The organism is Haloarcula sp. H-GB4, from assembly GCF_030848575.1.
In the GTDB taxonomy this organism is placed as follows: Archaea; Halobacteriota; Halobacteria; order Halobacteriales; family Haloarculaceae; genus Haloarcula.
In genome coordinates this window covers 113,949-169,390 of the sequence record NZ_JAVDDX010000004.1, presented here as the reverse complement: position 1 = coordinate 169,390, position 55,442 = coordinate 113,949, and the positions used below count along the sequence as shown (strand labels likewise).

The 55,442-nt window shown below is 57.6% G+C and carries 55 protein-coding genes and 6 pseudogenes (1 of these 61 only partly in view); 36 read left to right on the top strand and 25 right to left on the bottom strand.

Annotation, left to right across the window (positions count from 1 at the left end; translation table 11 throughout):
* Both RBH20_RS18785 and RBH20_RS18780 read left to right on the top strand, forming a co-directional pair.
* A pseudogene (locus RBH20_RS18785) lies at positions 1 to 58 on the top strand (transposase) (its annotated part extends 205 nt beyond the left edge of the window); the annotation flags it as partial.
* Positions 59 to 256: 198 nt separating this feature from the next.
* Positions 257 to 481, top strand: a complete 225-nt coding sequence (locus RBH20_RS18780) for a DUF2892 domain-containing protein (protein WP_306711528.1) — start codon at positions 257 to 259, stop codon at positions 479 to 481.
* A 124-nt stretch (positions 482 to 605) separates the two neighbouring features.
* Here the strand turns inward: RBH20_RS18780 and RBH20_RS18775 are convergent, their stop codons facing one another.
* The 6 genes from RBH20_RS18775 to RBH20_RS18750 all read right to left on the bottom strand — a co-directional run bounded on the left by RBH20_RS18775 (position 606) and on the right by RBH20_RS18750 (position 4,301).
* Positions 606 to 1,004: a hypothetical protein gene (locus tag RBH20_RS18775; RefSeq protein ID WP_306711526.1), complete on the bottom strand. Its 399-nt coding sequence runs from the start codon at positions 1,002 to 1,004 to the stop codon at positions 606 to 608.
* Positions 1,005 to 1,015: 11 nt separating this feature from the next.
* A complete protein-coding gene (locus RBH20_RS18770; RefSeq protein WP_306711524.1) occupies positions 1,016 to 2,161 on the bottom strand; it encodes an NAD(P)/FAD-dependent oxidoreductase in 1,146 nt (381 codons plus the stop codon).
* Entirely contained in the window at positions 2,158 to 2,406 is a 249-nt protein-coding gene (locus RBH20_RS18765; RefSeq protein ID WP_306711522.1) for a sulfurtransferase TusA family protein, read from the bottom strand. Before RBH20_RS18765 ends, RBH20_RS18770 begins: the two co-directional genes overlap by 4 nt.
* Positions 2,407 to 2,729: 323 nt before the next feature.
* Positions 2,730 to 3,440 (bottom strand): type 1 glutamine amidotransferase, encoded by a 711-nt coding sequence (locus RBH20_RS18760; protein ID WP_306711519.1) that lies wholly within the window; start codon positions 3,438 to 3,440, stop codon positions 2,730 to 2,732.
* 41 nt (positions 3,441 to 3,481) lie between these two features.
* Complete coding sequence (locus RBH20_RS18755) at positions 3,482 to 4,054, bottom strand: DsrE/DsrF/DrsH-like family protein (protein ID WP_306711517.1); 573 nt, start codon at positions 4,052 to 4,054, stop codon at positions 3,482 to 3,484.
* A gap of 1 nt (position 4,055) precedes the next feature.
* Positions 4,056 to 4,301, bottom strand: a complete 246-nt coding sequence (locus tag RBH20_RS18750) for a sulfurtransferase TusA family protein (protein WP_306711515.1) — start codon at positions 4,299 to 4,301, stop codon at positions 4,056 to 4,058.
* A 248-nt stretch (positions 4,302 to 4,549) separates the two neighbouring features.
* Here RBH20_RS18750 and RBH20_RS18745 point away from each other — a divergent pair, with 248 nt between their 5' ends.
* The 4 genes from RBH20_RS18745 to RBH20_RS18730 are packed head-to-tail and all read left to right on the top strand — an operon-like array spanning position 4,550 to position 7,912.
* Positions 4,550 to 5,743 (top strand): MBL fold metallo-hydrolase, encoded by a 1,194-nt coding sequence (locus RBH20_RS18745; RefSeq protein ID WP_306711513.1) that lies wholly within the window; start codon positions 4,550 to 4,552, stop codon positions 5,741 to 5,743.
* 6 nt (positions 5,744 to 5,749) lie between these two features.
* On the top strand, positions 5,750 to 6,241 hold the full coding sequence (locus RBH20_RS18740) for a YeeE/YedE family protein (RefSeq protein ID WP_306711511.1): 492 nt from the start codon (positions 5,750 to 5,752) through the stop codon (positions 6,239 to 6,241).
* The gene (locus RBH20_RS18735; RefSeq protein ID WP_306711509.1) at positions 6,241 to 6,711 is read left to right on the top strand and encodes a YeeE/YedE family protein; all 471 of its coding nucleotides are present in this window, start codon (positions 6,241 to 6,243) and stop codon (positions 6,709 to 6,711) included. The genes RBH20_RS18740 and RBH20_RS18735 overlap by 1 nt, the downstream gene beginning before the upstream one ends.
* 19 nt (positions 6,712 to 6,730) lie before the next feature.
* Complete coding sequence (locus tag RBH20_RS18730) at positions 6,731 to 7,912, top strand: inorganic phosphate transporter (RefSeq protein ID WP_306711507.1); 1,182 nt, start codon at positions 6,731 to 6,733, stop codon at positions 7,910 to 7,912.
* Positions 7,913 to 7,921: 9 nt separating this feature from the next.
* On the opposite strand, the gene RBH20_RS18725 is transcribed toward RBH20_RS18730, so the two are convergent.
* Positions 7,922 to 8,761, bottom strand: coding sequence for a universal stress protein (locus RBH20_RS18725; protein WP_306711505.1), 840 nt, complete (start codon positions 8,759 to 8,761; stop codon positions 7,922 to 7,924).
* 378 nt (positions 8,762 to 9,139) lie between these two features.
* Between RBH20_RS18725 and RBH20_RS18720 the strand changes: the two genes are divergently transcribed.
* The 5 genes from RBH20_RS18720 to RBH20_RS18700 all read left to right on the top strand — a co-directional run bounded on the left by RBH20_RS18720 (position 9,140) and on the right by RBH20_RS18700 (position 13,396).
* Complete coding sequence (locus RBH20_RS18720; protein WP_306711503.1) at positions 9,140 to 9,301, top strand: hypothetical protein; 162 nt, start codon at positions 9,140 to 9,142, stop codon at positions 9,299 to 9,301.
* Between the two features lie 3 nt (positions 9,302 to 9,304).
* On the top strand, positions 9,305 to 10,333 hold the full coding sequence (locus RBH20_RS18715) for a sulfite exporter TauE/SafE family protein (protein ID WP_306711501.1): 1,029 nt from the start codon (positions 9,305 to 9,307) through the stop codon (positions 10,331 to 10,333).
* A gap of 199 nt (positions 10,334 to 10,532) precedes the next feature.
* Entirely contained in the window at positions 10,533 to 11,612 is a 1,080-nt protein-coding gene (locus RBH20_RS18710; protein ID WP_306711499.1) for a CNNM domain-containing protein, read from the top strand.
* A gap of 312 nt (positions 11,613 to 11,924) precedes the next feature.
* A complete protein-coding gene (locus tag RBH20_RS18705) occupies positions 11,925 to 12,212 on the top strand; it encodes an amphi-Trp domain-containing protein (protein ID WP_306711497.1) in 288 nt (95 codons plus the stop codon).
* A 167-nt stretch (positions 12,213 to 12,379) separates the two neighbouring features.
* The gene (locus RBH20_RS18700) at positions 12,380 to 13,396 is read left to right on the top strand and encodes an AI-2E family transporter (protein ID WP_306711494.1); all 1,017 of its coding nucleotides are present in this window, start codon (positions 12,380 to 12,382) and stop codon (positions 13,394 to 13,396) included.
* A gap of 91 nt (positions 13,397 to 13,487) precedes the next feature.
* Here RBH20_RS18700 and RBH20_RS18695 read toward each other — a convergent pair whose 3' ends face one another.
* The 3 genes from RBH20_RS18695 to RBH20_RS18685 all read right to left on the bottom strand — a co-directional run bounded on the left by RBH20_RS18695 (position 13,488) and on the right by RBH20_RS18685 (position 17,595).
* Positions 13,488 to 13,919, bottom strand: a complete 432-nt coding sequence (locus RBH20_RS18695) for a Zn-ribbon domain-containing OB-fold protein (RefSeq protein ID WP_306711492.1) — start codon at positions 13,917 to 13,919, stop codon at positions 13,488 to 13,490.
* Positions 13,916 to 15,085: a beta-ketoacyl synthase N-terminal-like domain-containing protein gene (locus tag RBH20_RS18690; RefSeq protein ID WP_306711491.1), complete on the bottom strand. Its 1,170-nt coding sequence runs from the start codon at positions 15,083 to 15,085 to the stop codon at positions 13,916 to 13,918. The genes RBH20_RS18695 and RBH20_RS18690 overlap by 4 nt, the downstream gene beginning before the upstream one ends.
* A gap of 1,391 nt (positions 15,086 to 16,476) precedes the next feature.
* Positions 16,477 to 17,595, bottom strand: coding sequence for an NADH:flavin oxidoreductase (locus tag RBH20_RS18685; RefSeq protein ID WP_306711489.1), 1,119 nt, complete (start codon positions 17,593 to 17,595; stop codon positions 16,477 to 16,479).
* Between the two features lie 454 nt (positions 17,596 to 18,049).
* On the opposite strand from RBH20_RS18685, the gene RBH20_RS18680 reads away from it, so the two are divergent.
* The 5 genes from RBH20_RS18680 (at position 18,050) to RBH20_RS18660 (ending at position 23,433) form a co-directional block, all read left to right on the top strand.
* The gene (locus tag RBH20_RS18680) at positions 18,050 to 19,246 is read left to right on the top strand and encodes an ABC transporter substrate-binding protein (protein ID WP_306711728.1); all 1,197 of its coding nucleotides are present in this window, start codon (positions 18,050 to 18,052) and stop codon (positions 19,244 to 19,246) included.
* Positions 19,246 to 20,130 (top strand): carbohydrate ABC transporter permease, encoded by an 885-nt coding sequence (locus RBH20_RS18675; RefSeq protein WP_306711487.1) that lies wholly within the window; start codon positions 19,246 to 19,248, stop codon positions 20,128 to 20,130. Before RBH20_RS18680 ends, RBH20_RS18675 begins: the two co-directional genes overlap by 1 nt.
* Before the next feature lies 1 nt (position 20,131).
* Complete coding sequence (locus RBH20_RS18670) at positions 20,132 to 21,034, top strand: carbohydrate ABC transporter permease (RefSeq protein ID WP_306711726.1); 903 nt, start codon at positions 20,132 to 20,134, stop codon at positions 21,032 to 21,034.
* A 10-nt stretch (positions 21,035 to 21,044) separates the two neighbouring features.
* On the top strand, positions 21,045 to 22,184 hold the full coding sequence (locus RBH20_RS18665; protein WP_306711485.1) for an ABC transporter ATP-binding protein: 1,140 nt from the start codon (positions 21,045 to 21,047) through the stop codon (positions 22,182 to 22,184).
* Positions 22,185 to 22,611: 427 nt separating this feature from the next.
* Positions 22,612 to 23,433 (top strand): glycerophosphodiester phosphodiesterase, encoded by an 822-nt coding sequence (locus tag RBH20_RS18660; protein ID WP_306711483.1) that lies wholly within the window; start codon positions 22,612 to 22,614, stop codon positions 23,431 to 23,433.
* Between the two features lie 51 nt (positions 23,434 to 23,484).
* On the opposite strand, the gene RBH20_RS18655 is transcribed toward RBH20_RS18660, so the two are convergent.
* Together RBH20_RS18655 and RBH20_RS18650 are read right to left on the bottom strand one after the other, a co-directional pair.
* Positions 23,485 to 24,276 (bottom strand): HAD-IIA family hydrolase, encoded by a 792-nt coding sequence (locus RBH20_RS18655; RefSeq protein WP_306711481.1) that lies wholly within the window; start codon positions 24,274 to 24,276, stop codon positions 23,485 to 23,487.
* A gap of 121 nt (positions 24,277 to 24,397) precedes the next feature.
* Positions 24,398 to 25,699, bottom strand: a complete 1,302-nt coding sequence (locus RBH20_RS18650) for an MgtC/SapB family protein (protein ID WP_306711479.1) — start codon at positions 25,697 to 25,699, stop codon at positions 24,398 to 24,400.
* A 299-nt stretch (positions 25,700 to 25,998) separates the two neighbouring features.
* On the opposite strand from RBH20_RS18650, the gene phnD reads away from it, so the two are divergent.
* From phnD to phnE (RBH20_RS18630), 4 genes are read left to right on the top strand one after another with little or no spacing between them, the layout of a single operon-like run.
* Entirely contained in the window at positions 25,999 to 27,177 is a 1,179-nt protein-coding gene (gene phnD, locus RBH20_RS18645) for a phosphate/phosphite/phosphonate ABC transporter substrate-binding protein (RefSeq protein WP_306711477.1), read from the top strand.
* Between the two features lie 15 nt (positions 27,178 to 27,192).
* Positions 27,193 to 28,008, top strand: coding sequence for a phosphonate ABC transporter ATP-binding protein (phnC, locus tag RBH20_RS18640; protein WP_306711475.1), 816 nt, complete (start codon positions 27,193 to 27,195; stop codon positions 28,006 to 28,008).
* Positions 28,009 to 28,013: 5 nt separating this feature from the next.
* Positions 28,014 to 28,829: a phosphonate ABC transporter, permease protein PhnE gene (gene phnE, locus RBH20_RS18635; RefSeq protein ID WP_306711473.1), complete on the top strand. Its 816-nt coding sequence runs from the start codon at positions 28,014 to 28,016 to the stop codon at positions 28,827 to 28,829.
* Complete coding sequence (phnE, locus tag RBH20_RS18630) at positions 28,829 to 29,623, top strand: phosphonate ABC transporter, permease protein PhnE (protein WP_306711471.1); 795 nt, start codon at positions 28,829 to 28,831, stop codon at positions 29,621 to 29,623. The genes phnE (RBH20_RS18635) and phnE (RBH20_RS18630) overlap by 1 nt, the downstream gene beginning before the upstream one ends.
* 1,025 nt (positions 29,624 to 30,648) lie before the next feature.
* Here the strand turns inward: phnE (RBH20_RS18630) and RBH20_RS18625 are convergent.
* From RBH20_RS18625 to RBH20_RS18615, 3 genes are all read right to left on the bottom strand, one after another.
* A complete protein-coding gene (locus tag RBH20_RS18625) occupies positions 30,649 to 30,972 on the bottom strand; it encodes a twin-arginine translocation signal domain-containing protein (RefSeq protein WP_306711469.1) in 324 nt (107 codons plus the stop codon).
* 180 nt (positions 30,973 to 31,152) lie between these two features.
* Positions 31,153 to 31,662, bottom strand: a complete 510-nt coding sequence (locus RBH20_RS18620) for a universal stress protein (protein ID WP_306711467.1) — start codon at positions 31,660 to 31,662, stop codon at positions 31,153 to 31,155.
* Between the two features lie 128 nt (positions 31,663 to 31,790).
* Entirely contained in the window at positions 31,791 to 32,939 is a 1,149-nt protein-coding gene (locus tag RBH20_RS18615; protein ID WP_306711465.1) for an FAD binding domain-containing protein, read from the bottom strand.
* Positions 32,940 to 33,142: 203 nt separating this feature from the next.
* On the opposite strand from RBH20_RS18615, the gene RBH20_RS18610 reads away from it, so the two are divergent.
* Both RBH20_RS18610 and RBH20_RS18605 read left to right on the top strand, forming a co-directional pair.
* Positions 33,143 to 34,249, top strand: a complete 1,107-nt coding sequence (locus tag RBH20_RS18610; RefSeq protein ID WP_306711462.1) for a tubulin/FtsZ family protein — start codon at positions 33,143 to 33,145, stop codon at positions 34,247 to 34,249.
* Between the two features lie 169 nt (positions 34,250 to 34,418).
* Positions 34,419 to 35,783, top strand: coding sequence for a bifunctional UDP-sugar hydrolase/5'-nucleotidase (locus RBH20_RS18605; RefSeq protein WP_306711460.1), 1,365 nt, complete (start codon positions 34,419 to 34,421; stop codon positions 35,781 to 35,783).
* Between the two features lie 204 nt (positions 35,784 to 35,987).
* Here the strand turns inward: RBH20_RS18605 and RBH20_RS18600 are convergent, their stop codons facing one another.
* A complete protein-coding gene (locus RBH20_RS18600) occupies positions 35,988 to 36,509 on the bottom strand; it encodes a GrpB family protein (RefSeq protein ID WP_306711724.1) in 522 nt (173 codons plus the stop codon).
* A gap of 535 nt (positions 36,510 to 37,044) precedes the next feature.
* On the opposite strand from RBH20_RS18600, the gene RBH20_RS18595 reads away from it, so the two are divergent.
* Together RBH20_RS18595 and RBH20_RS18590 are read left to right on the top strand one after the other, a co-directional pair.
* Positions 37,045 to 37,248: a hypothetical protein gene (locus RBH20_RS18595; protein ID WP_306711458.1), complete on the top strand. Its 204-nt coding sequence runs from the start codon at positions 37,045 to 37,047 to the stop codon at positions 37,246 to 37,248.
* An 854-nt stretch (positions 37,249 to 38,102) separates the two neighbouring features.
* Positions 38,103 to 39,098, top strand: a complete 996-nt coding sequence (locus RBH20_RS18590; protein ID WP_306711456.1) for an HNH endonuclease — start codon at positions 38,103 to 38,105, stop codon at positions 39,096 to 39,098.
* An 85-nt stretch (positions 39,099 to 39,183) separates the two neighbouring features.
* Here RBH20_RS18590 and xseB read toward each other — a convergent pair whose 3' ends face one another.
* Positions 39,184 to 39,360, bottom strand: a complete 177-nt coding sequence (gene xseB / locus RBH20_RS18585) for an exodeoxyribonuclease VII small subunit (RefSeq protein ID WP_306711454.1) — start codon at positions 39,358 to 39,360, stop codon at positions 39,184 to 39,186.
* Positions 39,357 to 40,568, bottom strand: coding sequence for an exodeoxyribonuclease VII large subunit (gene xseA / locus RBH20_RS18580; protein ID WP_306711451.1), 1,212 nt, complete (start codon positions 40,566 to 40,568; stop codon positions 39,357 to 39,359). Before xseA ends, xseB begins: the two co-directional genes overlap by 4 nt.
* Before the next feature lie 360 nt (positions 40,569 to 40,928).
* Between xseA and RBH20_RS18575 the strand changes: the two are divergent.
* The 4 genes and pseudogenes from RBH20_RS18575 (at position 40,929) to RBH20_RS18560 (ending at position 43,123) form a co-directional block, all read left to right on the top strand.
* Positions 40,929 to 41,570, top strand: a pseudogene (locus RBH20_RS18575) (IS6 family transposase).
* Positions 41,571 to 41,834: 264 nt separating this feature from the next.
* A pseudogene (locus RBH20_RS18570) lies at positions 41,835 to 41,981 on the top strand (M20/M25/M40 family metallo-hydrolase); the annotation flags it as partial.
* Between the two features lie 329 nt (positions 41,982 to 42,310).
* Positions 42,311 to 42,598 carry a hypothetical protein gene (locus tag RBH20_RS18565; protein WP_306711449.1) on the top strand — a complete coding sequence of 96 codons (288 nt, stop codon included), beginning with the start codon at positions 42,311 to 42,313 and terminating at the stop codon, positions 42,596 to 42,598.
* Positions 42,599 to 42,601: 3 nt separating this feature from the next.
* Complete coding sequence (locus tag RBH20_RS18560) at positions 42,602 to 43,123, top strand: metalloregulator ArsR/SmtB family transcription factor (protein ID WP_306711447.1); 522 nt, start codon at positions 42,602 to 42,604, stop codon at positions 43,121 to 43,123.
* On the opposite strand, the gene RBH20_RS18555 is transcribed toward RBH20_RS18560, so the two are convergent.
* The 5 genes from RBH20_RS18555 to mmsA form a co-directional block, all read right to left on the bottom strand.
* Positions 43,120 to 43,662 carry a hypothetical protein gene (locus tag RBH20_RS18555; RefSeq protein WP_306711445.1) on the bottom strand — a complete coding sequence of 181 codons (543 nt, stop codon included), beginning with the start codon at positions 43,660 to 43,662 and terminating at the stop codon, positions 43,120 to 43,122. The genes RBH20_RS18560 and RBH20_RS18555 overlap by 4 nt on opposite strands.
* Entirely contained in the window at positions 43,662 to 43,949 is a 288-nt protein-coding gene (locus RBH20_RS18550; RefSeq protein WP_306711443.1) for a hypothetical protein, read from the bottom strand. The genes RBH20_RS18555 and RBH20_RS18550 overlap by 1 nt, the downstream gene beginning before the upstream one ends.
* Complete coding sequence (locus tag RBH20_RS18545; protein ID WP_306711441.1) at positions 43,933 to 44,802, bottom strand: FAD:protein FMN transferase; 870 nt, start codon at positions 44,800 to 44,802, stop codon at positions 43,933 to 43,935. The genes RBH20_RS18550 and RBH20_RS18545 overlap by 17 nt, the downstream gene beginning before the upstream one ends.
* A 5-nt stretch (positions 44,803 to 44,807) precedes the next feature.
* Positions 44,808 to 45,143 carry a hypothetical protein gene (locus tag RBH20_RS18540; RefSeq protein ID WP_306711439.1) on the bottom strand — a complete coding sequence of 112 codons (336 nt, stop codon included), beginning with the start codon at positions 45,141 to 45,143 and terminating at the stop codon, positions 44,808 to 44,810.
* Positions 45,144 to 45,681: 538 nt separating this feature from the next.
* Complete coding sequence (mmsA, locus tag RBH20_RS18535) at positions 45,682 to 47,136, bottom strand: CoA-acylating methylmalonate-semialdehyde dehydrogenase (protein ID WP_306711437.1); 1,455 nt, start codon at positions 47,134 to 47,136, stop codon at positions 45,682 to 45,684.
* Between the two features lie 258 nt (positions 47,137 to 47,394).
* Here mmsA and RBH20_RS18530 point away from each other — a divergent pair, with 258 nt between their 5' ends.
* A complete protein-coding gene (locus RBH20_RS18530; RefSeq protein ID WP_306711435.1) occupies positions 47,395 to 48,228 on the top strand; it encodes a plastocyanin/azurin family copper-binding protein in 834 nt (277 codons plus the stop codon).
* Between the two features lie 375 nt (positions 48,229 to 48,603).
* Here RBH20_RS18530 and RBH20_RS18525 read toward each other — a convergent pair whose 3' ends face one another.
* Positions 48,604 to 49,248 (bottom strand): hypothetical protein, encoded by a 645-nt coding sequence (locus tag RBH20_RS18525; RefSeq protein WP_306711434.1) that lies wholly within the window; start codon positions 49,246 to 49,248, stop codon positions 48,604 to 48,606.
* A gap of 131 nt (positions 49,249 to 49,379) precedes the next feature.
* Positions 49,380 to 50,014: pseudogene (locus RBH20_RS18520) on the bottom strand (IS6 family transposase).
* Positions 50,015 to 50,228: 214 nt separating this feature from the next.
* Here RBH20_RS18520 and RBH20_RS21375 point away from each other — a divergent pair.
* From RBH20_RS21375 to RBH20_RS18485, 7 genes and pseudogenes are all read left to right on the top strand, one after another.
* Positions 50,229 to 50,563: pseudogene (locus RBH20_RS21375) on the top strand (thiamine pyrophosphate-binding protein); the annotation flags it as partial.
* A 149-nt stretch (positions 50,564 to 50,712) separates the two neighbouring features.
* Entirely contained in the window at positions 50,713 to 51,513 is an 801-nt protein-coding gene (locus RBH20_RS18510; protein ID WP_306711432.1) for an electron transfer flavoprotein subunit beta/FixA family protein, read from the top strand.
* Positions 51,510 to 52,484 (top strand): electron transfer flavoprotein subunit alpha/FixB family protein, encoded by a 975-nt coding sequence (locus RBH20_RS18505; RefSeq protein ID WP_306711430.1) that lies wholly within the window; start codon positions 51,510 to 51,512, stop codon positions 52,482 to 52,484. The genes RBH20_RS18510 and RBH20_RS18505 overlap by 4 nt, the downstream gene beginning before the upstream one ends.
* A gap of 209 nt (positions 52,485 to 52,693) precedes the next feature.
* A pseudogene (locus RBH20_RS18500) lies at positions 52,694 to 52,915 on the top strand (hypothetical protein); the annotation flags it as partial.
* A gap of 246 nt (positions 52,916 to 53,161) precedes the next feature.
* Positions 53,162 to 53,590: a universal stress protein gene (locus tag RBH20_RS18495; protein ID WP_306711428.1), complete on the top strand. Its 429-nt coding sequence runs from the start codon at positions 53,162 to 53,164 to the stop codon at positions 53,588 to 53,590.
* Positions 53,591 to 53,666: 76 nt separating this feature from the next.
* The gene (locus RBH20_RS18490; protein ID WP_306711426.1) at positions 53,667 to 54,230 is read left to right on the top strand and encodes a MaoC family dehydratase N-terminal domain-containing protein; all 564 of its coding nucleotides are present in this window, start codon (positions 53,667 to 53,669) and stop codon (positions 54,228 to 54,230) included.
* A complete protein-coding gene (locus tag RBH20_RS18485) occupies positions 54,227 to 54,628 on the top strand; it encodes a MaoC/PaaZ C-terminal domain-containing protein (protein ID WP_306711424.1) in 402 nt (133 codons plus the stop codon). Before RBH20_RS18490 ends, RBH20_RS18485 begins: the two co-directional genes overlap by 4 nt.
* Positions 54,629 to 55,442: the final 814 nt, after the last annotated feature.

Here is a 55,442-nt window from a genome sequence, read left to right as displayed (position 1 = left end):
GCTGACTACAGTGGACAATACGCTGACGCTGCCTAAGAAGGCGACAAGGATTGGGTAGTGTTGCTCTGTTCGGGTTAGCGCGCAGTCTGAGTGGCTACATGCTGAAAGTCTCGAAAATTCGCTCATATCATTGCTAGGATAATGAGTATTCTGTCTGGAATCAACATCCTTACTGTCTTGAACAGGTCCAATGAAACGCTATTGCTTATATTGCACAATCAAAGAGTTATTACCTCTGGGGAACTAAGCATCTTGCATGGATCGTAACGTCGGTTCGACGGACAAGACTGCCAGAATCCTTATCGGTGCGCTTGCAGGATTGGTATCGCTCGGTATCCTCGCCAGCGCCGTTCCGTTGCCGGCGATACTTGCGCCCGTGCTCGGGCTCGCCTCGGTGTTGCTACTCGTCACCGGATTCACTGGATTCTGCGGGCTGTACGGACTCCTAGGCGTCGACACCTGTTCTGTCGATACCCGGTGAACAGTCGGGACCTAATTGGTTTCACACCGGCAGCAACTGATTCTTCTGGATGTAGATAGTGGTCAGCCTATCTATCAGCTGGTTCTTTCCTCTTGCCCGCGCGAGTACCGAGAAAAATCTGATTTCACTGGTTTTGGACCGTACGACCGAGAGACCGGACAATCGCGAGCACGTATTGGATGCCGGTGAGAATCTCGCCGCTTCGAATCCCGTTCCAGAGGTCGTGTAGATCGACTGGCCCGCTGGAGTTCGCGTCGCCGAGTGCGTCAAGGACGGTCTGTAGCGCGCCCCGGGTGTCATCGCTGGCGGCCGTATCCGCGAGTTCGCCGAGCGAGGCCCCGGTCCCAGCGAGGGAGGTGACCATCTCGTCGTCCATCGCGGCGGTCCCGAGTTCGGCTACTTCGACCAGTTCGTTGACCGTATCGAGATTGCGGACGAACGTGGTGAAAGCCTCGGGATTCTCCTCGATGGCGGTGGTCAGTTCCTCTGTCAGATCGTCGGCCGATGGTTGTTGGTCACTCATTGATGATCACCTCAGAGAAGCCCCCGCGCTGTGAGCCAGTAGGACTCGTTGTACGCGAGCTTCGACCAGTGCATGGCCTGACTCGGCTCACTCGGCTCCGGCGGGCGCTCGTAGTCGAACTCAACGAACGTTGCGTCGTCCATCCCGGTCTCGATGAAGCAAACGGTCTTGCCGCCGTAGACGGCTGTCGCTGGCTGGCCGCGGACCTCACTCGCGAGTCGCTGAGCGACGACGTGGGCCTGATAGTGCGCCGCGCTCCCGGCCTTTGGGACTCTGGTCTGAGCGGCATCGCCGATGGCGTACACGTCGTCGAAGCCGGTCGCTTCGAGCGTGTGCTTGTCGACGTCCACCCATCCCCCATCGCCGAGCCCGGCCGATTCGACGAAGTCACTGCCAGTGTGTGGCGGGATAGCGACGAGGAGGTCGTAGTCCAGCTCTGTCCCTTCCATCGACGTGATCGTCTCCGTCTCGGGGTCGACCGCCTCGGCGTTGAACATCGTCTCGATGCTGATGTCGCGCTCCCGGAGTCGCGGGTCGGCCCACTCCGCGATGTGTTCGTTCCCGTGGACCCGCATGATGGGATAGGTGTATGTGATGTCGAACGCGTCCCGACGGCCGCGTTCTCGAAGCCAGTCGTCGATCATAAACGTGAACTCGAGCGGTGCGGCCGGACACATATGTGGCGTCCCGACGACGCTCAGGACGATGTGGCCGCTGTCCATTTTCAAGAGTTCGTCACGGAGGGCTTGGGAACCGTCTTCGCCATAGAAGTGGTGCCCGCCCTCGGCGAGGCCGGGGACTCGTTCCGGTTCGAGCTGTGCCCCCGTTGCGACGACGAGTTTGTCGTACGGCGCGGAGTTGACGGCGTCGACAAGTTCGAGTTCCTTGCGCTCGTGGTCGACGTTAGCGACGTAGTCATGCTGGATGGTGACGCGGTCGTCGACGACCTCCCCAAGGGGCCGCCGGCCATCTGCGGGTTCGCGCTGTCCGAAAGCGACGTAGAGCCACACCGGCTTGTAGACGTGGTCCTCGCTGTCGTTGAACAGCGTGATTTCGACCTCGCCGGCGGCTAGCTCCGCGTCGAGTTTCTCCGCGAGGGTGTTCGCCAGTACAGTCCCACCAGTGCCGCCACCGACGATTGCGATGTGTTCGGTCATAGTTTCTTCACGTGAATCCTGTAGTGGTCGCCTTCATCGGCGATGTCAAGGACTTCGTTGCCAGACTCGTCGGCCCATTCCCGCACCTCTGTCGGCGACTTCTCGGCGTCGCTCAACAGGGCAATAACGGTGCCAGTGTCGACGGCCCGAACCTCCGAGATGAGGTCCATCAGCGGACCCGGACAGGTCGCGCCCCGAGCGTCCACGGTCGTGTCAGCCTCAGTGTGACTTTGATTGGTGGTCATACCTTCTCGTCTGTTCGTAGGCAAGCTATGCATTTAGTAATGTATGGATATTCCAAGACTGTGGGAAAGCAATTTGTCTATGCTCAAAAACCCTCGGTGATCGCGCACCAGTTTAGGGAAAGTTCGGGGCGAAAGTTACGCCCTTCAGAGTGGAGAGGATGGCAAGAATTCGGTGGGCCGAACAGCGACTGGGAGATGCGGGTATCGGCATCTGTTTGCTGCCCGAACCGTCAGCGGTGCGGGCTTCGATACAGGCGATCAATACCGAGCGATAAGTCGACCGGCTTGCAACCACACTGACGGTAGAATTCTGAAGTACCAAATCAGTCGAACCGACCCGGTCGCCGCTGGTGGGTGGCGACCAGTCTGACGAAGTTCTTGAACACCGTCGTCGCCTCTTGGGCGGCCGCGACCGACTCATCGGTGATCGTTGCCGTTACTGCCTCCCGCCGTTCGTCGGTGAGGTCCTTGTTGCCGATGACCCACTCGGCTGTCTCGCGGTCGTACTCGGGGTGGAACTGGACGCCGTAGCGTGTTCCAAGTCGGAACGCCTGTATGCCGTACTCGTTTCGTGCCAGTTCCACCGCGTCTGCGGGCAGCTCGGCGACGCGGTCGGAGTGTGTCTGGAACGCGGTGAACGACGACGACATGTCGGCAAACAGCGGGTCTTCGCCTCGCCGGTGAACTGTTCGGTACCCGAGTTCGTATTCGTTCATGTCGACCACGCGCCCACCGAGAGACTGTGCGAGGAACTGGTGGCCCCAGCAGATCCCCAAGGTCGGTACGTCTGCCCGGTGGACATCTCGGACCCACGACGTGAGGTCATGAATCCAGTCGCGGTCGTCGTACACTGAGGTCTGTGATCCGCTGATAACCACGCCGTCGTACCGCCAGTCGCCGCCCGCGGGCACCGGTGGGAGACGCCCGTCGCTGACTTTGTACACCGTTGTCTCGGCGTCAAGCGACCGGGTCAGGTTTCGTTCGGCGGGCGTCTCACCGACTGACGCATCGACGATTGCGATTGTCTGGTTCATGTCTGGGGTTTCGCGAAAAGCCGCTCAGTGGCTGTCCTCGCTCAGACGAGCAGTTGGATGTCGGACTCGGCCATGTGCTGGAGCGCGGTAGCCGCGCCGACGCCGACAGTGACGTCGTCGTAGAAGTCGTCCTCGTCGTAGTCCATCAGTTCGATGGTCATCTGACAGGCCTGCAGTTCGACGCCCTGGTCCAGCGACAGCTCGATGAGTTCGTCGATCGTCGCCGTCCCGTTGTCGTCGATGCGCTTTTCCATCATCCGCGTCGCCATCCGGTCCATCCCAGGCAGCGCCGCGAGCGCGTTCGGCATCGGCATGTTCGGGTTGCCGACGGCCGACAACTGGAGGTTCTCGGACTTCTCCTCGTGGAGGATGTCCAGTCCCCAGAACGTGTGGAATACGACAACGTCCCAGCCGAACGCGGCCGCGGTGCTGGCGAGAATGAGCGGCGGATACGCCATGTCAAACGAGCCTTGCGTCGCCACGATGGTCATCTTCTTTTGCTCGTCGTCGGCTTTCAGGTCGGCAACGGTCTCTTCGAGCTCTTCGATCCGAGCCTGCAGCTCCGCCTCGGTCATCGAATCGCCGTCGCCAGCCGATGGTGTGTCCGTGCTCATTTTAGTCCGTCTTCTCGACGTAGTGTTTGTACACGTCGCCCTCGTCGACCTGTTCGAGTAGTGCCACGCCATTCGTCCCGTCGGCCCAGCCCTCGATGTCACTCATACTGCCGCTGTCGGTCGCGAGGACCTCCAGTACTGACCCCTCTGCGAGGTCGTCTATCGCCTGTTTCGTCTTGACGACCGGCATTGGGCACGATGCACCTTTCACGTCGAGCGTCTCCGCGATGTCGAATGTTTCACTCATTGTTGGAAGGACTCCAGCTACTGTATTGGAGCTACTACACAATATCGGCCCGATAGTTAAAAGAATGTCGATTATTGCACTATCCTAGCACTACCGAAGCTGGATAGCACGCTCTAAGAGTACTTCAGGGCAGCTAATTCGACATTATTCTATTTGAAACGGGAATACTGATGAAATGGTATTGTGTGTCTTGGGAATTTCTATACAAACTCTTTTATGCCTCAACCCTGTAGCAAGGAGTGTACTACATGAACGCTGAAGACTTCCCGACGCCGGACGCAGATGTCGAATCGGTCACGCCCGAAACGCTGAAATCGCGCATCGACGACGGAGAGTCGGTCACGATTCTTGACGCGCGTATGTCTGGTGACTACGAGGAGTGGCACATCGATGGAGAAAACGTCGAATCGATCAACGTCCCGTACTTCCACTTCTTGGAAGACGAGCTGGATGCGGACATCATCGCGGATGTTCCGGACGACCGTGAGGTCACGGTGCTCTGTGCGAAAGGTGGGGCCAGCGAGTACGTCGCGGGCACGCTCGCGGACCGCGGCTACGATGTCCACCACCTCGAAGACGGCATGAACGGATGGGCTCGCATCTACGAGACCGTTGAAGTCAGCGACTACGACGGTGCCGGCACGCTGTTGCAGTACCAGCGGCCGTCCTCTGGCTGTCTCGGCTATCTGGTCTACGATGACGGCGAAGCCGCTATCATCGACCCGCTGCGCGCCTTTGCCGACCGATACTTCGACGATGCTGACGAGCTGGGCGTCGACCTGAAATACGCGCTCGACACCCACATCCACGCGGACCACATTTCGGGGGTCCGCAACCTCGATGCGGCGGGCGTTGAGGGTGTCATCCCCGCAGCCGCCGTGGACCGCGGGGTCACCTACGCCGACGACCTGACGACTGCCGAGGACGGCGACACCTTCGAGGTTGGCGACGTCACCATCGAGACCGTCGCGACGCCCGGCCACACGACCGGGATGACCTCGTACCTCGTCGACGACAGCCTGCTCGCCACCGGTGACGGGCTGTTCATCGAGAGTGTTGCCCGACCGGACCTCGAAGAAGGCGACGAGGGAGCGCCCGACGCGGCCCGGATGCTCTACGAGTCATTGCAGGAGCGTGTGCTGACACTGCCCGACGACACGCTCGTCGGGGGCGCGCACTTCAGCGACGCGGCCGAGCCGGCGAACGACGGCACCTACACCGCACCGATCGGCCACCTCGTCGAGGAGATGGATGCACTCAGTATGGACGAGGACGACTTCGTCGAGACGATTCTGGCCGACATGCCGCCGCGACCGGCGAACTACGAGGACATCATTGCGACGAACCTCGGGCAGAACACCGTTGACGACGAGGAGGCGTTCACGCTGGAACTCGGACCGAACAACTGCGCGGCGAGCCAGGAATCGCTCGCGGGTGACTAACCGTCGATGGTAGCTGACCCTGTCCCGCTGCAACTGGCCGCCGAGTTGTTCCCCAACGGTATCAGCCGGTACGCCATCGGCGGCCTCTTCGTCGGTCTCGGCGCGGCGGTTATCTACATGGGCACCGGCATCAGCGCCGGCGCGAGCACGTTCCTCGAATCGACGCTGTCGTACGTCTCCAGCCAGTCGCGCTTCCAGCAGTACGTCGCCTCTCGGGACTGGCGGCTCGTGTTCACGCTCGGCATCATCCTCGGCGCGGCTGTGTATGCGGTCGTTTATCAGGGCGGCGCGTGGACGACGGATGTCGCCTGGTGGCGGCTGTTGCTCGGTGGGATCTTCGTCGGTATCGGAACCCGCGTCGGGAAGGGCTGTACTTCAGGTCATGGCGTCTGTGGCGTGGGATCGGCCTCGAAAACGTCACTGGCGGGCGTGCTCGCCTTCCTGCTGGTCGCGATACTGACTGCACAGGTCGTCGCCGCACTGGGGGTGACGCCGTAATGACGACAACGACAGACCGACACCCGCTGTTCATGCCGCTCGTGCTGGTCGGCGGGCTCATCTTCGGCTTTGGGCTCGGCTACAGCCACATGGCCCGCCCCGAGGTGGTGCTGAACTTCCTCCAGTTCGAGGACTTCGGCCTGCTGTTCGTGATGTTCGGCGGCGCGGCCGTGACGGGGATCGTGTTCTTCGTCATGCCGCGTGTGCTGGATCGAGCGCCACTGACTGGCGACCCGTTTGAACGGCGGCTGAAGTCCTTCGACCGGAACGTGCTGATCGGCGGCGCGATATTCGGCGTCGGCTGGGGGCTCTCCGGGATCTGTCCGGGTGCCGCTTACGCCAGCCTCGGCATCGGCAACGTGACCATCCTGTGGGCGCTCGCAGGGATGTTCCTCGGTGCGTACCTGCAGGGGTGGTGTCGAAGCCGTGCGACCGACGGCGTCGATCCATCCCCCACGGGAGCGGACTGAACTTACCCCGATTTTCACAATGGAACTCCAGCTTCTCGCGCTCTTCTTGACCGCCGGCCTCGCGAGCCTGTTCATGTCGTGGGTTATTGGTGCCGGCTCCAGCGGTGCGACGCCGTTCGCGCCCGCTGTCGGTGCCAACGCCATCTCGACGATGCGGGCGGCGTTTGTCGTCGGCATCTTCGGGCTTGCGGGCGCGGTGACACAGGGGGCAAACGTCTCTGAAGCGGTTGGACGCGGTCTCGTCGGCGGCGTCACCCTCCCCGCCATGGGGGTCATCGTCGCGCTACTCGCTGGCGCTGGGCTCATGGCTGTCGGTATCTACACCGGCTACCCCATCGCAACGGCGTTTACTGTTACCGGCGCAATCATCGGTGTCGGGATGGCTCTCGGTGGCACCCCCGTCTGGGGGAAATACCAGCAGATCGGTGCCGTCTGGGTTCTGACACCGGTCGTCGGCGGCGGTTTCGCCTATGCTATTGCGAGCGTGCTGCCGCGGCCTGATGTCCCGGAGGCGGCCACGATTCCGACGCTTGCGGCGCTGGTCGGCGTCGTGCTGGCTAACGTTGAGTTCGCGTTTCTCGGGGCTGACGGTGGTCCCGGTTCGCTGACGAGCCTCGGCCAGCGGCTGCTCGGTATCGATATCGTCGTGGCAACAGTCGTTCTCTCCGGCACTGTCGCCGCCGTAGTGTGGGCCGCGGTGTACCGAGACATCCGCCACGACAAGTCGGGCGGGCTCAGACACGTCCTGCTGGCACTCGGTTCACTGGTCGCTTTTTCGGCCGGTGGGAGTCAGGTCGGACTGGCGGTCGGTCCGTTGCTCCCCCTGCTGGACGATGTCGGTATACTCTCGCCAGCGGTCGTCCTGCTGGGTGGTGGCCTCGGAATTCTGGTCGGGTCGTGGACCGGTGCACCACGGATGATAAAATCGCTCGCACAGGACTATTCCTCACTGGGGCCGCGGCGCTCTATCGCCGCGCTCGTCCCCTCGTTCCTCATCGCCCAGCTCGCCGTCTTCCTCGGTGTGCCGGTGTCGTTCAACGAGATCATCGTCAGTGCTATCATCGGAAGCGGTGCCGCAGTCGGCGGCAGCGAGGCGGTCGACCCACGAAAGATTCTGGTCACGGTGGGCGCGTGGGCCGGGTCGTTCACACTTGCACTGGCTGTCGGCTTCGGGTCGATGACCGCGATGGGCGCGTTCTGACCGCCCGTTTCAGGCGGTTCGTGGTGGCGGGACGAGGAAGACGTTCCCGTTCGCCTGCGCAACGATGTCTTCGGAGACGCTGCCGAGCAACAACCGCCGCATCCGGCTCTGACCACGAGAGCCGACGAGCGTCGTCGTCGGCGTCACCGTTGCTTCGACGTCGAGTATCTCCTCGGCAGGGTCGCCACGGCGGACCTCGACGTTCGTTTCGATGTCCCACTGTGACAGTGTGTCGGCGAGCGACGCAAGCTGTTCGGATGGGTCCTCCTCGCTTGTCATATCTTTCGGTGATTCGACGTGGACGAGCGTCGCTTTCTGAGTCGCGTGACGGAGATACTGAAACGCGTCGAAGGCACGTGTTGCGTTCTCAGAGAAGTCAGTTGCGTAGAGCACCCGCTGGAACAGGTGCTCCCTGAGCACGTCCGGCTCGTCGGTACTGCGTTCGATGCGGTTGACCAGCAGCGGCACCACCGTGGTCCGCGCGAGGTTCCGGGCCGTTGAGCCGATGACGCGGTTGTCCAGTGAACTCTGGCCTCTGGACCCGATTATTGTCATGTCCACTTTCTCTGCCTCCGCGATACCATTGATACGGCGATGGGGGGTCCCACGCACGACGTGGGTCTCGGTGTCGAACCCAGCGTCCGCCATCACGTTCTGGTACCGCGTAAGTCCCTGTTCGCGTCGCTTGCTGAAGTTCATCCCTGGCATCCCCGCGTGGACGTTCGATGGGATGACCGTGACGAGGTGGATCGTATCGACACCGATGCGTCCGAGGCACTCGAGACACGTCTCGTTCTGTATCGCCGCTTCACTCGCCGCCGAGAGATCTGTCGCATAGATGGCTCTCATACACGATGGTAGGCGACCAACCGTTAATATTGTTTTGTTTGCACAATATAGACGGACATGAGTTGGTCCGTAGAGCTGCTGTTTCACCTGGCGTTCGGTCGATTTAGAGATCCAGCCTAAACTGAGAGCTTGTTCCGGAAACGCAACAGAACAGCGCGCGCAACTTTATTACGGGCTAAAAGCAGGGTTTTGAACGATGCCCGACCGTGACTGATATCCACATAACGTATGCAGATATCTCCGTGGGTTAGCGGTGTGATACCTACCGATAATATTGTTCGCTAGTCCCAAAACTGTTATCAGTACCCTCCGGTTAGGAGTGATTGAGTAGAAAAGTATGATACAGTCACGACAGCACAACTTCAGAGGTGAGTCGGCATGGTAGACCTCGCGGCCTTCGCATCAATGGGCGCAGACAGCATCGACGCGGCAATGCTCATCGGCGCAGTACTCCTAGAGGCAGCTATCCTCTACGTCGGGTACGGGGCAGTGGAAGAGATATTCGGACAGCGTGTCGTCAAGCGGTTACGAGGGGAGTGACGGATGGAGATACTGGGACTCAGCCTGGCGATGGTGGTCTTGTTCGTCGGGTTCGGCCTGCTCATCGGCGTCCTGTTTGGCTTCTTCGGGATGGGTGGGTCGTTCCTGGTCACGCCGGCACTGCTGGTGATGGGGTATCCCACCCGCGTCGCTGTCGGAAGCGGGCTCGCATTCGTGTTCGGGACTTCGGTCATCGCCACACTGAAGCACCGTGATATGGGGCAGGTCGATTACAAACTGGGGGTGTTGATGATCGCCGGGACGACCGCCGGCATCGAAGCCGGGAAAGAGATCGTCATCCACCTGGAGGCGCTCGGGCTGGCTGGTAGTATCATCAGCGTCACGTACGTCGTCCTGCTGGGCGGTATCGGAGCCTTCGTCACCTACGAGGCACTTCGAGGTGGCGATAGCGGCGATGGGATCGACCACGATGCCGCGGAGGGCGACGCTGACGCCGACGACATCCCGGAGATTGCCAAGACGATTCAGTCGTACCGCATCCCGCCGATGATATCGCTCCGTGGCGGCGTCAGCGTCTCCCTCTGGATGATACTTGGCGTCGCGTTCGTTACCGGCCTGCTCTCGGGCTTCCTCGGTGTCGGCGGCGGGTTCATCCGTATGCCCGCGCTGTTCTATCTCATTGGGGTTCCCGTCCCCATCGCTGTCGGGACCGACCTCTTCGAGATCGTCTTCTCGGGCGGGCTCGGGAGCTTCCTGTACGCGCTGGACGGTGGCGTCGACCTCTCTATTGTGCTCCCGCTGCTGGCGGGGAGCGCCCTCGGGGCCCGTGTGGGTTCCGCTGCGACGAGCATCGTTGATGAGGACGAGATCAAGGTGTACTTCGGGCTAATGTTGCTTGGTGGGGCCCTCGCCGTTGCGGTCCGTGAAATCGGCAACGTCTACGGTATCGACGTCTTGAACACGGTCAGTCTGGTGCTTATCCTCGGTTCCGCGCTGCTGGTCAGTGGCGCTGTCGTCTACAGCAGCATAACTGCGCTCCGGGAAGAGCGTCAGTCGTCATCGCCCGTGTGAACGTACTGTCGACGAACTTGTACGAAGTACACGCGGATATTTTTCCGCCCGCGCTTCTCCTAACACAGATACGGTAAGTGAGCCGCTTTTGAAAGCGGTCGAGGGACTCAATATCCAAAGCTGACGAAACAAACATAAGCCATCTGACCACGTCGTAGCAGCAGTAGATTTAGATAACGGCCGGAGAAACCAGCGTTTGATGCCTATTTCGCTGGCAACGTGGGCCCGCCTGTTCGGTGGTGTCGCCTTACTTCTGGGAAATAGCTTCTTTGTCACGACCGAGTTCGCGATGACCCGCGTCAGGCAGTTCGAAGAGGATGCGTTTCTCGGTAATGGCCGTGGACTTGAACGCGCTTGGAACATGACCGAGCGGTTGGAGATATTCCTCACAGGCTGTCAGGTAGGGATCACTATCTGCAGTGTCGGGCTGGGAGTTGTCGCTGAGCCGGCTATCACAGCAGTGCTGGAGCCTCTGCTGGGTGCAGTTGGCGTCACTGGTGGCGGACACACGACACTGTCTGTGCTTCTCGCGCTGGTGGTGGTCAATCTCATGCACGTTATTGTCGGCGAGCAGGCACCGACATATCTGGGCATCGAGCGTGCTAGGTTCGTCGCCGGATACGGCTCGGGTCCGCTGTACGCCTGGACAAAGCTCATGTATCCGGTGATCATCGCAGCGGACTGGGTGGCCAAGGCGTTGCTGGGGCTCTTCGGCGTCGAAATCTCCCGTTCGTGGACCGAATCGGAGGGCGAAAGCACTCCCGCAACTACTCGCGCCGAACTGCGTAGCGAGATGGGTGAGTCACTTAGCCGGCTCAATATCTCCGAAGAGCGACGGAGTGAAGTTATCAACGCCCTCGATATCGGCGCGACGCCAGTCAGTGAGATCATGGTTGATCGCAGTGATATTGTCGCGCTCTCGACGACTGACGACTTCGAGACGAACATGGACCGGATCGACGGAATGCCATACGTCCGCTTTCCGTTGATCGAAGACTCAGTGGACTCGTTCGTGGGTGTTGTCTACGCGCCAACAGTGTTGCACAACTACGAAGTGCTGGATTCGGGGGCGACCACGCTTGAAGAACTGGCAACCACGCCGCTGACCGTCGCTGCTGAAACGACTATCAGTGACTTCATCGACCGGTGTCAGGCCGAAAATCAGGAACTTGCCCTCGTGGTGGCAGATGACGATGTCATTGGCCTCCTCACTGCGACAGACGCGTTCGAGGCAATTACTGGTGAACTCGAAGACCCGATGGATCGGGCGGCCGGGTGACTACCTCCGCCTGTCCGAACAGCAACGCTGACCCGGCGGTGAGTTCGTCTGCGACGGGGTCAACGAGACCGTCGTCTGGTCCGACTCAGCCGATATCGAGTCGGTAAAACATGGATTCTGTCACGATTTGTCTGTCGGAAAGTGAACACTTCAACGCGAAGACGATTGCACAGCGCTGGGAATAGACGAGATTTTTTCGAGATGTGTTCCGCCAAGCTTACCGACTGTCCAGAGACGGGAGACCGGAATTTGATCGTGGTTTAGCCGTACAGCGGTCGGGTTTATTGGGACTGCCTGTGTATTGCCTTCTGTATGCCTGAAGAAGTTCTGTTCAAGTCAGAAAGCGACCAGAGCCGAGAAGCGATTGCATCATACCTCCGGAAAGTTGCGGACAATCTCGACAGCGGAGCCGATATCACTCTGAAAGCAGGCTCTGAGACTGTAACGCTGGCTCCCCCTGCCCAACCGACCTTCGAAGTCAAAGCGGAACGTGAAGGTCCGGCAGGCGACATGACCGAACTGAGTATCGAGTTCGAACTCGAATGGGACGAGACTGATGGGGAGGACGGCGGCGGCAGTGGGACGTTAGAAATCGAGTAATTACTCCGCTCACACTGACGCTGTCTCTCATGTTCAGGTCGACACCAGGATGCTCCTATCCTGCTCGGACCGCCCACCGGTCAATTGCTAACGGCTGCCCTGACACACCGGAGACAATACTGTGAAGATATCGAATCTTTTTGTCGTCCCTCGTTAAACTCGCAGCCGTGAACCTCAGCAAGGGGTTTGTCCTCTCTCTCATCGTCACCCTCATTGTGCTGTCGGCCATGCTGATACGGCCGTTTCTCCAGTACATTCTCGGTGCTGTCCTCCTCGCCTACGTCCTCTATCCGCTGCAGGTCCGCCTCGAAACGTACGTCTCGCCGATGGTCGCTGCACTCTCGCTCGTGACGCTGGCGGTCGCCGGAGTCGTCGCGCCGGTGGTAGTCGTCCTCGCGTCGATAGCGGAGAGTGCCGATCGGGTACTCCGAGAGCTCGGCACCGATCCGGTGCAGCTTGACATAATTGAATCACGGATCAAGGAACTTACCGGACGCGAGGTCGACATCGCCGGAGAAATCGTCAGTTCAGGGCGGGACATCGGGGCAATCATATTCGAACGGTCGACCCAGGCGTTCAGTACGGTCACCTTCCATCTCATCGGGATTGCGTTAGCACTCTTCCTGCTCTACTACCTTCTCAAGGACGGCGATGAGCTGGTCGACTGGCTCCAACAAACGGTGCCCCTTCCGGTTGACGTCCAGCGTGATTTTTACGACGAAATCGACGACGTGATGCTGGGCGTCCTCTTCGGCCACGTCTTCGTTGCCATCGTTCAGGGAATCGTCGCCGGCGTCGGACTCGCCGCCACTGGCGTCCCGAATGCGCTGTTCTGGACGGCCATCATGATCGTACTCGCAATGGTTCCACTCATCGGAACAATCCCTGTCTGGGGTGGGGCAGTGGTTTACTTGTATGTCACGGACGAGCCGCTGCTTGCTGTCGGGTTATTCCTTTATAGCGTCATCATCGTTGGACTCACCGACGACTATCTTCGGCCGTTCGCCGTCGATAGGTACGCAAAGCTCAATCCGGCCGTCATCCTCCTCGGTATCCTCGGCGGTGCATACGCATTCGGGGTTATGGGACTGCTCTTCGGTCCCGTCGTCCTCGGGGCACTCAAAGCCGCTCTCCGCGTCGGCCTGGATACTTGGTCTCAGATCGACGACGGAAACATTGGTTGACCGACCGCTCCGAATTAACCGACGATAACCGGACACCCATCAGCAGCGTCAAGCGGTTACAGTGGCCAACACTGTCTCACCATCCTGTCCCTCACCGCGGCTCGAAGACGTGGACCGGCCAGTCGGTCTCGTAGTCGAGGGCGACCTCCTGCTCTGTGGCCGTCGGCTCACGAACCGTAAGTTCGACCGAGTCACCGATGGCGACATCGGCGTAGTCGGCGGCGACGCGCCCAAGCAGGCGGCCACCATCCGCGAGTTCCACGACAGCGACCGTGTAGGGTGCGTCCGCTTCGAATGCCGGCGGCGGCGTGTGGACCGCTGTGTACGAGAAGATCTGGCCCTCGCGAGACTGCGGTTCGACATCGACGGCGCGACTGCCACAGGCGTAGCAGGCCGGTCGCGGCGGCAACAGGACCTGTCCACAGTCCGCACAGACTCCGCCCAAGAGTTCACCGTCAGCGAGGGCGTCGAAGAAACCCGGTAGTGTCCGCGGGTCGGTCGCATCGAGGTCGCTGTCCGTCATGGTGCCTCCGCCGTCGTGAGCACGTGGCTGACGGTGACGGCGTCCCCGACACCCCCTTCATTGAGCAACAGGGCCGTCTCGGCACCTTCGACCGCGCGGTCTCCCGCGGCCCCCGTGAGCTGTTCGTATGCTTCGAGCGCCTGCAGGAGCCCGGTTGCGCCGATGGGGTGACCGCGGGCCTTCAGTCCGCCGCTCGGGCTCAACTGCACGTCTGTCCAGCCGTTAGCCCGCTCCGCTGGTGACAGGTAGCTCTGATAGCCCGTTCCTGCGGGAGCGAAGCCGGCGGCCTCCGCGAGCAGCGCCTCGCAGACGGTGAACGCGTCGTGAACCTCCGCGATGTCGACAGCTGCGGCGTCAATGCCCGCTTCCTCGTAGGCCGTCTCAGTGGCAACGCGAGCGCCCGCGATATCAGTCATATCCCGCTCGGCGACCGCGATGTTGTTCGCAGCAGCCCCATTGCCCGCGACGTGCACCTGCGGTTGGTCGAGGTCGGCCGCCAGCTCGGCAGTCGTTACGAGGACAGCCGCGGCACCGTCTCCGACCGGCGCACAGTCGTAGAGCTTCAGCGGCGGGGCGACGGGGTCCGATTCCAGCACGGTCGCTACGTCGATCTCTTTCGGGAACTGCGCTCGGGGGTTCCGAGCGGCGTTGGCGTGGTTCTTGACTGCGATCTCAGCAAGGTCGCGTTCCGTGGCGTCGGTTTCGTGGAGATAGCGCTGGCCGAGCAGTGCATACTGGCTGGGTGCGGTGATGCCGGAGCGCTGCTCGATGGCGCGGTCGAACGCCGCTGAGAGCGCGTCTGTCGCACCGCTGGTGCCCGCAGACGTCATTTTCTCGACGCCGCACGCAAGCACAGCCTCGTGTTCGCCGTTGCGAACGTCCTTGACTGCATGGCGTAGCGCGAGCGCACCCGCGGCGGCACACCCCTCGACCCGCTCGGCGGGGACGTGACGGAGGCCAGCCCACTCGGCCAGTAGCGTCCCGTGCATGATCTGGTGCTCGTAGCTCTCCGACTGGTTCCCGACGTACACCGCCTCGACAATCTCGGCAGGGTCGGGCAGTTCGCCGAACGCCTCTGCAAGGGCCACTGAGAACAGGTCGCGGCCCGGGAGGTCCGTGCGGCCGAGCGGTGAAGCCCCGACCGACGCGATGACTGGCTCTGGCATCTGTACCACTCACGTCTCAGCAGTCCTAGTTAGTCGTTCTCATTTTACATATGAATGAACTGTTTGCCTGTCGAACTACACGCGAGTCTGTCCGTATTCGACTGTGAAACTGGTGCTCGGTGCTCTGGGAACGGCTGTCCTGACGGGGCTACTTGCAGATACGAGGTGACAGCTATGATCGCTGTACTGTGTAATCTGGCTCCCTGAAAGCGAGCGAAGACTGTCTCATAGTAACTGCTGTAACGCAGTTCGGGAGTAGTTGAGACTGGCTGTCTCAATGCATACGGACCAATTACCCCGCGACTTTGCTCAGGGATATGATCGGCTACTCAGTATGTTTACAAGAGAATCGATTAAACCAGCGGTGAACGCAAAAATATACCCATATTAAAAACTCAATGGTATATTGTATCACTTGGGCTAGATTTATATCGTTCTAGTTTTACACATTTACTTTAGTGACTGTATAAAATGAGACCGATATCGAAACTCCGATCCAGTGGCCGGGCTCTTATCATATCTGCAGTAGTAGCACTCGCTATATCCGGTCTACTTATTGTTGCTGGCCCGGAGCCCACAAATTCGGCTTTTACCACAGAGACGGATGAATCGCAAGTCTCTCCCGATGCTGAAGTAGTCAGTTACAATAACATATCAGCAGCGGGTCAAGACTTGTTCGACCGAACACTCCGTATCAGTGGAAGTGTCGAAACCCACCGGTCACCGCCAGATTTCAATTATCTAGGTGACACTACGGACACTACCTACGTCGAAAAAAATGGGACTATATACGCTATAAGCACTGTATCAAATACATGTAGGACATGCACTCTCACGGATGCACTCAGCATCGTGGCTGGGCTTGCTGGGGGCATCCTGTTAGTGGGCGGAGTGTCTCGCTTGGTGAGCGGGGACAGCTGACGCTGCATGGAACTGATGATCAGTAGAATGCCTTTTTGTCGGTCTGGTTTCAATTTGGCCGCAGGTCTCGTTCACGACCAATTCTGATCAACACTACTCGATTGACGTACGGTCGATTTACTCGTGCAGGTGGAGTTGAGCGGTGAGTACGTGCACTCTCCGATGGTGACGGTAGATAACACGCTGACGCTGTTGAAAAAGGAGACCGGAATCGGATAGTGAGGTTTTCAACTCGTGATAGCGCGGCGTCTGAGTGGCAACGCTGTGAAAAGTCGCCGAAATCCGGCCGCTGTATTGGAAGTCCAACAAGACCGCTCGTTTGAAGAGCAATCTGAAGCAATTTTCGCTCGGCATCTGGTCGAAAACACCCACCACAGCCCCGTTAAACCCTTTTAGGATCAAATCTCACCATTCGGTACCGACCGCACTACGTCAAGGGGTCGTCCCGGTACACAGTTACAGCACTACTATCAGTCGTCGGCCGAGGCACCGCTCGTCTGGACCTCATGCTCGGAGAGTTCAGCGGATGGCGCGAGGAACTCAGCAGGGTCGAACGCGGTCAGTTCCTCGCCCTTTGAGACTTTTTCCGGCCAGTCTGGATTGGGGAGTGCACTCGTCGCCAGCGTTACCAGGTCGGCACCGGCATCGACTTTCTCGCGGGCCGCGTCAGGCGCGCCAAGCCCGCCGTTGTCAATGATGATCGTCTCATCCGCGGCGTGCTCGGCTGCGGCCTCGGCCAGCGTCGGCCCGTCGTCGCCAAACGCTGGCGTGGTCGCATCGGGTTCAGTAACGTGGATGTAGTCGGCCCCAGCCGCCGACAGTTCATCGAAGAACACCGCTGCGGCGTCCTCGCCTTCGGGCCATCGGTGGTCTTCATCAAGGGCCGTCGACTGAGAGACCCGGATGCCGACGACGAAATCGGCAGGTGTGGCCTCATCAATCGCAGCGACAACCTCACGCGGATAGCGTACCCGATTTGCGGGTTCGCCGCCGTACTCGTCGTCACGCTGGTTGAAGTCAGCCGAGAGGAATTCATGAAGGAGATACCCGTTCGCACCGTGAATCTCGACACCGTCGAACCCCGCGTCGATGGCGTTCTGCGCCGAGTTGACGAATGCATCGCGGATATCAGTGAGTTCATCGACCGTGGCTGCTTTCGGCGTGGGGAAGTCTCCGCTCCCACCGTATGCTTCGGCCTTTTCTCCCTCCGGTTGCACCGCCGACGGGGCAATCGTCTGGTCCCCGTCGACATGTGGATTCCCCTGACTCTGTGCCCCGGCGTGCATCAGCTGGGCGAAAATCGGGACACCAGCGTCGTGAACTGTCTCGGTGACCTGCTGCCAGTTCGCCGCCTGCGTGTCGGTCGCCAGTCCGGGCTGGTTTAGATACCCCTGGCTATGTGCTTTGTCAGGATACGTCCCCTCTGTAATGAGAAACGAGAACCCACCGTTGGCGAACCGCTCATAGTACTGTGCCATCTCTGCGGTCGCGCGGCCATCGTCGGTGGCGCTCACACGCGTCATCGGTGCGAGGCCGATTCGGTTGTCTAACGACAACTCATTGAGTGTAGCTTCGTCGAACAGTGTCACGTTGACGGATAAGCGGATAACACAATTAACGGGTGGTTCAGCATATGCCGAATAGTGCCAGCCGTTATCAAATATCGTCTGCTGGCGGAGCGGCTGCAATTCGCCCCCCCTCCGATATGGCGTGACCGGACGGAAACTCCCGCAGTGCATCTCAGGGCCGACAGCCATTCTCGAGCCGCCATCGCAACTGACAGCGCCTACTGTTCTGTCACAATACCTTTGTATACATATTGGACAGTATAGAGAGAAATTATAATCATTCATCTTTCATGCATTGCTGGCACCGGATATGGTTCACAGTGGTGGCGGGTACGACGATGTATCGCGGCGGTCGGTTCTGAAAGCATCGGGGACTGCACTCACGGTTGGGACCGTGGGTCTGGCCGGGTGTAGTAGTAGCAGCGGTGCCAGTGTCCGGCCAGTCAACGAAGACAGTCTCACTATCTGGCATGCCATGGGTGGGACCAACGGTGAGACACTGCAGGGGCTAGTCGACCAGTTCCAGTCCGAGACGGGTATCAACGCCAACCTCGTTTTTCAGGACTCCTACGAGGGAGTGCTGACGAACACATTGAGCGCACTCGATTCCGGCGAAGTCCCCGATGTCTTCCAGATAGACAGTCTGTTCGCCCAGCAGGTCCTCGACACGGACGCAGTCGAGCCCGTGGAAAACTTGCTCTCCGACGACTACCCGGTTGATGACTTCCTGTCGAATGTGACCTCGTTTTTCACTATCGATGACACGCTCACATCGATGCCGTTCAACAACTCCAACGCCATTCTCTATTATAACCGGTCAGCGTTCGAAGAAGCCGGGCTCGACCCGGATAGCCCGCCGACAACGCTTGAGGAAGTGCGGAGCTACTCACAGACGCTTGTCGACGAAGGAGTCACCGAAGCTGGGCTCACCTGGCCGAACCACGTCTGGTTCGTCGAGCACTTCTACTCCGTCGACGGACAGACGCTACTTGACGCCGAGAACGGCCATGCCGGCCAGCCGACGACGATGCGGACGGACAACAGCACGGCCCGGTCGCTGTATGAGTGGTGGCACGAGATGGCTGATAACGGCCTGTTCAGCAACCCCGGAATCGAGGCCTGGGGGGAAGCAACGTCCACATTCCTTACCGGGAAAGCCGCTATGTTGATGACCTCGACGGCGTCAGTTGCTGGTATCCGCTCCGGCGCGGAGGAGAACGGATTCGAGGTCGACAACGCATTCTACCCGACGATAGACGGCGACCGAACCGGCCCGGTTATCGGCGGGGCCTCGTGGTTCGTCCCCTCCGGGCTGCCACAGGAGCGGCAAGACGACATCGGCAGCTTCCTTGAGTTCATGGGGCGACCGGAGTCACAGATCACCTGGCACAAGGGGACTGGCTACTACCCGATCCGACAGAGCGCTGTTGAGCAGCTCGAAAACGACGGCTGGTTTGCGGAGAACCCGATGTACCGAACCGCGTTCGATCAGTTGACCCAGGCCGAGAACACGCCGGCGACGAAACGGATGCTCATCGGCCCGGCTCGACAGGTCCAGACAACAATTCAGGATATGTCGGTCGAACTGTTCAGTGGCGAGGTCAGCGTCGACGAGGGACTCGCCGAACTGAAGTCAGCCGTCGAGGACGAACTGGACCGATACTACAGCTAATGTCCACGCAAGAAGTCTTCACAGACCGTCTGCAGGCCGGCGTGTTGCTGTTACCGACGATGCTCGTGTCGCTGGTGTTTCTCTACTACCCGACGGTCCGTGCAGTTGGACTCAGTTTTTACCGGGCCTCGCTTGCCCGAGGTGACGTGTTTGTCGGGTTAGAGAACTACAGGCGGTTAGCCGCCTCCTCGGAGTATCTCCGGAGCGTCCTGATCTCGGTGCTGTTCGCCGCGTGTGTCGTCGTCGGCGTGATGGCCGTTTCCCTCTGTGTCTCCTTTCTTATCCACGAGATTGAGGTCGGAAAAGGGGTGTATCTGGTGGCGGTTATCTGGCCGTACGCACTGCCGCCTGCCGTCGCCGGGCTGGTGTTCCTGTTCATCGCCCACCCGAACATCGGTATCTTCACAAGCTACATCGAGGCCCTTGGCGTCGATGTCAACTGGTTCAGCAATGGTCCGCAGGCGTTCGTCGTCGTGCTGATCGCCGCGGTGTGGAAGCAGGTCGGGTACAACGTTATCTTCATGACAGCCGCACTCGGCAACGTCCCCGAGTCGCTGACTGAGACTGCCGAACTCGACGGCGTCTCCCGAACACAGCGACTGCTCCGCGTGTACGTCCCGATCATCTCCCCGACGCTCGTGTTCTTGGTCATCATGAACACGATCTACGGCTTTTTCGGGACGTTCCCGATGGTCGACCTCATGACGAAAGGTGGGCCCGCCGGTGCGACGAACATCCTCATTTATGACCTCTACCGGACCGCCTTCCAGTTCTACGAGTTCGGATTCGCCTCGGCGAAGTCCGTTGTGCTGTTCATCGCTGTCGGGCTGTTGATGTACGGTCAGTTCCGGCTGAGCGATAGATATGCTTACTACGGAGGCTAAGATGCTCGGGTCACTCCTTGCTGCGTTGACCGCCGCTGCTGAGCGCTCCCGGTCTGCGGGACGAACTACCAGTGAACGCATCCAACGATTCGAGACGGAGCAGCTCACGCTGCACATGCTCGCAGCGACCGTCACGTTCCTGATCATACTGCCAGTGTTGATCGCGGCGCTCGTCTCGACGAAGCGGGCCGGGGTCGTTACCTCTATCGGCGATCTGGCTCCCGGTGGGCACGCGCTGTCGAACTACCGGCGTGCGCTCATCGGCCTCGAATTCTGGCGATTTATGCTCAATTCGTTCTTGATGTCTGTTGCCGTCGTCGTCGGGAAACTGATCGTGTCGCTGCTGGCTGCGCTGGTGATCGTCTACTACAGGTTCCCGTACAAGAACGCCGTGTTCCTGTTTATTCTCTTTACGCTCTTGCTCCCGGTCCCGGTCAGGTTTGTGCCACTGTATCGCCTGACGACGGAGCTTGGCATGAGCAACACCTTCCTCGCGATCACGGTCCCGTATCTGGCCAGTGCGACGACCGTGTTCATCCTGCGCCAGCACTTCTTATCGATTCCAGCCTCGCTCGTTGAGACGGCAAAGGTCGACGGTGTCGGTCCGCTGCGGTTCCTGTGGTCTGTTCTGATTCCGATGTCTCGCGCCGTTCTCGTGGGTGTGTCGGTGATTATGTTCGTCTACACGTGGAACCAGTACCTCTGGCCGCTGGTAATCATCAACGCCGAGAACCTGCAGGTCGCACAGGTCGGCCTGAGTCTGCTTCGAGGTCAGGCTAGCACCGGTGAAGTGGCCTGGTCCATGGTGATGACCGGGTCGATACTGACCCTGTTGCCACCACTGGCGCTGCTAGTGCAGTTCCGCCGACAGCTGCTGGAGACGTTTACGATTCAACAAAAATGAGAGGCTCCCAATGACTGACGTAACCTTACAGGACGTACGGAAGGAATTCGATGGTGTCGTCGCCGTGAAAAATATCGACCTCCAGATCCCGGACGGAGCGTTCGTGACCGTGGTCGGGCCGAGTGGCTGTGGCAAAAGCACCACACTTCGGCTGATCGCCGGGCTAGAGCAGGCCACTGACGGCACGATTCAGATGGGCAATCAGGACGTCACCGAGGTTGAACCGAAAGACCGGGACGTTGCGATGGTGTTCCAGAACTACGCGCTGTACCCCCACATGACCGCGCGCCGGAACATCACGTTCGGCATGAAGTCAGCTGGCGATTTCAGTGACGAGGAAATCAACCGCCAGGTGGCGGAGGCCGCATCGGTGCTCGACATCGAGGACCTCCTCGACCGGACGCCCGGTGAGTTATCCGGCGGCGAACGCCAGCGGGTCGCACTCGGTCGCGCATTAGTCCGGGACCCGGAGGTGTTCCTCATGGACGAGCCGCTGTCGAACCTCGATGCCAAACTCCGGATCAAAATGCGGGCTGAACTGGCGAAACTCCACAGCGAATTCGGCACCACCACTATCTACGTCACTCACGACCAGACGGAAGCGATGACGCTCGGTGATCGGGTGGTCGTGATGAACGACGGCCGCATCCAGCAGGTCGATAGTCCACAGCGGCTGTATGACTATCCAGAGACTCGATTCGTCGCGGAGTTCATCGGCGACCCTGCGATGAACATGCTCTCCGTGGATATCACTCGTGACGGAAGCGAATACGAGGCTGTCGGTCCAACGTTCCGTATACCGTTACCCGAGGGTGACGGATTGGAAACAGCCGCCGGAGCGCAGGCACTGCTAGGCATTCGGCCCGAGAGCCTGTCATTAGCTGATTCGACCGACCGGAATTCGTTCACCGCTGAGGTGACCGTTACAGAACCACTCGGTGATAGCCTCCTGCTGGAGTGTCGGACTGGCGATCAGGTCTTCAAACTGCATGCAGAGCCTCGAACGGCCGTCGAGCCGGGTGACCAAGTCGCGTTGACGCTTGATGCTGAGCGGCTCCACCTGTTCGATCCACAGACAGGCGAAGCCATCTATCACGCAGCGGCGGCACAGCCGTCCGAACAAGCCGGCACTATCGATAGCACCATCTGAATTCGCGGCTGTAACCCAGAGAAAGACGCTCGGCTCACCCGATAACAGCGGAGCGCTATCGCAGAGCCATTGCTGGCGAGAAAGGTCAGCAAGTACAGTTCGTCTATTGCGCGTGCTATCTGTCGTCTCAACATAACTACAACTCCGTTTCTACTAATATTTATACTATATACCAATATATACTCCTGTTCTATAGCCATTGTCGCCGCTCTACAGCGTACATAAACTCAAGAAAACAGAATCGTATATACTAATATTACCAATCAATAGTTATATATAGATTGTGTAGGTAATGAGCTACGGAATGGTTCGAATACCAGACATATGCCGTCGAACTGTGCTGAAGAGTGCGTCTGCTGCTGCCCTGGGCTCCATCGTTGGAACTGGGGCTGCCAAGGAAAACGATCACAGCAGTACTGAGCCGCCTATGGCTTCCACACCGATCCTGGCTGCACACCGCGGCTACCGCGGTCTGTATCCGCAAAACACCATTGCCGCTGTCCAACAGGCGGCGTACGGTAGTCGTCGCAGTCAGGGGTATGACACCGACATGATGGAGTGTGACCTCGTTCCTGCAGGCGGTAAGCCTTGGGAGGGCGAAGACTTCGAAATCGTCGTTTTCCACGATAATAAGCTAGATAACCTAACAGATGAATCCGGGTACGTCTGGGAGAACGATGTGCAGACCGTCCTAAATGCCGAGATTCGTGATAGCGGCCAGACGATCCCTCGATTAGACGAGTTCGTCGAAGCTACGCCGGACAGCATCCCGCTCAATATTGAGTGGAAAGCTGCGGGTGTCTCTCCTGATGATGATGCGTCAGCATCTGCCGTCGAAACTTGGGACCCGTTTACGGAACAGGCACTTGATGTCCTCTCCAATCACGAGAACGACTTTATCGTCCAGTCGTTCGAAAAGGCTGCGCTGCAGTCCGTTCGCAACTCAGACTCTGAGGTTCCGATAGCGTACTTGCTCTGGGACTCAATCGAAGAGGGTCTCTCTGTCGTCCGTGACCTAGACGCGGAGTACATCCAGCCGCCGTACAATATGATTATGAACACGCCCTTCTTCAACGAGGATTACTACCTCGAAGACCCGGGTTTCGCTGAAATCGATCTGGTCGAGACGGCCCATGAGGAAGGGCGGAAAGTAATCCCGTACACGATAACGACATGGCATCAGGCGGAGAAACTTGTTGAGGCCGGTGTTGACGGAATCATCGCTGACTACCCCGGCGTGCTCGACTAATATCCTGCGGCAGTGGTGCAGTGGAAACGGCTAACCGCTCCCCGTTTCCAACTATCGTCCGTGTTCTACGATCGCTGCCAGCTCTGAAAGGTCGGTCACAACGTGGTCAGGACTCACGTCACTCTCTTCTAACTCCGCCGTACTGGTAACGCCAGTTAGTGGCAGTACCGTCTCCATTCCAGCTTGGTTTCCCATTCTGATGTCTGTCCCAAGCCTGTCACCGATCATAAGGCATCGGTCCGGCTCACCACCGACCCGTTCCAGAGCCATTTGCAGGATGACATTGGACGGTTTGCCAATCAACTGGTCCAGTTCCTGCCCAGTCACTCCCTCTATCGCTCCGATCATCCCTGCTGCATCGGGTATCTCCCCTCCCTCTACAGGACACGTTCGGTCCGGATTGGTCGCAACGAAGAGCGCGTCGTTCTCAGTGAGTGCGATTAACGCATCCTGTAGCGTCTGGTAATCAAAACCGAAATCAAGTGATGCGATCACGGTGCCCGCTCGCTCTGGGTCAGTAGTCGTTTTCAGCCCAGCGGCGCGCAACTCCGCGACCAGGGCATCCTCGCCGATAACGTAGATTTCGCGTTCCGGATACTGCGCGGATAGATAATCCGCTGATGCAGTGGCAGACGTGATTATGTCATCACTGGTGCAATCAATACCTAGCGCGTTCAGCTTCTCACAATACTTTTCTCGCCGGTCAATCGGCTTGTTAGTAACGAATAGCGTCGAGAGCCCCGCCTCACGCACCGCTTGTATCCCTTCCGCGGCGTTTTCAACTAACGAATCCCCTCGATAGACCGTTCCGTCAAGGTCGATAATTGCACTGGTGTATGTCATCTAGAGTCCTCCGTCTCAAACAGTGATGCCTCGGCAGAAGCCGCTGCTACCGAGAGCACAGGTGTCTCCTCTACTGCAATGACCGCGGCAACTCTCGAAACACGCCGATAGCTCTCCCCGTTCATATCAATTGGACGCTGATAACCACGCCACCGATTCCGATCAGCGACAGGTAGAGTGACTTTCGCACCACCGGCGCTAGCAGTGAGCGGTTGATACTCGTTGCAAACCCGATTTTCACGAGGATACTGGAGAGCGTCCCGGCCAGCACACCCTGCGCTGCTACCGCCGGCGATATCTGCCCAGTTGACGTCAGCGTCACCGCAGTCGTTGTCGTCGTGCCGCTCGAAACCATGCCACTGAGGAAGCTCGTAATCAGGAATCCGGCTGTTCCGAATATGCGCTGTGCGCCAGCAGTGAGAATCAAGACGGCAAGGAAAAGCACCCCGAACTTCAGCGCGTTCGCGCTGCTAAACGGCGAGTCGAAATCTAGTTCCAGATCACCCTCCCAGTCGCTGTCGTAATATGCGAGTCCGACCCCACTGATCGCGATCAGGCCGAGGGGCAGTCCAACACTGACTGCCGACTCGGGGACGAATGCAACGATGATTGCTAAATTACGGACCGCCATCGCCGCATCAGCGATCAGTATCGTTCCCACGGCAAGTTCTGTAATCCCAGCGTTGCCTTTTGCACGGCCCGCGATTTCGCCGATCACAGCAGTGGAGTTCACCAGACCACCGAAGAAGCCGGTGACTGCGATCCCCTTGCTCCCGTATCGCTGCATCACGATATAGTTGACAAACCCGATCCCGCTGACTGCGATGACGAGCATCCAGACCAGTTTCGGATCAATCGCATTCCATGGTCCGTACGTTCCGCCGGGCAGGAGCGGATACACGACAAATGAGATGATCGCAAACTCACCGGCGCTGCGTACTTCTTCTCGCGATAGCTGGTTTGCAAAGTCGTGTAGCTCCCTTCGAAGGACTAGTAGGAACGATGACGTTATACCGATGATGACGCCGATCAGGACGTGATCGGCTCCAACCAGAATCCCGACCGCGTACGCGACAAGGAGTGAAGTCGACGTTGTCAGGGACAGGCCGGAGTCCAACTCACTATCGTCGCCGGTCCACTGTGCGACTATGCCCCGGATCCCGAGCAACCCTCCTTGAACAAGTACCAGTGCCCCTCCCGAAGCAAGTAGTATCGGCTCGCTGAGCGACATTGCGGCAGCGCCGACCAGGCTGGTCAGCGTAAACGTGCGGATTCCTGCTGACTTGTTGGCCCACTCTCGTTCGAGTCCAAGCAGCATACCAAGTGCACCTGCGATAAAAAGGTGTAGTATCTCAGGATCGATAGTTATCCCTTCTATACCTCCGAAAACGGCCGTATTCGCGATTGCACTCATTACAGTCATCTTATCTCACAAACGGTGGTTCCGTCATTTTTATATAGTCTATATACTACTATATTCTATATGGAGACAAATATACTGATGGGTAATAGGTGTTGGCCTTGAGGCTGGCTTGAATATCGCCATGGCCCCTGCGGAGATCGAAAATCGCCCTTGATCACTCCTTAGTATTCACTATCATACATATATCAAATCTTGACACTAATTCCAGATTCTATAAGAGTAGTGGCTAAAACTCGCTACGAGTGAGTTATGGTTTTGTCAGATTTAATCATAAATACTTTTTAACCCAGGTTTCGCACATGTCTGCGTCGACAATGAAACAGAACCCATTTGACCGACGGTCTGTGTTAAAAATTGGCGCTACTGCGCTCGCAACAGGCGTTGCAGGATGTTCTCAGGAGAGTAGCCAGAGCACCGAAGAATCTGGTGGAGACGGCGCTGATAGTAGTGACGGATCCAGTAGCGGTGACGGTGGGTCCACACAGAGTAACGATTACCCCGACTTCGATCCGTCGAATCCGGAGTTCCCGCAGTTGATGCAGACGCTCATCGAGGCTGGCTTCGAGACAGGGTCGCTGCAGGACCTGAAGAACATGGAGGAACGCGAGAAGCCTCGCTACGGTGACCCCGTCCAGAGTACTCCTAGTAATGAAGACGAGCTCATTGATCCGGACCGTATTGCGTTTGCGATGACGCCGACGGAAGACCCGGCAGTCTATCGGGATACGATGCAACCGCTGATGGACAATATCGCAGAAGAGACCGGGAAAGACGTTGAATACTTCCCCCTCAACTCGTACGCGTCGCAGGTTGAGGCGATGCGGTCCGAACGCCTCCACGTCGCCGGGTTCTCCACTGGGCCGACGCCCTTTGCTGTGAACCTGGCTGGGGCTGTCCCGTTCTCGCTCCAGATTTCGAAGGCAGGTGACTTCGGTTATCGGCTGTGGCTAGCTACGCAGGCAGATAACGACGAGATCTCCTCACTGCAGGACCTCAAAGGCAAGCGCGTCGCACACGCCGAGCCGTCGTCCAACTCCGGGAATCTCGCTCCGCGTGCGCTGTTCTCGAACCAGGGCGTCACTCCGGGCGAAGACTACGAAGTGAGCTATTCCGGCGGCCACGAACAGAGCATTCTGGGCGTCGCAAACGACGACTACGACGCCGCCCCCGTTTGTAGCACCTGTGTCACACGCGTTGCAGAGGCAGACAATATTGACCCGACGAACCTCAAAGTAGTGTGGGCTAGCAATCCGTTCCCCACGACGAGCTTCTGTTACCGCTACAACCTGAAACCGGAAATTCAGGAGGGTATCAGGGCGGCGTTCATCGACTACGACTACTCGGACACCAAGATTGCAGAGGTGTTCGGTGGTCGCGGAACGTGGACGGAGATTGATTACGCTACGACCTACGATATCATCCTCCAGATTCAGGAGAACAACGATATCACGTACCAGATCGATAACATCGAAGGCTAAGAAGAGAACCAAATAATGCTTACTGTAGATAATTTGGAAAAAACGTACGATTCCGGTGATCGAGCACTCAAAGGTGTCTCATTCGAAGTCAGTGGTAACGAGATCGTCGCGATTATCGGGCCAAGCGGGGCCGGCAAAAGCACGCTCGTTCGTAGCATCAACAGGCTGACCGAGCCAACTGGCGGGCGCATCTCGCTTGATGATACAGAGGTGACCGGGCTGGAGAAGTCAGCCCTTCGTGATGTCCGTCGCGATATGGGCATGATATTCCAGGAGTTCAATCTCGTAGAGCGCCTGACGGTCATGGAGAACATCCTCTCCGGTCGGCTGGGCTATCTCAGTACGTGGAACGCATTCCGTCGGAACTTCCCACCAGAGGATATCAAACGCGCACGGGAAATCCTCAGTCGCGTGAATCTGGAGGGCGTCGAAAACAACCGTGCAGATGAACTCTCCGGTGGGCAGCGGCAGCGCGTTGGTATCGCCCGTGCCGTCATTCAGCGACCCAAAATACTGCTCGCTGACGAGCCGACGAGCGCGCTGGACCCCGACACCTCCCGGGAGGTGATGAGCCTCTTGACGGACATCGCTCACGAAGACGATATCCCGATCATCATCAACATCCACGAAGTCGATCTAGCAGTCGACTACGCGGACCGAATCATCGGCCTCAGTGACGGTGAGATCGTCTTTAACGGTCCACCTGATGATCTAGATCAGGCGGCCAGAGACGAGATCTATCGTGGCGGTGAATCAATTGCGGACCGCGAAGAGCCGAGTGCTGGTGGCAGCACTGATTCTGATGACGTCATTGCTGAACGAGGTGACTAATCAATATGGCTGCTGAATCTGGATCGGCCGTTGAAGAATCTTGGGAGCGGCCCACAGTCTTCTACAACAAGAAAGTCAAGTATCTCATCTACGGGCTTATCTTGTTGTTCTTCGCGTATAGCTTCTGGAACCTTCGGATTTCCCCCAGCCGATTCGTTCGAGGGATCGGAGCCGGTGTCGAACTCGTCACGAGTATGCTTCCACCGGCGTACACTCCGTCGCAACGAGAACTCCTCATACAGGGTATCGTCGAGAGTATCGTGATGACGATTGTCGCCACGACAATGGGGATCATCGTCAGCGTGCCGGTCGCGATTATGGCTTCCAATAACCTCTCGCCGAAGCCAGTCTACTACGTCGGTCGCAGCATCGTTGCCGTCACGCGCTCGCTCCACGAGCTCATCGTTGCGATCATCATGGTCAAAGCGGTCGGATTCGGTCCGCTCGCTGGTGTCCTTGCACTTGCGTTCAAAACGATCGGATTCTTCGCAAAACTCCTCGCAGAGGAGATCGAAGATATCGACCGCGGGCAGATGGAGGCGATCACCGCTGCCGGCGGGACACCCGTCCAGACGTATCTCTATGGTGTCCTCCCGCAGGTAATGCCCCGGATTGTTGGGCTGTCGATTTACCGGCTCGACATCAATCTCCGTCACAGCACTGTCGTCGGGATTGTCGGAGCGGGTGGTATCGGGATCACGCTGCTGAACTCCTTCGATAAGTACGATTACCAGTTCAGCATGGCGATCATCGCTGTCATCGTCGCGATCGTTATGATCGGTGAAGGTGTTAGCGCCCTCGCCCGGAGGCGGATCCAATAATGTCAAACAGCACTGACTCCTGGAGCCGGTTTGATCGCCGTGAGCGCTTACTCCGGTTCTTCGGGCTGCTGGCTGGGCTCGTCATTCTCGTCGCAGCCTGGCGCGCCATGGAAGTGAATTACGGCTACGCCGTGACTGCCCCACGTGAGCTGGCCGACCTCTTCGGTCGGATGTATCCGCCCAATGTCGGATACTCCCGGAAGATTGTCGGGCCGCTGCTTGAGACGATCAACATCTCGATCCTCGGCACGGCACTGGCCATCGTGATGGCGATTCCGGTCGCGTTCCTCGGTGCCAGCAACACGGCACCCAACAAGCCGGCGTACCTGCTGGGTAAGTTCATCATCTCGTTTACCCGTTCGGTTAACGTCATCATCTGGGCACTGATCTTCGTGGTCATCTTTGGCCCTGGGGCCCTCGCTGGCGTGCTGGCGATTTCGATCAGATCTATCGGGTTCACTGCAAAGCTAATCGCGGAAGCCATCGAAGAGATTGACCGCGGGTCTGTTGAGGCGGTCACTGCAGCTGGGGCATCGCCCGTTGATGTACTCATCTACAGTATCGTTCCACAGATCAAGCCGGCGTTCATCAGCGTCGCGACGCTTCGATGGGACATCAACGTCAGAGCGTCGACGATCATCGGGTTCGTCGGTGCAGGCGGTATCGGCGTCCCGCTGCAGACTGAGATCAACTATTTCAACTGGGAAGCAGTCCTGACGATCCTCATCTCAATTCTGGGCCTTGTGCTCATCAGTGAAGCCGTCTCGGCCTATCTGCGAAAGAAAGTAATGTAGGCGATCGGAGCTCGCATCGCCTATTATTTTCTCAACTGTGTAGATAATGTTATCGACTTATTGTCAAAAGACTTATGTTTATGGGGCATATATAGTCAGTGGGGCCAACGCCAGTGTCTGCCAACCTGGGTTCCCCTTCTCCGTTTTGACAGGCTCCGTACCGTCAGAGACAGCATCGCGCGACGGACCTCCTTGAATAGATACAGGACCCGGGCTGTTGTCGCGACCCGGATACAGTAGGTCTGCTAGAGTCCACTTGTTGTTTTCAACGCGGACAATTGACCACGCTGACTCCGAGTTTAGCACGGCCAGATAGGCAACGCAGTGATTAGACCACAATTTGCAGGTAACAGGTCCGAGCCCGTAGTTTTGATTTCGACGGGCGCCCCGATTCGCTGAAGCAGGCTAGCTTCTGAAGTAGATATCCCACCCGTCCCTGGTGCATGCACCGATGTGTATGCGGCGGGTTTCAATGTATACACTTGCTCCAGAGCCACGCTGGTATGCTCGAACTGTCCTGTAGCCGCTTCGGTGCTGAAGAAACACGGCATGGCGACAATCGAATGTCTGCACAAGTGTCTCCAGTACTGTCCGCTCCTCAGTTCAGGTCAGTAAAAGAATGGTGGGCAGCCGGGGGGAGTGGCATGCACACACCATTCGAAGTCGTCATCCACGACGACAGGTTCTGGACTCGGGCCAATCGATGATCTGGATTGGATTCAAGGGGAAATTGAGCGAGGACCAGAACCCACCTACCGATATACAGTTGGTAATAAAAACGGTTGTGATATCTGCTTGCAGTCTGTCGATTCTGTGATTGCCGCGCAGCCATGGACGCGCTATCAGAAGAGGGAGGATTGCCCAGTTGATCGTCCGTTAACAGGCCGCGTCTTCGGCTGTGTCTGGGTCGGTCTTTGATATCTGTAGCGCCCACACGTCGGACCCTTTCTGTTCTATGGCCATCCGTGGCGGTGTCGCGGTAAGATCTTCCAGCGTTCCGCTGACGTTACCCGGCCGGGTATTAGTCACGAGATGGAGTGACTCGCCGGGAGCGAGCGCACCGAACTCGGTGCGGACCTGCTCGGCCCGTATCGGGACGCCGTTTTCATGTAGAAGTTCAGCGCACACGACTGGGTGCAGTTGGGGTGACACACCGTCCAGTCCACCTCGTCATAGGCGTAGATGTCGTGGTACACCTGTTCCCAGTCCCGGTTCGGATAGGACTTGAGCGGGTTGTCAACGCTTGTTATCGGTTCTGTGGACTGTGTCGCGCCCCATGCCCCTTCGGCAAGCGCGCCGACCGTCCCTGCACCCGCCGCGGTCAGGAAGTCGCGCCGTGACAGTTTCATCACCGGGCATCACTCCGTTGGACAGCGCGTATCTGCATACGTGGTTCCCACGGCGTTTGCTAAATGAACGATACCACAGGTTCCCAATCGGTGAGACAGGGCACGAAGATATTCGGCGGAAAAGCGTTCAAGGACGATCTTCTATCTTCAATACTTGTTTTGCCGAACGACCGTCGTTACCTATTCCGGGAGATAAAAATCGGATTTCTGTTGTCTGTGCGGGGACGTGTTCCTGAGCTTGGCGATCTTCGACGGGTTACGATGTCGAACGATGACAACGTCGTAGGCATCGTCCGAGGCAATCGATCCCCCAACACTGCTGATGCTTGTGACGAGGTGGCCGGCGTTTTCGCTTCCGATGAATACCATTGAGGCGTCTTCTCTCTTGGCCATCTTGCGGATGGCTTTCGCTACAGCCCCAGCCGGCGCGTACCGATCTACGACTGTATGCCGGAAATCCGAACTCGGACACAGGTCCATCACCTGTTCGTGCAGTGAGGTGACGACCGTCTCCAGATCGAAGTCTTCGTTCGGTCCGATCCAGTCGTGTTCCCGAGCGTACTTGGCATTCCCATCCCGGATGACACTGGCGGCCAGCACATCCTCCTGGAAGACGGTGCCGAACTCCGTCGCCCGGACGAGTGCTGCCTCGGCCAGCTCGGAGCCGTCGAACGGCACAACGAGTGTCATATACTGACTAGCGGAGCAGCAGACAAGTAACACGCTGTCCATTCTTACAATGCGGGAAGACAACGCCAGAATCTAAGAGCCAGTACCGAACCGATACCCGAGAGACCCGCACGCAGAACGGTAGTCCATCAACTCCCAAGGGACAACCGTTCGTCGCCCATTCGCTTGCCCTGCGCAACGAGACGCGCTCCGTAGTTGGTCCGGGCATCATCCCACGCCGCCAGTGCGTCCCCAAGCGAACTGTGGCGGTCGAGAGCGGCTTTGAGTTCAACGGCGTCACTGGCCGCCTTCGAAGTGCCAGCGGCAGTGTGCGGTCGGGCGACGAACGCTGCATCACCAAGCAGACAGACCCTGTCGACTGTCATCCGGGGGATTTGCAGGTCGTAAATCGCCTGCACGAAGGGGGCTGCTGTTGTTACAACGAGGTCGGTAAACACGGGCGGCAGTATCTCGGCGGCCCGCTCGCGCTGGCGGGTTTCGACCGGGTCGCGGAGTTGTCCTGGCGACACGCTGAACTGCTGGCTCGTACCTGTTGTGTCAGTGAAAATAGTCTCACGCTCTCGCCCGGAGAGTGTGTCGTACCAGACCCAGTTGAGACGGCGGTCACCTGGGGCGGTGCTGCCATCCTCGCCCGGGATGAAGTACGCGAGGATGAGCATCTGTTCCCCTTGATAAAATGTGAAACGGCCGTCGAACGCGTCAATGACTGCGTCCGACAGGTCCGCTTCCGGGACGACACCACGCCAGGCGACGTAGTTAGCAAACTCCGGGTCGGTGTCGGGAAACAGTTGCGCACGGGCTGTAGATTGCCCGCCGTCGGCAGCGACGACCAGATCGGCGGTGGTCCGGTCCCCATCAGCGAATCTAATCGTGCCGTCTGTGGCCCTGACACCCGTGACAGTCCGACCGGTGTGGTAGCGGTCGTCCGGGAACGCCGCTCGCAACTGACGATAGACGGCGTCCCAGGAAGTGAACACCATTGAATCCGGTGTCGATGTCCGTACATCGCCGTCAGCGGTCAGAAAGCGCCGCTCACTGGCTCGGGTGGTTATTCTCGCCGGGTCGACGATGTCGTGACGTGAGAGGAACTGGCGGATTGACTGCTGGGCGACGATGCCGCCGCCGCGACTTCGAAGGTCGCCGGCCGATTGCTCAGCGATAGTCACGTCGTGGCCTGCACTGTCAAGAGCGATGCCGGTAAACAGGCCGCCCATCGACCCGCCGGAGATAGTAACAGACAGGGAATCGGATGGCTCGTTGGCGAGGTCCTGAGACACGGCCCATCTCAGCGCTTGCCGTATGAAAGGCCTCTGTTCCTCCGACATGTGACAGTATCGTTCCCGGACATCCCGGACACCGGCTTTGGGGAGCGCTGGTGAAGCGCAGACGCTATTCCGCTGTTACTCATCATGCTACGAAGTACCGGTGGGGCCTCGTACCGAGTCGGACTATTAATGTCAGTCTACACTAAACACGGCATATGCGAGTCGCGGCAGTCGGAATCGGTGGTGCTGGGGGCCGGATCGTTGAGCGGCTGTTGCAGGACAATCAACGCCGCGAAACAACGTATCTCGGTGCGGCCTGTGCTGTCGACACGGACACCGAAGCGCTCGACGAACTCGACGCACTCCCGGCCGACCGGCGGCATACCTTCGGACTCTCCGAAACAAATGGGACCGGAACAGACGGGGACCGAACGAGCGGGACCGCCGCTATCGAAGACGAACAGCTCGAAGTTCGCCGGGCGATAGACGAACTGGTAACAAGCGACATTGACGCCATCGTCGTCGTGGCTGGGCTTGCGGGCGGGACGGGCAGCGGCGCCACGGCCCACATTGCTGATGCGCTCAGAGAGGTTTACACGATCCCAGTCTACTGTCTGGCGGTGTTACCCGCAGGCAGAGACGACGATGCAGCCGCGAACACGATGCAGGCACTTCGGGCGCTGGAATCGCCCGTCGACGGGCAGATACTGTTCGATAACGAAGCGTGGCTCGGCAGCGGGCAGACGGTCGAGGCGGCCTCCGAGACGCTGAATGAGACAGTTGTGACGCGGCTGGGGGCGCTACTTGCAGCGGGTGAGGCGACGGCGTCCGACGCTGTCGGCCAGAGTGTTGTCGACGCCAGCGAAATAATCAATACCCTCTCGGATTCGGGCTTCACAACGCTTGGCTACGCCAGTCAGGAACTGCAGGCGGACGCTGGCAGCGGTGACGGGACAGTTATAGACCAGCTCAAAAACCGCTTTCTCGGTGACAGCACAGACGATGTCGACGAAATCGAGGCGTACAACGCCGTCGAGACGACACTCCGCCGAGCGGTGCGTGGCAAACTGACAGCCCAGTGTGAGCTAGATTCGGTTGATAGAGCCCTTGCTGTGTTTGCCGGGCCGCCCGCGTGGTTGATTCGGGATGCCGTTACCGACGGGCGGCGATGGCTCACAGAGGAACTCCAGTCACCGGAGGTTCGGAGCGGCGATATGCCGACGCCCGATCAAAACACGCTGTCGATTCTGGTTGTACTGAGCGGCGTCACAGAACTGCCGCGACTGGTGGAACTCAAAACGCTGGCCGAACAATCGACCTAAAGAAATCGGATCGTAACAAGTGGTGGACGCGCCAATCGAGGCTATTTTTCGGAAAACGCATCTCGCCTAGCAATAGAGACGGTTTCGCTGGGGACCAGAGCGGGAGCCCTGGGATAATATATCACAAGCGAAATACACTTTTATGCCCCGCTGGAATCAGTTTTGAGCGATGTCGGTCCGGCTGCTTCACTACTCAGACATTGAGAACGCCTGTGACGATCCTGTGCGAATGGGTCGGCTTGCCGGAACCATCCAGTCGATATACGGGGAGGACGCAGTCGTCGCTGGCACCGGCGACAACACTGCACCGGGTGTCCTCGCCCACTACTGCGAAGGGCGTCAAGCGATGCCGTTTTTCCGGGCAGTGAGTACCGACATCGGGACGTTAGGAAACCACGATTTCGACTTTGGAACTGATCCTATTCTGGACGTGGTTTCGGAGAGTCCACAGGAGTGGATTGTCGCGAACGTCTTTGAAGGGGAGAGTGAGGACGAGTGTGGCGTTCCCTTCGCTGGGTTAGACGGAACGACAGTCCTGCACCGGGATGCCCAGCGAGTCGGATTCGTCGGCGTAATCGATCCTGCGACTCCCCGGATTGCGCCCACCGGCGCGTCAGAGCTGAACGTGACCAGTCCTGTCGAGAGCGTGCGGACAGCGGTCAGTGAACTCGGTCACAGTGTCGATCATTTCGTCGTTCTCGCACACTTGCGGAGCGACTTAGAGACCGACGTTGCGGCCGTTGACGGCGTCGATGCGGTCCTCGGTGGTCACGTCCACAGGGAACGCCACGAAATTGTCGACGGAACGCTGATCGTCCGCCCCGGAGCGAACGGGCAGGTGGTCTGGGAAGTCGAGCTCTTCGACGGTATTCGCTCGCCGATTGCCACCCGTCATTCGACAGCCGAGGGACCTATCGACGAGTTCGTGGCCGACACGACCCGCGAACAGTTGGCCGGTGTCGGCCTGCTGGAGACTGTTGCCACTGTTGATGACCCGATCCATCGAGATATCGACCGGCGAACCTGCGGCGAGAGTCGCGTCGGCAATCTCGTGGCCGACGCCTATCGCTGGGCGGCTGATACCAACGTTAGCTTCGTCCACAATGGCGGTCTTCGAGAGGGGCGACCCCTGTCTGGCGAGGTCACTGCTGGTGAGGTGGCCAGTGTACACCCCTTCGGCGGTACGGTAGAAGCCCTCCACGTCACGGGTAAACAGCTACGAGCCCTCTTGGAGGCGGCCTTCCGTCCCCACCGCGGAGACGGACGGCTCTGGCACGGTGACGTCAGCGGGATGACCGTCAAGTACGATTCTGAGGCTGGACGGCTAATCGGTGTGGCTGTCAACGGCCAGAATATCGAAGCCGGTCGAGAGTACAGCCTTGCCACCAATTCCTACGTCGTCTACAGCGATGACTGGCCAATTCCACAGGAGGCACCCGTCGATTCGTTCGGTCTTCCGTTCAAGGCCGTCGCGGACTACGCTCGCGAAGAAGGCCTCACTGTCCGGGTGGATGGACGACTGCAAGACTGCTGACCAGTTCCCACAACGAATCACTCTGTGTATGGCCCGGAACAGGAGCGTCTCTGGCCTCAAGCGGTGTGGCACGAAGTCCCCGGGTTCTGTATCCCGGTCTCGTTCATCAGGGTGGTCGTGGACGACCTTGCGCTGCTCGTCAAAGCGCCGTAGTTCTCGAGACAGTTCCGCCAGCAACTGCGTGAAATATTCACTCAATATGAACTACTCACTCATTGCACGATCAAGTACATCTTGGATAAAATCACTCTTTTCAGCGGTGTATTTGTCTCTCGTTTTTGGGTACTTCTGCGCTAGTGCCCGCTTTACCGACGCATATTGTTCAGCGACCTCCGGATGCTCTCTAAGGTACTCCCTGAAGGCGATTTTTTCGTGATAGAAGTCACTCTCCCATTCCGTGAGCGAGAGGTAGTGTGTCCGGTTCGTGCGTGGCCCTTTAGCGAAGAATAGCCGGCCGTGTACGTCGTCATCGGGTCGGTACTCATACCCGTTCTCCTCGAGAACTCGAACAAAGCCCCTCACATCTTTCAAGTCTTCGACAACAGCGAGTATGTCAATGATCGGTTTCGCTGGCACTCCTTCGATCGCGGTACTACCGATGTGTTCGAAATCAAGCAGTCGCTCACCTGCAACGGCTTTCAGGTGCGCAACTTCCTTTTCATAGAGGGGTTTCCACTCCGCTTGATACGGGACAAGTTCGACTGTCCCTCGTTCTAATCCGATCATTGGTGCCGCGGACTGCGTTTCAAGCATATGTCTGTTGCACGAACTGATAGAATTTTGCTCTGCACTGAGGATTCAGGAGTCTCGAAGATGGGATGTGAACAGTTCTATAACACCTCACTACAGGGGAGTTCTGGGAGGTCAGGACTCCAAAGAGACAGTCCAGAAATATCCAACACGCCGAGACTCTTGACGACGGACTCGTCGTCAACCCCGGCAGTGTCGGCCAGCTATGGGACGGTAAGACCAACCCTGCGCTGTTCCCAGCGATATCCCGGCGCTTCCCAGTAGCTGGGTTGGTGTCGGTCGGGCGACAGCCTGATTTCGGGAGCGGTAAGCTTACACTTTCTATCCAACAACTATAACCCATGGTCTCCAGGCAGACGAAAACCACCCTCCCCTTCATCGTCGTCGCAGTGCTGCTCTGGTATGCCTCACTGGGCAGTGTCGCTACGTGGGTATCATGGGCAGTTCTTATTGGCGTTGGCGTCGTGTTGCCGACAGTACTCACCAGCTATCAGCGGGACGCAACTGTGCAATGAGCGACCTCTACAACCGTCTCGACCAGTGGCTCCGCGCCCGTTCGCGCGCTGAATACGCACTCGTGACAGGAGTCATGACGGCGGCTATAATGTTTGGGATTGGTATCGCCATCGGGAGACCACTGGGCTTCGACGCAATGGTGGTCGGACTTACCATGACGGTAGTCTACTACTGGCTCAATCCCAATGAAAATGGATAAACAGCGACTGTCGACTGATCCACTCGCCCCAGTACTCGTTCGTGTCTGCCGGTAGCGTGTTCAGGATTCGACGTGTGTTGCGTTTATTGCTCCGTGACTGGTTCTACGAGGGGATTCTTTGACGAGTTGTGCAGGCTGTTCGAGGTATTCCGGTGCGGTTTTTATAGGCCTCGTGGGACGCCTGCTCTGGAATGTCCCGTCGGCCAGCGTCCCGACGTTCGCGTCTGACCGCACAGTCGAGCCGTCCTCAGCCCCATCCCACGTCTCTGAACATCGGTAGATAGCTTTCTGCAGGACTCGTTGCAGAGGAAGATCGGTCGGCGCTTCTAGGCGGGGAAGTAGACACGTTTTTACTGATCGGTTCTAGATTTCGTTCTATGGCGGTAGATACCAATCGGTGTGAGAGCAGTTGTTCTGCCACGCTTCCCGATGTTGTTCCATTCAATCTACCTCATCTGTCACGACAGAGTTGGGAATTAGGCACACGCTCTATTCACGATGAGCAATCAACGGCGCTCGGCACATGGTCCTATCAAGCTGGGCAGTGGTCGCTGTCGCTGTTTGAGGTAACGAGCGAGACCGCCATTATCCGTATCCAGACACCTGTTGGTCGAAAGCGGTATTATGGGGCACTTCAATCAGAACTCCGCGCAGCGGTTCAGGAACTCAAAGCGAGCCCGGCTTGGCAGAAAGTTGTGTGAGTAACGATGACGTGTCGCTGACCGAACTCGCAACCGACCAGAGCCGAAAGCTCCTCCTCCAGCACCTCGAAGCAGATGGGTGCTTATTCTGTGGCCTTCCTCGACCGCGTAGTCCCAAAGGACATGTACTGACCTGCAAAATACCAGCCAGAGATGCCACCTGACCGGCTCCGGAGTATCGTCCCGATGTTCGGCGGGGCAACAAGCTACGTCAAGACACTCACTGCAATCCTCGAGTATGTTGATGACCAACAACCTACACCCGATGAACTCATCGGCTGGCACCGGGGCCACTTCGAACGAGTCTCAAGTCGAGACTCGATCCAGCGCCGGATCGACTATCTCGAAAATGTCGGATTTATTGAAAATGACGGCCATCACTGGCGCCTTGGGCCAGAGGGGACCACCTACGTCGCTGAGCAAACGACCGAAACGCTGCTCGAAATCATGTGTCGCCGAAACGTCGGCCTCCGTAGCCTGCTGTACTCGCTCGTCCCCGCTCCGATGACAATCGAAGAAATCGGGCACCAGCAACTCAACACACACGCAAACTTGGGCTGGGACCCAACCAACACGGATATGGCCAAACAGCGGGCGAACTGGCTTCGGAGCCTCGGACTCGTCCACAAGGACGGTCACCAGTATGCACTCACGGATGAGGGCCACCAGTTCGTCGAGACCGCCGTCGAGCAGTGGGCCGGATCTGATCCACGTCCCGACACAGCCACCACAGCTGCTCCAACTGCAACGACCTACGAAACGACGGTCCAGGCCCGGGCAGTTGACCCGGAGTTCCGGGAGACGGTACTGGTCCAGTATGATGGAACCTGTCCAATATCCGGTGTTGACCACCGCGGGCTGTTGGATGTCGCTCATGTCTTGCCCTGGAGTGATTACCCACAGCACCGGGCGGATCCTACCAATGTCCTCCCACTCAGCAAAATTCACCACGCAGCCTTCGACCGTGAACTATTCACCATCGACCACGACTATCGGCTGCATATCAATCCCGACTTCGAGACCAACAGTGACCTGCTGAAACAGACAATCATTGACCGGGCTGGTGAGTCCGTCCCCCAGCTGGACGGCAACATCAAGCCAGCGTATCTCCGGCAGTACAATGACTCAATTGGCTGGGTGACGAACTAATTGGGAGCAAGACTGTGGCTAAAGTCGACATATGAGCTGATTCCGTGAGGAGAGTACTATCGCTCAAGACAGTTTGAACCGGACTTCAGCGATCAATAACCTCGCCATCCCCAACTGCCAGCTCTGATTCGAGTTCGGCAATCAGTTCCGTCCCCTCAGCATGGAGTTCATTGGCTCGTTCCAGCGAGACGTCTCCGTTTTCGAGTTGTTGGATAATCTGTTCAAGCCGGTCGGTCTTGTCGGCGATTGTCTCGTCTTTCATAGTGGAAGCAGGATGTACAGGAGCAAGGCCACAACAAGCAAGCCCAGCGCTACCAAGATGAGCAGCAGCCGCTGACGCTGGCGGCGATGGGCTGCGGCCTCCTGTTCACGTTTTCGCTGCTGATCGTACTGGGTTCGTGCTTGCTCTAGCCGGTTCTCAAGCTCGGTCAGTTCATCGCGAACGTGTGTGTCGTATGTGCGTTCAAGCTCAGCATCGAACGCGGACAGATTTGACTCAACTGTCCGTCCGTAGGCACGTGTGAGCCGGCCATCCATCGTTTCCAGTGCCGTCTCCACGGTCTCTGTGTAGGCTGTGTTGAGGCGTTTTTCGAATGTTTCCAGTTCCGCGTTCAGCGTTGTCCGCTCCGGAACGATGTTGCCCACCTCGGTTGGTGTCATCACCCGTCTGTCAGCCACTTCATCGGCCAGTGTTCGGTCGTTCTCGTGGCCGACCCCAACCACAATCGGTGTCTCGGTTTTGTGGATGACACGACAGAGTGGTGTTTCGTTGAACACCCGGAGATGCTTGTCAGAACCGCCACCACGAGTGAGAACGATGACGTCAATCAGCGGGTCGTCATCAAGTTCACTGATCGCGCCCATGATCGACATCATTGCATCATCGCCCTGGACACTCGTGTTCTGGATGACGAGATCCACATCGGGATACCGCTCGTGAATGCTGGTGACCGCATCCATCCGGGCATCGCTTGTCGCACTGGTGGCGATCCCGATTCGCTCTGGGAAGTCTGGAAGAGCCTGTCTGTGCTCCGGATCAAGCAACCCATCCGAGTCCAGCAGTTGCCGGTTTTGCTCGTAGATACGCTGGTACGTGCCCTCACCGACCTCAACGATGTCTTCGATGATGACGGACACGTTGCCTCCCTCCTCGTAGTACGACAGTGAGCCTTTGACAGCCACCTGCATCCCGTCCTCGATTGCGGTGTCGATAGCTGACCGCTTGTACCCGAAGAGCACACAATGAATCGTCGAGCCCTCATGGACCAGATCAAGGTGGACATGGTCATTCGAGGACACGCCGTAGTCAGAGACGTCACCGACAACATAATCGAAGGCAAGCTGGTCTGCACTCTCAACAACTGCGCCGATATCTTCATTCAGCGTATCAACGTAGGTAATCCGCTCCGTTTGGAGTGCTTCCTGAAGTGTCTCCAGCGATGTCTCCGTCGACTCCGGCTCCGAACCCATTCGGCTCCTCTGTAGTGCAGTTGTATACTTAAGCCATGGTGGTACCGTCAGGTCGATTCCGTCAGATAACCAAGGTCACCAGCAGCAACAGGCACAGACTAGCGGCGGGATTTTTCCGGGCCGTCGCTGCGGTGGCCAGTAGGTGTAGTGTCCCGACTGCCGTCGACCATAGTCAGCGTTGGCGTGTGTACAGAAACACTACTATATCGATCGGCAGGCTTTCGACCCGCTTCCGTGTGGTGAGCAGTGACTGTTGTGATTAGCCGGCTGCCGCTGGGTGGCTGTGTCCGACTTGAACGTTTGCAACCGTGGGTTCAGATAGAGATTGAAGAGTGAGGCGTAGCGTTTTCTGAGTGCTCTATGCCCGAAAACGCTAGCTACAGCAGTAGCATCGCCCAAATCGACTTAGATTTTGTGGAGCGAGAAGCGACACCGCGACTGCTGATGAAGCTGAGTAGTCAGTTGCATCCACGCTTAGCCGGACTATCACTTTCGAATACTGTTTCTATTCTTGAGGGATTCGGCGTCCAACGCGCTCGTTCGGCTGTGCATAATTGGGTTCACAAGGCTGATTTACAGCCCGAAGACGGCCGGTCACAGGATCACGTTGTGGTTGATGAGACCGTGATCTAACTCAATGATGAACAGTGCTGGCTGTACGCCGCTGTCGATTCACAAACAAATGAATTGCTTCATACAAAGCTTAGACCGACCACTCTGAAGGTTCTCTCTCAGTCCAGTCTCACCGAACTCAGCGAGAAATACGACATTGACGACACCGTGTTTCTCGTCGATGGCTCCAAATCGTTACAGGCTGCGTGTCACCGATACGGAGTGGATTTCAGATACGAAAAACATGGAAACCGGAACGCTGCGGAACGTGTCTTTAGAGAGGTAAAACGGCGAACTATCTGTTTCCCAAACTGTTTCAGCAACGCTGAAGCAGAAACGGTTGACGATTGGCTTTGGTCGTTCAGCCTCGCGTGGAACCAGCTAATCTGAACACGAGGGTCTAAACTATCCATAGTACAGTAGTCCTCCTCCAACTGGTAACAAATTCATTGATATCAGGTACCGCTTGGGGCTACATGGGATGCTGTCCGAAGCTGGTAGACAATAGCATCGTCCCGAGTACTCTCACAGCCAGGCAAGCCGTCTGAGCGATGCCATATTTCCAGACGGCGTCCATCTCCCAGTTAGATTGACGAATATGCCCCGCAGAACGCCTGAAGTCTCCGTCAGCCGGAATCAAAACGAGGTGCTTTTGATAGTAAACTGTACGGGCAGGGCGCCTGCGGCATGAAGGGTGGACTCGCGGCCGTGATGGTCGCGTTTAATCGGCTCGCCGACCGTGACCTTGCCGGCGACGTCCTGCTCACGGCCGTCGTTGACGAGGAGGGACCCATGGCCCTGTCGGAGCTGTTCGGTGGTCCACCCACCACGGTTGAGACGGACCTGACCGTCGGCATCTGTTCCCCTGAGGAGGCCCGCCACTGCGCCGCCCACCCGCCTCTCGCTCGCCGCCAGCCTATTTGCCGTCGGGTTCGCTGCTGCCGGAACACTCCGGCCCAGCACGGCGCTCGGCGTCGTCGGTGTCACTGCCGGCGTCCTCGCTGCGGACGACGCTCCTATTTGATTGGATTCGACGGTTGAACGCCAACCGTTTTCACCGATACCATCATCCGTTGACCTGTACCGACCGCCGAGCACGTCGCACCGGCCGTATGCACAGACAGTAACGTATGCCACTCGCTCAACTCCTCGAACAATACATCAGTCTCGGTATCTTCGTCCTTGCAGGGGGACTCAGCCTCCTCAGCCTCCTCGCGTGGCAACGGGAACGCGATAATCGGATGCGAATCGTCACACTCGGATACACGATGTTCGCCGTCTACGGACTCATCGTGTTTCTTGAGTACCCGCTGCTCCCGTATATCCCGTATGCGACGCTCGAATTGGTCGAACACGGGAGTGCAATCTTGATTCTCGGTGGCCTCCTGACGTTCTTCGTCGCCCTCATGCGAGACTGAGCAATGTCGGAACCGGACCTCGAACTAGACTCTCGGCGGGCGATCTACCAGCGAGTAGCTGACACGCCGGGCGTTCACTTTCGCGCGCTCCTCAACGATCTTGAGTACGCGCAGGGAACGCTCCAGTATCACCTCCGCTGGCTCGCTGACGAAGGGCTGATCGATGTCTCGGACGACGGCAAGTACACGCGGTACTACCCCGCTGCCGAGTTCGACGAAGGCGACCAGGCAGTGATGAACGCGTTGCGACGGGAGTACAGTCGCCGCATCCTCGCGCACCTTCTTGCGGACGGCCCGCTCTCGACAACTGAGCTCAGCGACCGCCTGGACAAGGCGCAATCGACCATCTCGTGGCATCTGTCGAAGCTCTCTGAGGCTGACCTCGTCACGAAAGAGCGCGACGGTCGCAGCGTCGTCTACGAGGTCAGCGATCCTGACCAGGTCAAATACCTTTATACGATTCATCAACGCTCGTTCACCGACAAGGTCGTCGACCGGATCCTTGGCCTCTGGGACGGCTACTAAGTCGAGATCGTGTTCGATGAACTTTTGCGAAGCATCAGCAGGCGCAACAGGAGCACGTACACGAGAAACGCAACTGAGGGGCCCAGCAGGGGGCGGATCAGACCAGTCAAATCAGTCCCGATCGCTGCCGCGTGAACCGTCCCGAAAGTGAACCCGGCGTACGCGAACGAGTGGACGACACGTGGCCCCCATGGTTGCTGGAAACGTTTCGCGTCAGTAAAGCCAAGCACCGCAACGACGAGCATGAGCAGTGCACCGCCGCCGACGGTGATCCCTCCAAAGAAATACGGCATCGAGTATGCCGGCGCTGGAACCTGACCGCTGACGACGAACCACGCGTCAAGGATACCAAGCCCCGCGTGGAGTAGCGTAACGATCATCGCAAGCACAGAGAGTTCGATGTGTATGCGTTGGGCGGCCTCATGGAGCACGCCGAACGACTCTGTGTTGTAGAGGGCACCGGTGAGTACCGCCAGGTACAGCACCGGATATGCGACGAGCGCGGCACCCCGGTCAAGGAGCCAGACAAACTGCGACATTACGATGCCCCTGTCGTCTCGACGACATCTGGGCACCCGTCTGAGTCCTGAAACCCGTTCGTTGATTCCGGGCGGGTCGGACACTGGTCGGTGGAGTCGTTGATGCCATCCCCGTCGTAATCCGCCGGTGCCTGTCGCTCCGAAACGGTCTGAGCGACGAGGTCGCTTTGCTTCTCTTCGGTCGCTTGGGTGGCACGAACGCCGCTGATTTGCCAAAGGGCCGGAACGGCCACGACTAGCACGACGATTGCGATAATAGTGATTCGCTGTTTATGTGTCCCTGACATGTGTCTCAAACCCGTCTGTCGTGTGGAAGATGCCATCGTGAATAATCAGCGCCTCCATCCCATCCCATTCGGTGGCTAATACATGTGCCTCATCAAGTGGGAGTGCGGCCAACGTCGTCGCTAGGGCATCAGCTTCCATACAGTCCCGACGCGCGACGACGGTAACGGACTCGTGGCGCGAGCCGAGCGACTCGGTAGTCGAGTCATATATGTGGTCCGTGCCGTTTCGTGAACGTCGGTATCCGCCGGATGTCGCGACGTGCCAGTCCGTCTCCAGAATCTTCAGCGGTGTGTCGTCGCCGTACGGGCTCTCAATTGCGACCGGGCCGGTCGGCGGAGACATATCTCCCCCGCCGCTGACGAACCCACGTCGACCGAGACCTGCGAGTGTCTTGCTAGCACAATCGACAATATATCCCTTCGCGAGACCATTGAGGTCAAGTTCGACATCAGCAGCGACCTGAGAGCCGCTAACGCGGACTGTTCCAGCGTCAAATTCTGTGGGGGGTGTTTCACTGTCGCCACCCAGGAACGTTTTGAGTTCCTGCTCAATGCGGCCCTGATGGATATCAAACACTCCATCGGTCCGATCCTTGTATTCGAGTCCACGGCGAACGATACGGGCAATGTGCTCATTCACGACCTCTCCTCCGCGGTTAAGTTTGCTGACGGCACTCGCTTCATCAAAGGCGTTCAGCTGAGCTTCGAGTGACTCGGCCGTGTCTCGCGCCGCGGTCACCGCAGCGCCGGCCCGGACACCCGTCGCCTGGACTCGAAACGTCGTATCACAGCAATCGAACTCGCGGCGACTGTCTCCGAACCGTGTAGTGAGCGATGCGAGCGATTCCATCATCTTGGTCACTCATCCTCTTCGTGTTCTTCGTCCTCGTCTTCCGCTTCGTATTCTTCCTCGTGGTCTTCGTCGTCCTCGTCTCCGTCATACTCCTCGTGCTCTTCCTCCTCGTAGCCGGATTGTGTCTGGACTGCTGGCGTGAACTCCTGATTGGGCGTTGGGGTATCGGCAGCAACCTGTTGAGAAGCGTCCGACGCGGACGTTCCAGACGAGTCAGATTGCCCACCAGTTTGCCCGAAGCCGACGCCGGGCATTGCAAGGCCACCAGCCACGATGGCTGTGAGGAGGGCACTTGCCAGCGTGAAGGCGACGAGTTTGTTATTGGGGACTGGAATGCGCATGATCAGTTGCACCCCGTTCTAGAATCACTACCCTCGACGTGTCGGTCGTTGTTTCCTGCCATTGCAAATCTGAGGTGAAGACCGGCTTAGTAAGCCGTTCGCGTCTAACCCTCGAATCTTCGTACAGCTATCGAATCTATTCAACATGGAATGATCGCAGCCGAGATTCACAGACCAGAGACTGCGATTCAATTCGCTGAGTGGCAACACTATCGAGAAGCTCGGGAAAACGTTGATATAGTTGTTCGATTGACACAAAGGGGCGAATGAAAGATCGTCTGAAACGCATCGACTGAGTTTCTGTTCACTGGTCTGGCTGATACCACGAATCATAGGCTCGCTAAACCTGCTATAGCATCAACTTCCAATCATGCGTAGTGGTTGAGACTAGCTCTCTCAATGTATCAAGTCTTGGACTCTATCGGAGCGGGGTCAAGCCCTCTCTCGAAACAGTTGTAACCTTCAGATCAAATCTTCGTCGAAGCAGGTAACATATTCTTCCCCCGCGAGACAGAGGCGGCCGCGATCGGTCTGCGATTTAGGCTGAGGGCCAGCGCTCGATATAAATCGTCTCGTCAGTGTAAAACCGAATCATATCATCGGCCTGTGCGTGGAGGTCACCGAAGAACGAAGCCTTCCGCCCACCGAAGTGGAAGAACGCCATTGGAGCGGCGGTACCGGCGTTCACCGCCAGATTCCCTGCCTCCGCATCCTGGCGGAAGGTTCTGGCTTCCGCGCCCCGTTCGGTGAAGAGACTCGCGGCATTACCGAACTCGCTGCGGTTTAGTCGCGCGATGGCGTTCTCGAAGGTTTCGTAGCTGGCAAGTGCAATGACTGGGCCGAATACCTCCTCACGCGAGATAGCGAACTCCTCCTCGACATCGCCGAAAACTGTCGGGCCCAGGAAATTGCCGTTGGGATACCCATCGACGGATACGTCACGACCATCGCGAAGCAGGGTCGCACCGTCATCAATTGCGCTGTCGATGAACTCCCGAACGGAGGACTCGTGTTCGGGCGTAATGAGGGCACCCATGTCCACGTCGTCAAGACCATAACCGACTGTCATCTCGTCGGCCTGCGTGGTAAGTTCCTCGGCGAATTCCTCGTAGACTGACTCGTGGACGAGGACAACATCGTTGGCCAGACAGCGCTCACCGGCACAGGCACACGCCGACGAGAGCGTCTTTTCGGCCGCGAACTCAATGTCAGCGCTGTCAGAGACGATAACATGATTCTTCGCACCGCCTTGTGCTTGGACGCGCTTGCCGGCGGCGGCGGCCGTCTCGTAGATGTGCTTGGCTACCGGTGTCGATCCCACAAAGGAGACGCCTGCGACGCCCTTGTGGGTGATGAGATTGTTCACCGTATCGACGCTGCCGTTGACCAGATTGACGACGCCGTCGGGGAAGCCGGCCTCGTCAAGGAGTTCGAACATACGCTGGATGACAAGTGGATCCCGCTCAGACGGTTTGAGGATGAACGTGTTGCCCGTCGCAACTGCGTACGGGAGAAACCACAATGGGATCATTCCGGGGAAATTGAACGGTGTGATGGCGACGAATGTTCCGAGCGGCTTTCGCACAGCAGTCTCGTCGATATCGGGAGCAGCGTTCGGTAAGTGGCCTCCCTGCATCATCGAGGGGACGCCACAGGCGACTTCGACGTTCTCGATGCCCCGCCGGAGTTCGCCCATCGCCTCCTGCTTCGTTTTCCCGTGTTCAGTGACAAGAATCTCCGCGAGTTCCTCCTGATGATTTTCCAGCAGTCGTTTGAAACGGAAGAGCGGCTGAATTCGCTCCTCGACCGCTCTGTTCTGCCAAGACTCGAACGCCTCGGTGCCGGCGGCGACAGCGCGATCCACATCAGCATCGCTGCTGTAGGTCAGTTCGGCCAGAGTGTCACTTGTCGCAGGGTTGACGATGGGTTCGCCGTCGCCGCCGGTGGTGTCGACCCACTCGCCGCCGACGTAGTTTCGGATCTGCCGTGTCATACCTCACAGTTTTTTACCATATTACTTCAACATCGGTGTTGCGTCAGACATAAATTAACAAACCATCTACACTTCAGTTTAAAAAGGCAATTCGGTATCTAGTTTCAATTGCGATATATAAATTTGAAACGATCAGCATAGGTTTTATTTTACACAGTTGTCAACCAGAAATCCATGCCCTAAGACCTCTCTTTGACTCAGTTCTCATAGCAATCATCTACCCAATAAGTATTGCATTGTGGGGTGCAAAAGAACGTAATGGCGAAGTGGACACGACGGTCGCTACTCCAAGGTATTGCCATGGCTGGACTCACCAGCGTCGCAGGCTGCTCTACATCTATCCCTGGGGTGCCACCACCAAAACCCCGGATTGATGTCCAGTCCAACGGGTTCAACCCTGGTCGGCTTGTCATCAACCCTGGTGAGACAGTCACATGGTGGGATATCGAGAGTCTCAAGCATACCGTTACTGCCTACGAAAAACGAATCCCCGGAGAGGCGGACTACTTCGCGAGCGGTGGGTTTGACTCCGAAATCGCTGCTCGGTCCGAACAGACGGATCCCGGACTGCTTAGTCCGGGCGACAGGTTTGCGCACCAGTTTACCGTCCCTGGACACTATCACTACTGTTGTCTTCCACATGAGGATTTTGAGACGATGGCCGGAAAAGTCGTGGTTCGGACGTCGGCAGGCGAAATTCCACCACCTCCCAAAGTCGTCGAGCCCGATACCGACCACGTCATCCAGATGGGCCTGATGAGATACTACCCGGAGTCACTGACAGTTCAACCAGGTGACAGCGTCGGGTGGGTGAACGGGACGGGGATCGCTCACTCCGTGACCGGCGAGGATGGCGGACAGGCGATTCCCGAGGGTGATGATAGGGTGTTCCCGGAGAACGGTGAGTACTTTGCAAGTGGAGGGTTTGCTTCGGCAGAGGCTGCGGTTGAGGACTGGGGAACAGCGCGAAAGGGCGATATACTTCCAGAAGGGCCATTCATTCATACGTTTGAGGAACCGGGTACGTATCCGTATCTGTGCCTCCTACATTCTCTTAATATGGTAGGGACTGTGACCGTACGCGAAATGTGAGCTACCTGCTTTAGAAACCTCGACGTTCAGGGCAACCTGATGTACTCTCGGGAAACGGAGATGGCTGCGTCGGACTGGCTGATACGAACAATAGACAGACTATGGCTGATGCTGTAACCACATCTTGTATTTAGCACAATCGGATCCGACCTATTTAGGTTATATGAGGAACCGAGTGCTGAATATGAAACGTTCTTCAACAGAGTGAGAAGCACGGGGAACGGATAATCAAGCGGTTATAGCGGTCAAATAGTCAATAACAGCATTCCACGCCGCTATATCTGAGTACATTGATGAACTCCTCAGTGGAGACATTGAACCGAGTCATTCTGCCGTATTTCAGTCACAGATGGTGAACCGAGGCTGCGCTCCGTCTCAACCAAATTCGAATGTGCCAGAACCCGATGCAGTTACTGTTTCGCCAAACGTTCCGGGTTCGGATGCCTGAACCGAAAACGAACAGTGTAACTTTGACGGGAGAGACTGAGCGTCCCGAATGCCGACGGGGAATTTGATTGTCCCACCTGTATCGATTTTATTCATCTCAATCACGAGCTTCCGATGTGTCGTTCCAGCTTGAATACGCTGATAGGAGGTGTTGAAGCTGTCACTCTGCGTTGGTGGGCTCACCAAGTAAGTGATCTGGACGTGCTGGTCGGAATAGGTACTCGGGGTGTCGAACGCCACCGTGAACTGGTCCAGCTCGTAAGACGATGACGGATCACTGCTCGCGTTGAAGCCGAACCCTCTCGCCGGCATCGATTCTTCCGAGTCGAATTGTGGTTCCCTGTGGATTTCGACGTACCCGATACTCTCTGCGTCGGATTGGTCCGGGAAGTCCCACGACAGTTCGTCTGCTGAGTTTTCGTGCACAGCGGTCTCAAGTGTTCGTGGCCCGGTTCCCAGCAGCCCGTTACAGCCAGAAAGGGCAGCAGCGGCAACCGCTCCTCCTGCAGCTAGGAACTGTCGGCGCGTTCGGTTCCCCTGATTGTCTTGTGGAGGACGCGGGGATGCAGGCATGACCTCGCACAGGCCGGGGGTCGACAGCAGTTGAGACTGGTCATCTCAATGCATATGGCGTGAGCAGGTCAGGGTGATCTCAAAGAGACTAGGGTGGATCAACTGTTCAGTAGGTGTGCTTACCACTGTGTTCAGATAAGCTGATTCCATGCGAACCTGAATGACCTCATCCAATCGTCGGCTGATCCTGCTTCGGCGTTGCTGAAACAGTTTGAAAAACATACGGTTCGGCCTCTTATTTCTCTGAATACACGTTTGAAGGCGTTCCGATTTCCATGTTTTTTCGCATCTGAAATCGAAGCCATGCCGATGACACACAGCCTGCAACGATCTCGAGCCATCGACGAGAAGCACGGCGTCATCGACGTCGTGTTTCGCACTGAGTTCGGTGAGAAACGAATGAGACAGAACCTCGTTTTAGTCGGTTTGAGCCCCGTATGGGGCAACTTGTTCGTTTCTGGATCGAAGCTGCGTACAGCCAATATTTCTCATCATTGAGTTGGATCACAGTTTTGTCAACCGCAACGTGATTCGGAGACTGTCCATCTTCGGGCTGTAAATTTGCTTTGTGCACCCAGTTATGGACAGTTGACCGAGCGCGTTTGACACCAAAAACATCAAAAACTGAAACAGTATTCGAGAGTGATAGTACAGCCAGATATAACTGAATACTCAGATTCATCAGCATCTGCGGTGTCGCTTCTCGCTCCACAAAATCTAAGTCAAATTGGTCGAGACTACCGCTGAGGCGTACGTTTTCGGGCATGAATCACGCAGAAAACGCTACGCCCCACTCTTCAACCCTTATCTGAACACTACGGTGCTCACTCACGATATGATCAACTTTAGGGATCGACTGGGTGTCAGTAATATCTACCACAGAACTGAACTTGAATACCCGCAAACCTCCGAAAACAGAGGGGTTGTATGACCGTTGGTGATGAGGTAGTCAGCGCCTTTCAGCAGAAGGCGTAGAAACTATCTTCGGCATCCCATGCAGGCAGACACTCCCGCTGAATAAGGCCATGAATGAATTTGGAATTGAGGTAGGTATGCCCGTCACGAGACTGCGGTTTCTCATAATGCCTGGGGATATGCCGAGTCAGGTGGTGAAGTTGCAGGTACGATTGTCATCCCTAGTCCAGGCGACATGAATGTAATGAATGGTCTAAAGGATGCATTAAGTGACTGTCCCCCGTTAATTCATATTGCCCTCGAAACCGAACCATCGGTCCGTGGTGGTGACGGAATTCATGAAACACCACCAGCGACCTATGATAACGTGGTGAAGGAGAGCTCCCTCGTTGAGGTTCCAACTGGCCCAACGGAAACCCAGGCTAGCGAGTGGATGACGCAACCCCAGAAACAGTCAAGTAAATACCATTCCCTTCGATACACACTGGGTGTCGCTCTCTCCTCTATTTAATGATAAAACTTAACAATACAGGATATTTCTGCTGTGACATGAAGATCCTTGTCACTGTCAAGGAGGTTGCGACCGTCGAGGACGACTTCGAAATTTCCGGCACGGAGATCGAGGAGACCTACCTCAACTACGACCTCAACGAGTGGGACGACTACGCCGTCGAGGAGGGCGTCCAGCTCGCGGAAGCGAGCGACGACGTCGAAGTCGTCGCGGTCACCATCGGACCCAAGCGCAGCGAGGAGACGATTCGGATGGCGCTCGCGAAGGGCGCGGACCGCGCGGTCCGGGTCTGGGACGACGCCATCAACGATGTTGACCTGCTCGACGTCGAGACAAAGGCCAAACTGCTCGCCGCCGTCGTCGAGGATGAGGACCCGGATGTCGTGCTCTCGGGTGTCCAAGCGAACGACGACAGCTTCGGCGCGACTGGCATCGCGCTCGCGGAAACACTTGGCTACGAGTGGGCGGCCGTTGTGAACGCCCTTGACACCGAGAAAGTGCTGGAGGAGGGCGTGGCGTCCGTCCGCCGTGAACTCGAAGGCGGCATCGAGGAACTCACCGACGTCGAGCTCCCTGCCGTGCTCGCCATCCAGACGGGCATCAACGAGCCGCGGTACGCGAGCCTGCGCGGCATCCGGCAGGCCCAGTCGAAGGAAACCGACGTCCAGAGCCTTGAGGACCTCGGGCTCGGCGCCGACGACGTCACGAGCGACCTCGACGTCACGGCGATGTACGAGCCGGAGACCGAGAGCGACGCCCAGTACCTTGAGGGCGACGCGGGCGAGCAGGCGTCCGCACTGGCTGATGTACTCCGCGAGAAGGGGGTGGTCGGCGAATGAGCGACGTACTCGTCGTCGCCGACCACCGCCGCGGCGACCTGCGGGACGTCAGCTTCGAGTCGCTAACCGCGGGCCGCGAGCTCGCGGACGCTACGGGCGGCGACCTCCATGCGGCCGTCATTTCCGGGGGTGTCGAGGAGTTCGCCGAGTCGCTGAACCGCGAGGGTGTCGACCGGATTCACACGGTTGAGTACGGCGAGGAGTTCAACCACGACGTCTACACGCAGGCGGCCGTCGCGCTTGCCGAAGAGCTCGACCCTGAGGTCGTCGTGACGCCGAACAGCGTCAATGGCCTCGACTACGCGCCCGCGGTCGCGATTCGACTTGGGCGCCCGTACGTTTCCGACGCTACCGGCCTCGACTACGCCGACGGCACCCTCGAAGTCACACGCGAGATGTACGGCTCAAAGGTCGAGACCACCGTCGACGTCGCGGAGGGGCCGTTCGTGGTGACTGTCCGCGGCGGCGAGTGGCCGCCCACTGCGGGCTCCGGTGACGCCGAAATCTCGGCGTTCGACGTGGATGTCGACGAGGACGCGATCCGGTCAACGGTAAAGGGCTTCGAGGAGGTTGGCGGCGGCGACGTCGATATCGCCGAAGCGGAGTTCCTCGTCTCCATCGGCCGCGGCATCGAGGAGGAGGAGAACCTCGCACTCGTCGAGGAACTCGTCGAGGTCACCGGCGCGACGCTCTCGTCCTCACGCCCCATCGTGGACAACGGTTGGCTGCCAAAGAACCGGCAGGTCGGCCAGTCCGGCAAGCAGGTCACGCCGGACGTCTACCTCGCCATCGGCATCTCCGGCGCCGTCCAGCACGTCGCCGGGATGAAAAGCGCGGATACCATCATTGCGGTGAACACGGATCCGAATGCGCCCATCTTCGACATCGCAGACTACGGCGTCGTCGGCGACCTCTTCGACGTCATGCCCAGACTCATCGAGGAGTTCGGCGGGGAACCACCGGGCGTCTGAGGTAGTACCTCGGGACAAAGCGCGAATTTTTATGTCAAACCATTCAAAACTCAGTAGCGCCGACTGAGATAATATCGTCTCAGTCTCTCTGAGTGGTCGCCTAGAGTTGAGATATGCCCTTGTACAGGTTAGCGCAAGCCAAGGCCGAAACGCGGTCCACGTTCTGGCGCATCGGCCACGCCGGCGAGGAGGGCCTCTTCGAGATGGTCGCTGAAGAAAACATCGAGGCGTTAGAGGACACGGACGCGGGACCGGACATCGACCGCTTGGTCGCCTGCCCGATGTGCATGACGATGTACGAGGACGGCCGGAAGACCGGCGGCTACGAGGACGACATCGAAATCACGGACGCCACCGAACCGCTCGTCGAAGCCATCGAGGCGAAAGCGACAGAGACGAATACCGGAGAGATGGCATGGTCTTTCCCGTGATGAGGGGTTGCTGTGTAGTTGGGGATTTCTGGACTTAGTCGAATTCGGCTCCCAAGACAGAGATTCCATGTGGTCGACGAGAGAAAAGCAAGTGGTCCCGAACACGAGAGGGTAAACTGGTTGAGCCGCATTGGACTTTTTTGAGCGCTGCTAGCCCAAACGTAGCCGGTCCCGCCTTGATCCTCGGTAACCATGACCCGTCTGGTAGGGCAAATTTTTATCAGAACTTGTGTACGAATTTGTGATGTGTACCGAGTGCTACTTCCGGTAGGAGAGAGCGAGCAACGAGCGATGAAAGCGGCGGAGGCCGCTTCGAGCCTTCCGAGTGCCGAGGAAGCGGTCGATGTTGTTATTCTGAACGTCTTCGAAGAGTTCGACGTCACGGGTGAGGCTGGGCAGGTCAAGTCCGAGGACGTGTGGGATAAATCCGAATATCCGGATAGCGTTGCGGCCGTTGAGAGCTACCTGGATTCGCGCGTTGCGGCGGTGTCGAAGCGACGTGAACATGGCGACATCACGAAGCAGATAATAGCTATTGCTGACGAGACTGGCGCTGACAGTATTGTGATGGGCGGTCGCAAGCGGAGTCCGACGGGGAAGGTCTTGTTCGGGAGCACGACGCAGTCAGTGATGCTCTCAGCGAAGTGTCCGGTAATGGTTTCGTCCAGCGAGTAGTTCGAGTGTCAGTCTGTCCGGCCGTGCGCTGTTCTGGTTTTCTACGTATATCGATGGCTGGAAATGAGATCCCTGCATGAACAATTATGATTTGAATCAGGCGTTTTTTGTTGCGATACACAAGAAGACGACTGTGCCATCGAAACCCCTCGAAGCGTTGAGAGAGACTATCGGTGAGACGAATCGAACGGTCGAAGACTTTGAAGTTGAGCGCGGGAAGGTTGCAGAGTTCGCGCGTGCGATACACGACACGGCAGAGATTTACTTCAACGAGGCCGCCGCACACGAAGCGGGCTACGAAACGATTCCTGCGCCACCTACGTTTCCCCGGACATCGTACTTCTCTCGGTATCGTCCCGAGGGCATCGATTATAGCCTCGGATTTGATCTCGGATTTGACCGCGCCCGCGTGGTTCATGGTGAACAAAAGTACAAGTACAATCGACCACTCTACGTAGGCGATGTTCTTGTCGGGGATACTACTATGGAAGAGATCTACCAGCGGGAAGGCCGCAATGGTGGGACCATGACGTTTGCCGTCCTACGTACAGATTTCAGGGATAAAGATGGTGAACATGTACTGTCAGCGTATAATACTCGCATCGAGACAGGGGGAGCAATTGCAGGTGAGTCAGAGTGACTGACGAGTTTACGGTAGGCGATTTGTTCGAGCATACCGTCACGGACGTGGGCCGGGCGGATTTTGTGAAGTACGCTGGAGCGAGTGGCGACTTTAACCCGATCCACTACGACGAACCACACGCGAAGCAAGCGGGCTACGACGCTGTGTTTGGACAGGGCATGTTTTCGGCAGGGATCGCATCACGCTCCGTCCGCGAAGCTCTCGGTCTCCAGCATCTCGACGAATACCGGACACGATTCAACGCTCAGGTCTGGCCTGGAGATACTCTCTCTACCACAGTTGAGGTAACAGCAGTAGATGAGACAGATGAAGGAACGCATGTCGAAGTAGATGTCACGGTCATAAATCAAGACGGTGAAACAGTGGTTACGGGGAGTGCTGTTGCCTCCCTGTGACATCCTCGCGCCGTGAGCGGCGCGGCTTTTCGACATAGGAATACTGGTTAACGACCGATAGCTCGTTCCAATCAGCTCTGGACAGGAAGACCGCTTGTTACTAAGGCAGGGTGTCAGTGAGAATTTGGAGGCGCTCTGAATCTCGAAAGAGAACTGAACTAGTGTATTTGGAACCGCATTATTGTTGTATGGTACCAAGAAAAGCTGTTGTTTCTTAATAGGAAACGGCTTGTCGGACGATTTAGACATGGTCCATTCGATGAATCGCAAATACAGAACAATATATCCATGGGGGTAAAGACGAGTCAAGCATTTCGTCTACAAATTCGAGTGGTGTCCAAGACGTAACGACGGACGATTATTGTTATGGCATATGTTTTTTCCCAGCTTCTACTAAGTAAAATATCATCGGGTAGAACTTACTACATATCTATGAATCAGTTCATCGGCTATTTTATTACAAACATAGTGCTGTAATTCTACCGGTGTGACAGCAATCACCATGGTTCCATTACAAACATAGTACTGTAATTCTACCAGTGTAACAGCAACCATCAGGGCCTTATTACAAACATGTCATCGAAATCCCTCTGAGAGGATAAGGCGTAGCGAAGAGCGGACTACCGGTTCGCCAACCCAGATGGAAAACGGCATCTAAGAAGGCAATCTGTGTCTTATTGCTGAGATAGCTCGATATTAATAAACACTCACTCACTAAAACTCCGAATAATGTTCAGAAAGTGTATATTCCTCACAGACACTATGTGATTGTCTGTTTCCTAACTAGAAACAGGGCTGGACTGTCCATTACGGC

Coding starts and splice junctions, on each gene's coding strand:
- RBH20_RS18540 (WP_306711439.1), bottom strand. CDS start 45,143: ATGCGCATTCCAGTCCCCAATAACAAACTCGTCGCCTTCACGCTGGCA.
- RBH20_RS18510 (WP_306711432.1), top strand. CDS start 50,713: ATGAAGATCCTTGTCACTGTCAAGGAGGTTGCGACCGTCGAGGACGAC.
- RBH20_RS18590 (WP_306711456.1), top strand. CDS start 38,103: ATGCCACCTGACCGGCTCCGGAGTATCGTCCCGATGTTCGGCGGGGCA.
- RBH20_RS18680 (WP_306711728.1), top strand. CDS start 18,050: ATGGGTGGGACCAACGGTGAGACACTGCAGGGGCTAGTCGACCAGTTC.
- phnE (WP_306711471.1), top strand. CDS start 28,829: ATGTCAAACAGCACTGACTCCTGGAGCCGGTTTGATCGCCGTGAGCGC.
- phnE (WP_306711473.1), top strand. CDS start 28,014: ATGGCTGCTGAATCTGGATCGGCCGTTGAAGAATCTTGGGAGCGGCCC.
- RBH20_RS18660 (WP_306711483.1), top strand. CDS start 22,612: ATGGCTTCCACACCGATCCTGGCTGCACACCGCGGCTACCGCGGTCTG.
- RBH20_RS18755 (WP_306711517.1), bottom strand. CDS start 4,054: ATGAGCACGGACACACCATCGGCTGGCGACGGCGATTCGATGACCGAG.
- RBH20_RS18605 (WP_306711460.1), top strand. CDS start 34,419: ATGTCGGTCCGGCTGCTTCACTACTCAGACATTGAGAACGCCTGTGAC.
- RBH20_RS18595 (WP_306711458.1), top strand. CDS start 37,045: ATGAGCGACCTCTACAACCGTCTCGACCAGTGGCTCCGCGCCCGTTCG.
- RBH20_RS18600 (WP_306711724.1), bottom strand. CDS start 36,509: ATGATCGGATTAGAACGAGGGACAGTCGAACTTGTCCCGTATCAAGCG.
- RBH20_RS18505 (WP_306711430.1), top strand. CDS start 51,510: ATGAGCGACGTACTCGTCGTCGCCGACCACCGCCGCGGCGACCTGCGG.
- xseA (WP_306711451.1), bottom strand. CDS start 40,568: ATGGGTTCGGAGCCGGAGTCGACGGAGACATCGCTGGAGACACTTCAG.
- RBH20_RS18760 (WP_306711519.1), bottom strand. CDS start 3,440: ATGAACCAGACAATCGCAATCGTCGATGCGTCAGTCGGTGAGACGCCC.
- RBH20_RS18740 (WP_306711511.1), top strand. CDS start 5,750: ATGGTAGCTGACCCTGTCCCGCTGCAACTGGCCGCCGAGTTGTTCCCC.
- RBH20_RS18715 (WP_306711501.1), top strand. CDS start 9,305: ATGGAGATACTGGGACTCAGCCTGGCGATGGTGGTCTTGTTCGTCGGG.
- RBH20_RS18725 (WP_306711505.1), bottom strand. CDS start 8,761: ATGAGAGCCATCTATGCGACAGATCTCTCGGCGGCGAGTGAAGCGGCG.
- RBH20_RS18695 (WP_306711492.1), bottom strand. CDS start 13,919: ATGACGGACAGCGACCTCGATGCGACCGACCCGCGGACACTACCGGGT.
- RBH20_RS18550 (WP_306711443.1), bottom strand. CDS start 43,949: ATGTCAGGGACACATAAACAGCGAATCACTATTATCGCAATCGTCGTG.
- RBH20_RS18750 (WP_306711515.1), bottom strand. CDS start 4,301: ATGAGTGAAACATTCGACATCGCGGAGACGCTCGACGTGAAAGGTGCA.
- RBH20_RS18665 (WP_306711485.1), top strand. CDS start 21,045: ATGACTGACGTAACCTTACAGGACGTACGGAAGGAATTCGATGGTGTC.
- RBH20_RS18565 (WP_306711449.1), top strand. CDS start 42,311: ATGCCACTCGCTCAACTCCTCGAACAATACATCAGTCTCGGTATCTTC.
- RBH20_RS18775 (WP_306711526.1), bottom strand. CDS start 1,004: ATGAGTGACCAACAACCATCGGCCGACGATCTGACAGAGGAACTGACC.
- RBH20_RS18690 (WP_306711491.1), bottom strand. CDS start 15,085: ATGCCAGAGCCAGTCATCGCGTCGGTCGGGGCTTCACCGCTCGGCCGC.
- RBH20_RS18675 (WP_306711487.1), top strand. CDS start 19,246: ATGTCCACGCAAGAAGTCTTCACAGACCGTCTGCAGGCCGGCGTGTTG.
- RBH20_RS18545 (WP_306711441.1), bottom strand. CDS start 44,802: ATGATGGAATCGCTCGCATCGCTCACTACACGGTTCGGAGACAGTCGC.
- RBH20_RS18720 (WP_306711503.1), top strand. CDS start 9,140: ATGGTAGACCTCGCGGCCTTCGCATCAATGGGCGCAGACAGCATCGAC.
- mmsA (WP_306711437.1), bottom strand. CDS start 47,136: ATGACACGGCAGATCCGAAACTACGTCGGCGGCGAGTGGGTCGACACC.
- RBH20_RS18650 (WP_306711479.1), bottom strand. CDS start 25,699: ATGACTGTAATGAGTGCAATCGCGAATACGGCCGTTTTCGGAGGTATA.
- RBH20_RS18745 (WP_306711513.1), top strand. CDS start 4,550: ATGAACGCTGAAGACTTCCCGACGCCGGACGCAGATGTCGAATCGGTC.
- RBH20_RS18765 (WP_306711522.1), bottom strand. CDS start 2,406: ATGACCACCAATCAAAGTCACACTGAGGCTGACACGACCGTGGACGCT.
- phnC (WP_306711475.1), top strand. CDS start 27,193: ATGCTTACTGTAGATAATTTGGAAAAAACGTACGATTCCGGTGATCGA.
- RBH20_RS18555 (WP_306711445.1), bottom strand. CDS start 43,662: ATGTCGCAGTTTGTCTGGCTCCTTGACCGGGGTGCCGCGCTCGTCGCA.
- RBH20_RS18620 (WP_306711467.1), bottom strand. CDS start 31,662: ATGACACTCGTTGTGCCGTTCGACGGCTCCGAGCTGGCCGAGGCAGCA.
- RBH20_RS18705 (WP_306711497.1), top strand. CDS start 11,925: ATGCCTGAAGAAGTTCTGTTCAAGTCAGAAAGCGACCAGAGCCGAGAA.
- RBH20_RS18625 (WP_306711469.1), bottom strand. CDS start 30,972: ATGAAACTGTCACGGCGCGACTTCCTGACCGCGGCGGGTGCAGGGACG.
- phnD (WP_306711477.1), top strand. CDS start 25,999: ATGTCTGCGTCGACAATGAAACAGAACCCATTTGACCGACGGTCTGTG.
- RBH20_RS18730 (WP_306711507.1), top strand. CDS start 6,731: ATGGAACTCCAGCTTCTCGCGCTCTTCTTGACCGCCGGCCTCGCGAGC.
- RBH20_RS18710 (WP_306711499.1), top strand. CDS start 10,533: ATGCCTATTTCGCTGGCAACGTGGGCCCGCCTGTTCGGTGGTGTCGCC.
- RBH20_RS18735 (WP_306711509.1), top strand. CDS start 6,241: ATGACGACAACGACAGACCGACACCCGCTGTTCATGCCGCTCGTGCTG.
- RBH20_RS18525 (WP_306711434.1), bottom strand. CDS start 49,248: ATGCCTGCATCCCCGCGTCCTCCACAAGACAATCAGGGGAACCGAACG.
- RBH20_RS18770 (WP_306711524.1), bottom strand. CDS start 2,161: ATGACCGAACACATCGCAATCGTCGGTGGCGGCACTGGTGGGACTGTA.
- RBH20_RS18670 (WP_306711726.1), top strand. CDS start 20,132: ATGCTCGGGTCACTCCTTGCTGCGTTGACCGCCGCTGCTGAGCGCTCC.
- RBH20_RS18530 (WP_306711435.1), top strand. CDS start 47,395: ATGGCGAAGTGGACACGACGGTCGCTACTCCAAGGTATTGCCATGGCT.
- RBH20_RS18490 (WP_306711426.1), top strand. CDS start 53,667: ATGAACAATTATGATTTGAATCAGGCGTTTTTTGTTGCGATACACAAG.
- RBH20_RS18655 (WP_306711481.1), bottom strand. CDS start 24,276: ATGACATACACCAGTGCAATTATCGACCTTGACGGAACGGTCTATCGA.
- RBH20_RS18780 (WP_306711528.1), top strand. CDS start 257: ATGGATCGTAACGTCGGTTCGACGGACAAGACTGCCAGAATCCTTATC.
- xseB (WP_306711454.1), bottom strand. CDS start 39,360: ATGAAAGACGAGACAATCGCCGACAAGACCGACCGGCTTGAACAGATT.
- RBH20_RS18560 (WP_306711447.1), top strand. CDS start 42,602: ATGTCGGAACCGGACCTCGAACTAGACTCTCGGCGGGCGATCTACCAG.
- RBH20_RS18610 (WP_306711462.1), top strand. CDS start 33,143: ATGCGAGTCGCGGCAGTCGGAATCGGTGGTGCTGGGGGCCGGATCGTT.